Source organism: Actinomadura sp. NPDC047616, assembly GCF_040642915.1.
Taxonomy (GTDB): domain Bacteria; phylum Actinomycetota; class Actinomycetes; order Streptosporangiales; family Streptosporangiaceae; genus Spirillospora; species Spirillospora miaoliensis.
Map to the genome: position 1 here is coordinate 1 of NZ_JBEYTB010000023.1, position 56,672 is coordinate 56,672.

The 56,672-nt window shown below is 71.9% G+C and carries 53 protein-coding genes, 1 tRNA gene and 2 pseudogenes (1 of these 56 running past the window's edge); 28 read left to right on the forward strand and 28 right to left on the reverse strand.

Annotated elements, in window-relative coordinates; genetic code table 11:
* Window positions 1–109: pseudogene (locus ABZ801_RS37345) on the reverse strand (IS5/IS1182 family transposase); the annotation flags it as partial.
* A gap of 70 nt (window positions 110–179) precedes the next feature.
* Window positions 180–728: a GNAT family N-acetyltransferase gene (locus tag ABZ801_RS37350; RefSeq protein ID WP_360707568.1), complete on the reverse strand. Its 549-nt coding sequence runs from the start codon at window positions 726–728 to the stop codon at window positions 180–182.
* 419 nt (window positions 729–1,147) lie between these two features.
* Between ABZ801_RS37350 and ABZ801_RS37355 the strand changes: the two genes are divergently transcribed.
* On the forward strand, window positions 1,148–1,294 hold the full coding sequence (locus ABZ801_RS37355; protein ID WP_360707571.1) for a hypothetical protein: 147 nt from the start codon (window positions 1,148–1,150) through the stop codon (window positions 1,292–1,294).
* A 760-nt stretch (window positions 1,295–2,054) separates the two neighbouring features.
* Here the strand turns inward: ABZ801_RS37355 and ABZ801_RS37360 are convergent.
* Together ABZ801_RS37360 and ABZ801_RS37365 are read right to left on the reverse strand one after the other, a co-directional pair.
* Window positions 2,055–2,136: transfer RNA gene (locus ABZ801_RS37360), tRNA-Tyr, on the reverse strand.
* 349 nt (window positions 2,137–2,485) lie between these two features.
* On the reverse strand, window positions 2,486–2,932 hold the full coding sequence (locus ABZ801_RS37365) for a lamin tail domain-containing protein (RefSeq protein WP_360707574.1): 447 nt from the start codon (window positions 2,930–2,932) through the stop codon (window positions 2,486–2,488).
* Between the two features lie 398 nt (window positions 2,933–3,330).
* On the opposite strand from ABZ801_RS37365, the gene ABZ801_RS37370 reads away from it, so the two are divergent.
* Window positions 3,331–3,819, forward strand: a complete 489-nt coding sequence (locus ABZ801_RS37370; RefSeq protein WP_344948801.1) for a YajQ family cyclic di-GMP-binding protein — start codon at window positions 3,331–3,333, stop codon at window positions 3,817–3,819.
* 74 nt (window positions 3,820–3,893) lie between these two features.
* Here ABZ801_RS37370 and ABZ801_RS37375 read toward each other — a convergent pair whose 3' ends face one another.
* Entirely contained in the window at window positions 3,894–4,160 is a 267-nt protein-coding gene (locus tag ABZ801_RS37375; RefSeq protein ID WP_360707577.1) for a helix-turn-helix transcriptional regulator, read from the reverse strand.
* 37 nt (window positions 4,161–4,197) lie between these two features.
* Here ABZ801_RS37375 and map point away from each other — a divergent pair, with 37 nt between their 5' ends.
* Window positions 4,198–4,962 (forward strand): type I methionyl aminopeptidase, encoded by a 765-nt coding sequence (gene map, locus ABZ801_RS37380; protein WP_360707580.1) that lies wholly within the window; start codon window positions 4,198–4,200, stop codon window positions 4,960–4,962.
* A gap of 37 nt (window positions 4,963–4,999) precedes the next feature.
* Here map and htpX read toward each other — a convergent pair whose 3' ends face one another.
* The 7 genes from htpX to ABZ801_RS37415 all read right to left on the reverse strand — a co-directional run bounded on the left by htpX (window position 5,000) and on the right by ABZ801_RS37415 (window position 12,775).
* Window positions 5,000–5,854, reverse strand: coding sequence for a zinc metalloprotease HtpX (htpX, locus tag ABZ801_RS37385; protein WP_344948793.1), 855 nt, complete (start codon window positions 5,852–5,854; stop codon window positions 5,000–5,002).
* Between the two features lie 138 nt (window positions 5,855–5,992).
* Complete coding sequence (locus ABZ801_RS37390; RefSeq protein ID WP_360707584.1) at window positions 5,993–7,486, reverse strand: NADH-quinone oxidoreductase subunit N; 1,494 nt, start codon at window positions 7,484–7,486, stop codon at window positions 5,993–5,995.
* Between the two features lie 37 nt (window positions 7,487–7,523).
* Window positions 7,524–9,083, reverse strand: a complete 1,560-nt coding sequence (locus ABZ801_RS37395) for an NADH-quinone oxidoreductase subunit M (protein WP_360707586.1) — start codon at window positions 9,081–9,083, stop codon at window positions 7,524–7,526.
* Between the two features lie 5 nt (window positions 9,084–9,088).
* Complete coding sequence (locus ABZ801_RS37400) at window positions 9,089–11,233, reverse strand: NADH-quinone oxidoreductase subunit L (protein WP_360707589.1); 2,145 nt, start codon at window positions 11,231–11,233, stop codon at window positions 9,089–9,091.
* The gene (gene nuoK / locus ABZ801_RS37405) at window positions 11,230–11,628 is read right to left on the reverse strand and encodes an NADH-quinone oxidoreductase subunit NuoK (protein ID WP_360707591.1); all 399 of its coding nucleotides are present in this window, start codon (window positions 11,626–11,628) and stop codon (window positions 11,230–11,232) included. The genes ABZ801_RS37400 and nuoK overlap by 4 nt, the downstream gene beginning before the upstream one ends.
* The gene (locus ABZ801_RS37410; RefSeq protein WP_344948779.1) at window positions 11,628–12,170 is read right to left on the reverse strand and encodes an NADH-quinone oxidoreductase subunit J; all 543 of its coding nucleotides are present in this window, start codon (window positions 12,168–12,170) and stop codon (window positions 11,628–11,630) included. The genes nuoK and ABZ801_RS37410 overlap by 1 nt, the downstream gene beginning before the upstream one ends.
* A complete protein-coding gene (locus ABZ801_RS37415) occupies window positions 12,167–12,775 on the reverse strand; it encodes an NADH-quinone oxidoreductase subunit I (RefSeq protein WP_360707594.1) in 609 nt (202 codons plus the stop codon). Before ABZ801_RS37415 ends, ABZ801_RS37410 begins: the two co-directional genes overlap by 4 nt.
* A 232-nt stretch (window positions 12,776–13,007) precedes the next feature.
* Between ABZ801_RS37415 and ABZ801_RS37420 the strand changes: the two genes are divergently transcribed.
* Window positions 13,008–13,733 carry a helix-hairpin-helix domain-containing protein gene (locus tag ABZ801_RS37420; protein WP_344948774.1) on the forward strand — a complete coding sequence of 242 codons (726 nt, stop codon included), beginning with the start codon at window positions 13,008–13,010 and terminating at the stop codon, window positions 13,731–13,733.
* Window positions 13,734–13,742: 9 nt separating this feature from the next.
* Here the strand turns inward: ABZ801_RS37420 and ABZ801_RS37425 are convergent, their stop codons facing one another.
* The 4 genes and pseudogenes from ABZ801_RS37425 to ABZ801_RS37440 form a co-directional block, all read right to left on the reverse strand.
* Window positions 13,743–14,708 carry a complex I subunit 1 family protein gene (locus ABZ801_RS37425; RefSeq protein WP_344948771.1) on the reverse strand — a complete coding sequence of 322 codons (966 nt, stop codon included), beginning with the start codon at window positions 14,706–14,708 and terminating at the stop codon, window positions 13,743–13,745.
* Complete coding sequence (locus tag ABZ801_RS37430; RefSeq protein WP_360707599.1) at window positions 14,701–15,318, reverse strand: NADH-quinone oxidoreductase subunit C; 618 nt, start codon at window positions 15,316–15,318, stop codon at window positions 14,701–14,703. Before ABZ801_RS37430 ends, ABZ801_RS37425 begins: the two co-directional genes overlap by 8 nt.
* Window positions 15,319–16,682: 1,364 nt before the next feature.
* Window positions 16,683–17,117 (reverse strand): annotated as a pseudogene (locus ABZ801_RS37435) (NADH-quinone oxidoreductase subunit B family protein); the annotation flags it as partial.
* Between the two features lie 112 nt (window positions 17,118–17,229).
* Window positions 17,230–17,601: an NADH-quinone oxidoreductase subunit A gene (locus ABZ801_RS37440; protein ID WP_360707602.1), complete on the reverse strand. Its 372-nt coding sequence runs from the start codon at window positions 17,599–17,601 to the stop codon at window positions 17,230–17,232.
* A gap of 366 nt (window positions 17,602–17,967) precedes the next feature.
* On the opposite strand from ABZ801_RS37440, the gene ABZ801_RS37445 reads away from it, so the two are divergent.
* The 6 genes from ABZ801_RS37445 to ABZ801_RS37470 all read left to right on the forward strand — a co-directional run bounded on the left by ABZ801_RS37445 (window position 17,968) and on the right by ABZ801_RS37470 (window position 25,385).
* Entirely contained in the window at window positions 17,968–19,065 is a 1,098-nt protein-coding gene (locus tag ABZ801_RS37445; protein WP_360707605.1) for a hypothetical protein, read from the forward strand.
* 386 nt (window positions 19,066–19,451) lie between these two features.
* Window positions 19,452–20,759, forward strand: coding sequence for a hypothetical protein (locus tag ABZ801_RS37450; RefSeq protein WP_360707608.1), 1,308 nt, complete (start codon window positions 19,452–19,454; stop codon window positions 20,757–20,759).
* Between the two features lie 131 nt (window positions 20,760–20,890).
* Complete coding sequence (locus tag ABZ801_RS37455; RefSeq protein WP_360707828.1) at window positions 20,891–20,992, forward strand: putative leader peptide; 102 nt, start codon at window positions 20,891–20,893, stop codon at window positions 20,990–20,992.
* A gap of 184 nt (window positions 20,993–21,176) precedes the next feature.
* Window positions 21,177–23,018, forward strand: coding sequence for a 2-oxoacid:acceptor oxidoreductase subunit alpha (locus ABZ801_RS37460; protein WP_360707611.1), 1,842 nt, complete (start codon window positions 21,177–21,179; stop codon window positions 23,016–23,018).
* On the forward strand, window positions 23,011–24,087 hold the full coding sequence (locus tag ABZ801_RS37465) for a 2-oxoacid:ferredoxin oxidoreductase subunit beta (RefSeq protein WP_344948757.1): 1,077 nt from the start codon (window positions 23,011–23,013) through the stop codon (window positions 24,085–24,087). The genes ABZ801_RS37460 and ABZ801_RS37465 overlap by 8 nt, the downstream gene beginning before the upstream one ends.
* Window positions 24,088–24,335: 248 nt before the next feature.
* Window positions 24,336–25,385 (forward strand): hypothetical protein, encoded by a 1,050-nt coding sequence (locus ABZ801_RS37470; RefSeq protein ID WP_360707614.1) that lies wholly within the window; start codon window positions 24,336–24,338, stop codon window positions 25,383–25,385.
* A gap of 22 nt (window positions 25,386–25,407) precedes the next feature.
* Here ABZ801_RS37470 and ABZ801_RS37475 read toward each other — a convergent pair whose 3' ends face one another.
* Entirely contained in the window at window positions 25,408–26,235 is an 828-nt protein-coding gene (locus ABZ801_RS37475) for a YceI family protein (protein ID WP_360707617.1), read from the reverse strand.
* A gap of 14 nt (window positions 26,236–26,249) precedes the next feature.
* The gene (locus ABZ801_RS37480) at window positions 26,250–28,892 is read right to left on the reverse strand and encodes an MFS transporter (protein WP_360707831.1); all 2,643 of its coding nucleotides are present in this window, start codon (window positions 28,890–28,892) and stop codon (window positions 26,250–26,252) included.
* Between the two features lie 105 nt (window positions 28,893–28,997).
* On the opposite strand from ABZ801_RS37480, the gene ABZ801_RS37485 reads away from it, so the two are divergent.
* The 3 genes from ABZ801_RS37485 to ABZ801_RS37495 all read left to right on the forward strand — a co-directional run bounded on the left by ABZ801_RS37485 (window position 28,998) and on the right by ABZ801_RS37495 (window position 33,194).
* Window positions 28,998–29,654 (forward strand): TetR family transcriptional regulator, encoded by a 657-nt coding sequence (locus ABZ801_RS37485; protein ID WP_360707620.1) that lies wholly within the window; start codon window positions 28,998–29,000, stop codon window positions 29,652–29,654.
* A 133-nt stretch (window positions 29,655–29,787) separates the two neighbouring features.
* A complete protein-coding gene (locus tag ABZ801_RS37490) occupies window positions 29,788–32,313 on the forward strand; it encodes an alpha/beta fold hydrolase (RefSeq protein ID WP_360707623.1) in 2,526 nt (841 codons plus the stop codon).
* A complete protein-coding gene (locus ABZ801_RS37495) occupies window positions 32,310–33,194 on the forward strand; it encodes an ABC transporter permease subunit (RefSeq protein WP_360707626.1) in 885 nt (294 codons plus the stop codon). The genes ABZ801_RS37490 and ABZ801_RS37495 overlap by 4 nt, the downstream gene beginning before the upstream one ends.
* Here the strand turns inward: ABZ801_RS37495 and ABZ801_RS37500 are convergent.
* Both ABZ801_RS37500 and ABZ801_RS37505 read right to left on the reverse strand, forming a co-directional pair.
* Window positions 33,191–33,730, reverse strand: coding sequence for a cysteine hydrolase (locus ABZ801_RS37500; RefSeq protein ID WP_360707628.1), 540 nt, complete (start codon window positions 33,728–33,730; stop codon window positions 33,191–33,193). The two genes, ABZ801_RS37495 and ABZ801_RS37500, sit on opposite strands and share 4 nt — an antisense overlap.
* Before the next feature lie 345 nt (window positions 33,731–34,075).
* A complete protein-coding gene (locus ABZ801_RS37505) occupies window positions 34,076–34,459 on the reverse strand; it encodes a hotdog domain-containing protein (RefSeq protein WP_360707631.1) in 384 nt (127 codons plus the stop codon).
* A gap of 221 nt (window positions 34,460–34,680) precedes the next feature.
* On the opposite strand from ABZ801_RS37505, the gene ABZ801_RS37510 reads away from it, so the two are divergent.
* A complete protein-coding gene (locus ABZ801_RS37510; protein ID WP_360707634.1) occupies window positions 34,681–34,911 on the forward strand; it encodes a hypothetical protein in 231 nt (76 codons plus the stop codon).
* A 72-nt stretch (window positions 34,912–34,983) separates the two neighbouring features.
* Here the strand turns inward: ABZ801_RS37510 and ABZ801_RS37515 are convergent, their stop codons facing one another.
* A complete protein-coding gene (locus ABZ801_RS37515; RefSeq protein ID WP_360707637.1) occupies window positions 34,984–35,187 on the reverse strand; it encodes a hypothetical protein in 204 nt (67 codons plus the stop codon).
* Between the two features lie 229 nt (window positions 35,188–35,416).
* Here ABZ801_RS37515 and ABZ801_RS37520 point away from each other — a divergent pair, with 229 nt between their 5' ends.
* The gene (locus tag ABZ801_RS37520) at window positions 35,417–35,830 is read left to right on the forward strand and encodes a hypothetical protein (RefSeq protein WP_360707639.1); all 414 of its coding nucleotides are present in this window, start codon (window positions 35,417–35,419) and stop codon (window positions 35,828–35,830) included.
* Window positions 35,831–35,868: 38 nt separating this feature from the next.
* On the opposite strand, the gene ABZ801_RS37525 is transcribed toward ABZ801_RS37520, so the two are convergent.
* The 3 genes from ABZ801_RS37525 to ABZ801_RS37535 form a co-directional block, all read right to left on the reverse strand.
* Window positions 35,869–37,326: a hypothetical protein gene (locus ABZ801_RS37525; protein WP_360707641.1), complete on the reverse strand. Its 1,458-nt coding sequence runs from the start codon at window positions 37,324–37,326 to the stop codon at window positions 35,869–35,871.
* Window positions 37,327–37,569: 243 nt separating this feature from the next.
* A complete protein-coding gene (locus ABZ801_RS37530) occupies window positions 37,570–38,172 on the reverse strand; it encodes a hypothetical protein (RefSeq protein ID WP_360707644.1) in 603 nt (200 codons plus the stop codon).
* 272 nt (window positions 38,173–38,444) lie between these two features.
* Window positions 38,445–38,846 carry a hypothetical protein gene (locus ABZ801_RS37535; RefSeq protein WP_360707646.1) on the reverse strand — a complete coding sequence of 134 codons (402 nt, stop codon included), beginning with the start codon at window positions 38,844–38,846 and terminating at the stop codon, window positions 38,445–38,447.
* Window positions 38,847–39,950: 1,104 nt separating this feature from the next.
* Between ABZ801_RS37535 and ABZ801_RS37540 the strand changes: the two genes are divergently transcribed.
* Entirely contained in the window at window positions 39,951–40,328 is a 378-nt protein-coding gene (locus ABZ801_RS37540; protein WP_360707649.1) for a hypothetical protein, read from the forward strand.
* A 246-nt stretch (window positions 40,329–40,574) separates the two neighbouring features.
* Entirely contained in the window at window positions 40,575–40,925 is a 351-nt protein-coding gene (locus tag ABZ801_RS37545; RefSeq protein ID WP_360707651.1) for a type II toxin-antitoxin system PemK/MazF family toxin, read from the forward strand.
* A 293-nt stretch (window positions 40,926–41,218) separates the two neighbouring features.
* Here the strand turns inward: ABZ801_RS37545 and ABZ801_RS37550 are convergent, their stop codons facing one another.
* On the reverse strand, window positions 41,219–41,467 hold the full coding sequence (locus ABZ801_RS37550; RefSeq protein ID WP_360707654.1) for a hypothetical protein: 249 nt from the start codon (window positions 41,465–41,467) through the stop codon (window positions 41,219–41,221).
* A 230-nt stretch (window positions 41,468–41,697) separates the two neighbouring features.
* The gene (msrA, locus tag ABZ801_RS37555; RefSeq protein ID WP_360707657.1) at window positions 41,698–42,348 is read right to left on the reverse strand and encodes a peptide-methionine (S)-S-oxide reductase MsrA; all 651 of its coding nucleotides are present in this window, start codon (window positions 42,346–42,348) and stop codon (window positions 41,698–41,700) included.
* Between the two features lie 88 nt (window positions 42,349–42,436).
* Here msrA and rarD point away from each other — a divergent pair, with 88 nt between their 5' ends.
* The 9 genes from rarD (at window position 42,437) to ABZ801_RS37600 (ending at window position 52,754) form a co-directional block, all read left to right on the forward strand.
* Complete coding sequence (rarD, locus tag ABZ801_RS37560) at window positions 42,437–43,348, forward strand: EamA family transporter RarD (RefSeq protein ID WP_360707660.1); 912 nt, start codon at window positions 42,437–42,439, stop codon at window positions 43,346–43,348.
* 131 nt (window positions 43,349–43,479) lie between these two features.
* Window positions 43,480–43,902, forward strand: coding sequence for a hypothetical protein (locus tag ABZ801_RS37565; RefSeq protein WP_360707663.1), 423 nt, complete (start codon window positions 43,480–43,482; stop codon window positions 43,900–43,902).
* Between the two features lie 576 nt (window positions 43,903–44,478).
* Complete coding sequence (locus tag ABZ801_RS37570; RefSeq protein ID WP_360707665.1) at window positions 44,479–45,900, forward strand: cytochrome P450; 1,422 nt, start codon at window positions 44,479–44,481, stop codon at window positions 45,898–45,900.
* 16 nt (window positions 45,901–45,916) lie between these two features.
* Window positions 45,917–46,822 carry a terpene synthase family protein gene (locus tag ABZ801_RS37575; RefSeq protein WP_360707668.1) on the forward strand — a complete coding sequence of 302 codons (906 nt, stop codon included), beginning with the start codon at window positions 45,917–45,919 and terminating at the stop codon, window positions 46,820–46,822.
* 43 nt (window positions 46,823–46,865) lie between these two features.
* Entirely contained in the window at window positions 46,866–48,548 is a 1,683-nt protein-coding gene (locus ABZ801_RS37580; protein WP_360707671.1) for a prenyltransferase/squalene oxidase repeat-containing protein, read from the forward strand.
* 301 nt (window positions 48,549–48,849) lie between these two features.
* Entirely contained in the window at window positions 48,850–51,336 is a 2,487-nt protein-coding gene (locus tag ABZ801_RS37585) for a nitrate- and nitrite sensing domain-containing protein (protein WP_360707674.1), read from the forward strand.
* The gene (locus ABZ801_RS37590; protein ID WP_344948879.1) at window positions 51,336–51,758 is read left to right on the forward strand and encodes a roadblock/LC7 domain-containing protein; all 423 of its coding nucleotides are present in this window, start codon (window positions 51,336–51,338) and stop codon (window positions 51,756–51,758) included. Before ABZ801_RS37585 ends, ABZ801_RS37590 begins: the two co-directional genes overlap by 1 nt.
* The gene (locus tag ABZ801_RS37595; RefSeq protein WP_344948701.1) at window positions 51,755–52,159 is read left to right on the forward strand and encodes a DUF742 domain-containing protein; all 405 of its coding nucleotides are present in this window, start codon (window positions 51,755–51,757) and stop codon (window positions 52,157–52,159) included. Before ABZ801_RS37590 ends, ABZ801_RS37595 begins: the two co-directional genes overlap by 4 nt.
* Window positions 52,140–52,754 (forward strand): ATP/GTP-binding protein, encoded by a 615-nt coding sequence (locus ABZ801_RS37600; RefSeq protein WP_344948698.1) that lies wholly within the window; start codon window positions 52,140–52,142, stop codon window positions 52,752–52,754. The genes ABZ801_RS37595 and ABZ801_RS37600 overlap by 20 nt, the downstream gene beginning before the upstream one ends.
* Window positions 52,755–52,848: 94 nt before the next feature.
* Here the strand turns inward: ABZ801_RS37600 and ABZ801_RS37605 are convergent, their stop codons facing one another.
* Window positions 52,849–53,832, reverse strand: a complete 984-nt coding sequence (locus ABZ801_RS37605; protein WP_360707678.1) for a hypothetical protein — start codon at window positions 53,830–53,832, stop codon at window positions 52,849–52,851.
* A 175-nt stretch (window positions 53,833–54,007) separates the two neighbouring features.
* Entirely contained in the window at window positions 54,008–54,385 is a 378-nt protein-coding gene (locus ABZ801_RS37610) for a DUF4440 domain-containing protein (protein WP_360707681.1), read from the reverse strand.
* A gap of 56 nt (window positions 54,386–54,441) precedes the next feature.
* Here ABZ801_RS37610 and ABZ801_RS37615 point away from each other — a divergent pair, with 56 nt between their 5' ends.
* Window positions 54,442–54,840, forward strand: coding sequence for a helix-turn-helix domain-containing protein (locus tag ABZ801_RS37615; RefSeq protein WP_360707683.1), 399 nt, complete (start codon window positions 54,442–54,444; stop codon window positions 54,838–54,840).
* Between the two features lie 26 nt (window positions 54,841–54,866).
* Window positions 54,867–56,672, forward strand: the 5' portion of a protein-coding gene (locus ABZ801_RS37620; RefSeq protein WP_360707685.1) for a WD40 repeat domain-containing protein. 78 nt of this gene lie beyond the right edge of the window; the window shows 1,806 of its 1,884 coding nt (coding positions 1–1,806); the start codon lies at window positions 54,867–54,869; its stop codon lies beyond the right edge, outside the window.

Sequence of the window (56,672 nt, forward strand, 5' to 3'; positions counted from 1 at the left end):
CACCACCGCGGCCTGCGACGATCCGCACCAGCTTGCGGAACTGACACACCGACAGGCCGGTGAACACCGGCACCCACCCGGGCCGGTCCGCGCTGATCACCCGCTCCACACCACGATCAACGACCAAGATCACCAGCAGTTACGGGACAGCCCTTAGGGGTCTCATATATGGCCGTTGCTCATACCTCAGGAAGAGACGGATCGGGCGTCCAAGGGTTCGGTGCGGTGATGGCCCAGCGTTCATGGTCGCGCCAGGCGCCGTCGATGTAGAGGTAGGCGGGCGAAAACCCTTCGTAGCGGAAGCCCAGACGCTGCACCAATGCCAGCGATGCCTTGTTCGCCGGCTGGATGTTGGCCTCCAGCCGGTGGAGTCTGAGGTCGTGGAAGGCGTGCCGCAGGGCAAGGGTGAGTCCTTCGGTCATGTATCCCCGTCCGGCGGCCGGGGCGAAGGCGGCATAGCCGAGGGAGGCGCCCTGGTAGCGACCACGGATGATCGAGTTGATGTTGATCATGCCGGCGGCGTCGCCGGTCTTCCGGACACGGACCAGAAACCCCCGGTTGGCGCCGTCGTCGAACCGGCGCATCCAGGCCTGGAACTCCTGCGCGGTTGCGGGCAACTGTACCCAGGGTCGGTGCAGCTCGGCGCTGGCCCGCACAAGCGAGCAGAACTCGTCCTGGTCGGCGAGGGCAAGGGGGCGCAGTACGACCCGTGACGGCAGCTCGGACATGGATCCACGTTATGTGGAACGCCACCCAGACCACTTGGCCTGGTGACGGCATGCAACTTGATCTCCGCCCGAGTACACCGTCGCCTCACACGAAGGCACCCCGCCGCCCGGATACGCCTGTGGGCCCGATCGCGCGTCCTAATCGTCGCGCGTCTGACGGCGGACGAAGGTGCCTCGACCTCGCAGAATGACGGCACCGATGCGCGGCCGGGCGCGCGCGACCGGGAACCGGCGCCCACGCCGCACGCCCCGGTGGCGCGGGCGGCGGGCCGCGCCAACGGCGCGAGCGCCGCCGCCCCTCAACGGGGACGAAGGTCCTCATGTGATGCGCTTCGCCCCCCATGGCGAACGGTCTTACTTGGTGTGTGTGCGTTATGCACGCCAGACGCTGACAAACAATCTCATCCGAGGTGATTGCTATGAACGGCAACCCGACCGTCCCGGACGGCGACTGGAACGACCCGGACGTGGACAGGACCTACACGGACGACGGGACCAAGACACAGACGCCCCCGCCGGCCACCGACCAGCCCGAGGGGCCGCAGCCTCTCGGGCCCACCCGCTGACCTACGAGGTCAGGCACAGGCGGCCCCCACCGGGGGCCGCCTCTTGACTCCTAAAAGCAGAATTCGGCAACGATCAGCGGTCGATGCCGTCACTCGAAGGGATCGGGGTGCACCACGTCAGCGACGGCCGAGTAGGACGGCGTGCCCAACGGGGTGCCAATCCCACAGGCGTTCCGCGTCACCGAGGTCTTGGACGTCAAGAAGGCGTCTCGCACGCGACGACCCGGAGCGTTAGAGGGTTGAACGTGCCCGAAGCGGGGGCCTCGGCCCCCAGCCCCCGCGAGCCGGAGTGCTCGTCCGCGCGAATCTGTCCGTCACACCGTCTCGCCGTTCGCGCGGACGAGCACTCCGGACCGTGGTGACGAGGCGCGCCAAGGGAACGCACGACACAACATCCGAGGGCGAACCAGTGCCGGGCAGCGACTTCTACCTGGGATGACGCTTGGACTGGAATCCGCCCACGGCGCCGGCCACTCCCTCCGGTCGCCCCTAAGGGGTGGCCTTCGGCCATGGCAGGCCCCGACCCTGTCAGCACACGGGGAAGCCGCGGCCCTCAGGTCGTCGCGACCAAACACCCACAGCAGTGCGCGAAGGGGAGGAGCAAGCGAGCTTCTCACGGCCTCTTTGGCGTGCCCCCGCCGTGCCCCACACGTGCCCGTGAGGGCGGTGAGACAGAGGAATTCACGGGGACTCACGGTAAGAAAGCGAAGGGCCTTCCTCCGGCGTGTTCCGCCTGGTAGGAAGGCCCTTCGGGTGAGGGTGGCGGGTCCAGGATTCGAACCTGGGTAGGCTAAGCCGACGGATTTACAGTCCGCTCCCATTGGCCACTCGGGCAACCCGCCCTGGTGTCGTCCTTGCGGCGACTCTGGAAAGGATAGCGGAACCCGGGACTGGTCGTGACATCGGAGCGGAGGGCGGGCTGTGGCGTGCCAAGCGGGCGGCTGATCTTGCCCCTCCAAGCTCGGTACGAGACGTTGTGACGGGACCAGGGTGGCGCCTGCTCGCTGTGGCGCTGCTGGTGCGGGGCGGTGGCGTCGGCACACCTTGTTAGTGGGGGGCGGGGGGGACGCGCCACGTGGTGGTTGGGTTTGAGGGGTCTTTGTGTTGTGGGGGGTGGTGGGGAGGGTGGGTGGAGATGGGGAAGCGCCCGCCGGGGTGTGGGGGCCGGCGGGCGCTCTGGTGGGGGCGGGTCTAGCACTTCTTGTAGTCGCCCTTGCTGCCCCAGGAGCACTTGTCGGCGAGGGTTCCGTTCGGGTAGCGCAGGTACGCGGTGTCGCCGGTGTTGTTCCACACGTACCAGCCGCGGCCCCAGTACCGGTGGGCGGAGGTGTTGGTGCCCTTGCCGGTGTGGACGTACACGGACTTGCGGCCGCCGAGCTTGAAGCTGCCGAAGGTGTAGGTGTAGCCCGTCTTGTCCCGCAGCTTGTAGCCCTTGAGCTGGCGGGCCGTCTTGCTGGTGTTGTACAGCTGCACCCACTCGGCGTTCAGCGAGTTGTTCGACCCGGTGTCCTTGCCGGGCGAGTCGTAGTAGACGCGGTAGATCTGCACCGCGCTGGCGGCCTCGGCCGGCGCCGCGAGCAGTCCGGTCGCGACCGCCGCGGCGAGTGCCGCGGCCCCCGTTGTCAGGATCCTCTTCACCCCGTTGTCCTCCCCTGTGCTTGCTGGGACATCTGGTCTATCAGCGACGTGTCGGCAATGAAGGGCGATGGCCGGATGCGGAGGGGTTTGTCAACCTCAGGGGGTGTTGGGGCGACGGGGGGCGCGGGGGCGGCGAGTCGTGATCGGACCGGCCTCCGATCGCGGATCGCTGGCGGGACGCGTCTGTGCCCTTGCCGGGAAGACGAACCGGTCACCGGCGGCGGAGGAGCTCGAGGGGGCGGTGGAGTGCCGGACGCGTCGTCGTGCGCGGCGACGGTGGGGCGCGGTCGCTACGCTGATCCGCGAGGTGGGGGCGCACCGGAGGGGCGATCGCTTCGGTCCGGGCGTCCACGGGGGCCTAAGCAGATTGTTTCCGCACGTCAGAGGGGCTGAGTGTCGTGGCAGATTCTTCTTTCGACATCGTGTCGAAGCTCGACCGGCAGGAGGTCGACAACGCGCTCAACCAGGCGGCCAAGGAGGTCGCCAACCGGTTCGACTTCCGGAACGTGGACGCGGGCATCCGGTGGGCCGGGGAGAGCATCGAGATCCAGGCCAACTCCGAGGAGCGGGCCAAGGCGGTGCTGGAAGTGCTGAAGGACAAGCTGGTCAAGCGGGGCGTGTCGCTGAAGGCGATCGACGCCGGGGAGCCCAAGGCGTCCGGGAAGCTGTACAAGCTCGGCGTGGGGCTGAAGGAGGGCATCTCCCAGGAGGACGCCAAGAAGATCGGCAAGATCATCCGGGAGGAGGGGCCCAAGGGCGTCAAGGCCCAGGTCCAGGGTGAGGAACTGCGGGTCAGCTCGAAGAAGAAGGACGACCTGCAGGCCGTCATCTCCCTGCTCAAGAGCAAGGACCTCGACGTCGCGCTGCAGTTCGTCAACTACCGCTGAGGGGGCCGCCGGCACCTTCCCCCGCTGAAGGTGCCGGCGCCCGTAGAGGTAGATGGCCGGAACGCGGCCGGGGTTCAGCCCGCGAGGCGGGATTCGTCGAACGGCTCCAGGTCGCGGGCCAGGGCGGCCAGGTCCAGGTCGAGGACGCGGGCCAGGGCCGCGACGGTGAAGAACGCGGGCGCCGCGATGGCGCCGCGTTCGATCTTGCGGAGGGTGTCCAGGGAGATTCCGGCCTCGGCGGCGACGGTGGCGGCGCTGCGCGGGCCCCGGGCGGCCCGCAGGATCTTGCCGAGGGCCCGGCCGCGGTCACGCTGCTCCGAGGTCAGTGGCGTGCGCACCATGGTGAAGATTCTAATACTGGTATTACTATCTCCGCCCATGGTGACGTATCGCAGTCCCCGGGAGTGGGAGATCATGCGCGAGGCGGGCCGGGTGGTGGCCCGCGCGCTGCGCGCGGTGCGGGAGGCGGCCGAGCCCGGCATTCCGCCGGCGGAGCTGGACGCGGTCGCCGCGCGGTGCATCAAGGAGGCGGGGGCGCGGCCGTCGTTCCTGCACTACCACCCGAGCTGGTCGCCGACGCCCTACCCGGCGACGATCTGCGTGTCGGTGAACGAGGGCGTCGTGCACGGCATCCCGGGCGGGCGGGTGCTCCAGGAGGGCGACGTCGTCTCGGTGGACTGCGGCGCCGAGGTCGACGGCTACCACGGGGACGCCGCGATCACGTTCGCGGTGGGGACGGCCGACGAGCGGGCCCAGCGGTTGATGGACGTCACCCGCACGGCGCTGGAGCGCGCGATCGAGCAGGCCCGGCCGGGCGCGCGCATGGGCGACGTCTCGTACGCCATCATGCGCACGGCCCGGGAGGCTGGGTACGGGGTGCTGCGCGGCTGCGGCGGCCACGGCATCGGCACGCGGATGCACGAGGATCCCGACGTGCCCAACGTCGGACTGCCGGGACGCGGGCTGCGGCTCCGGGAGGGCTTGACGATCGCGATCGAGCCGATGTTCCACGAGGGCGGCGACGCGGCCGAGGTGCTGCCGGACGGCTGGTCGGTCGTCACCGCGGACGGCAGCCGCGCCGCGCACTTCGAGCACACCGTCGCCGTCACGGCGGACGGCCCGGTCGTCCTCACCCTCCCCTAGACGCGGCGCACGCGCCACCGGGGGAGGCGGGAACGTCTCAGCGGAGGCCGGCCATGCGCTCCAGGCGGGCGATGCGCTCGGCGGTGGGCGGGTGGGTGGAGAACAGGCGCCCGATGCCCGCGCCGCGGAACGGGTTGGCGATCATGAGGGAGCTGGTGGTGGCCAGCTCGGGGTCCTGCGGCAGCGGCATGGCGCGGGTGCCCGCCTCGATCTTCCGCAACGCGCTGGCCAGCGCCAAGGGATCGCCGGTGAGCTGGGCGCCGGACGCGTCGGCCTGGTACTCGCGGGTTCGGCTGATGGCCATCTGCACGACGGCGGCGGCGACCGGGCCGAGGATCAGCAGCATCAGGGCGCCCAGGAGGCCGGGGCCGTCGTCGTCCTCCGACCGGCCGATCGGCAGGAACATCGCCAGGTACGACAGGTAGGTGATGACGGTGGCGATGGCCGCGGCGACGGAGGAGATGAGGATGTCGCGGTTGTAGACGTGCGACAGCTCGTGGCCGAGCACGGCGCGCAGTTCCCGCTCGTCCAGCATGCGCAGCAGGCCGCGCGTGCAGCAGACCGCCGCGTTGCGCGGGTTGCGGCCGGTGGCGAACGCGTTGGGCTGCATGGTCTCCGAGACGTACAGCCGGGGCATGGGCTGACGCGCGGAGGTGGCCAGTTCCCGGACCACCCGGTACAGGACGGGCGCCTCGACCTCGCCGACGGGATGGGCGCGCATGGAACGCAGCGCGATCCGGTCGCTGAAGAAGTACGCCACGCCGTTGGTGACCAGCGCGATCAGCAGGGCGATGGCCAGCCCGGCGCCGCGTCCCAGTCCCCAGCCGACGAGAAGCATCAACGCCGACAGGGCCGCGATCAGAGCGGCCGTCTTGACGCCGTTGAAGTGCACTTTCGCCGCCTCCCGTTGCTTTACCGCTGTCTGTGACAACGGTGTGACCTGGCGAAACGTTCCCGTGTACGGGCCGCGCCCAGGGGGCCTCCCGGCGGGCCGCCCAGGCCCGCCGCGAAGTCCCTGGACGGCCGTCGGTCAGGTGACGCTCGAAACCGTCTGCAGCACCAGTTGCGGCGCCGCCGACAGCACCACGGCACCGGCGGCCGCGGCGGCGATGGCGGCGCGGACGGGGACCCCGGTGTCCGGCACGGGCGGCCGGGCCCCGGCGGGCGGGGCGGTGAACAGCCGCACGGCCCACACCAGGTAGTAGTACAGCCCGATGACGGTGTTGACGGCCATGACGACCGCCAGCCACGTCACGCCTCCGGCAAGGGCCGCGCGGAACACCACGACCTTGGCGAACAGCCCCATGACGCCCGGCGGCAGCCCGGCCAGGCAGATGAGGAAGAACGCCAGCGCGGCGGCGACGGCCGGGCTGCTGCGGGCCAGGCCGCGGAAGTCGTCCAGGGTGTCCCAGCGCGAGTGCGGGCCGCGGCGCTGGACGGCGACGACCACGGCGAACGCGCCCATGTTCATCACCGCGTACAGCGCGACGTAGGCGGTGGTGGCGGCGACCGCCTCGGGCAGCCGGTGGTCGCCGACGGCCAGCGGCGCCAGCATGTAGCCGGACTGGGCGACCGACGACCAGGCCAGCAGGCGGATGGCGGTGCGCTGCCGCAGCGCCATCAGGTTGCCGAGCGTCATGGTGACGGCGGCGAGCAGGGCGACCAGCGGGCCCCAGACGTGCCCGTACGCGGGCAGCCCGAGCGCCAGGACGATCGCGAGGCCGGCGAAGCCGGCGGCCTTGGACACCACCGACAGGAACGCGGCGACCGGCAGCGGGGCGCCCTGGTAGACGTCCGGCGCCCAGAAGTGGAACGGCACGGCCGCGACCTTGAACGCGAACCCGGCCAGCACCAGCACGACCCCGGCGGCCGCGACCGGTTCCAGGTCGGCGGGCAGGCGGGCCAGGGCGGGCGCGAGCCGGTCCAGGTGCATGGCGCCGGTGGCGCCGTACAGCAGGCTGACGCCGAACAGCATGACGGCCGCGGAGATCACCGAGACCAGGAACAGCTTGAGCGCGGCCTCGGTGGCGGCGCCGTCGTAGCGGCGCAGGCCGACGAGCGCGAACACGGGCAGCGACAGCGTCTCCAGCGCGACGACGAGCAGCACCAGGTCGCGGGCGGCGACGAGGGTGAGCGCGCCGACGGTCGCGGCCAGCAGCAGGAAGTGGTACTCCCCGGCGGGCATCTTCGCCCGGGTGATCTCGTCCAGGGACAGCAGGACGACGACCACCCCGGCGGCCAGCACCACGCCCTGGAACAGCAGCGTGAAGTGGTCGGCGACGTAGGAGCAGGACGGCGGGCCGTCGCCGCGCAGGCCGCCCGGCACGCAGAACGTGGCGCGGCGGCCGCCGCCGGCCGCCAGCGCGACCACCGCGACCAGCGCCGCGGCCAGCGCGCCGCACGACGCCCAGCCGAGCACGCGGCGCGGCACGTCGAACGCGTCGCCGAGCAGCAGCGCGACGGCCGCCACCGCGACGATCAGCGCGGGCGCGACGGCCGCGTAGTCGATGCTCTGGATGATCATCGGGCCGTCCCTTCCGCCGTGGTCCGTCCGCCCGCCATCAGCCGCCTCCGAACAGCGCGCGGACCGGGGCGGTGGTCACGTCCAGCAGCGTCTTGGGCCACAGGCCGACCAGCAGGGTGAGGACGATCAGCGGGGTCCAGGCGGCGTACTCGTAGCGGGTGATCGGCGCGACGCGGGTCCGCGTCGCCGTCCCGCCCGGCTCGGGTGCACCGGGTTCCGTGTCCGCGGCCAGGGCGGCGGCGCGGCGGTCCCCCGGCACCGCGCCGTGCGTGATCTTGGCGAGCATGCGCAGGAAGTAGGCGGCGGTGAGGACCGCGCCGAGCCCGCCGACGACCATGAACGTGACGAACGTCTCGCGCGGCAGGTCGGCGTGCGGCCGGTACGCGCCGAGCAGGGCCAGCATCTCGCCCCAGAATCCGGCGAGGCCGGGCAGGCCCAGGCTGGCGATCGAGGCGAACGTCAGGACGGACGCCAGGCGCGGGGCCTCGGTGAGCATGCCGCCGCCGAGCCGGTCCAGGTCGCCGGTGCCGTACCGGACCTTGACGGCCCCGGCCAGGAAGAACAGCAGCCCGGTGATCAGTCCGTGGGCGATGTTGCCGAACAGCGCCGCGTTCACCCCGACCGGGGTGAGGGTGGCGATGCCCAGCAGCACGAAGCCCATGTGCCCGACGGAAGAGAACGCGATCATCCGTTTCAGCTCGCGTTGCGCCAGGCAGGCCAGGGCGCCGTAGACGATCCCGATGACGGCGAGCAGCCCGAGCCAGGGCGCCCAGAACGCGGCGCCGTCCGGGGCCAGCGGCAGCGCGACCCGGACCAGGCCGTACGTGCCCATCTTCAGCAGCACCCCGGCGAGCAGCACCGACCCGACCGTGGGCGCCTCGGTGTGCGCGTCGGGCAGCCAGGTGTGCAGCGGCCACATCGGCGCCTTGACGCCGAAACCCAGCGCCATCAGCAGGAACGCGGTGATCTGCACGCCGTGCGTGACGCCGTCGCCGTGCCGGCGGGCCAGCTCGGTCATGTCGAGCGTCCCGGCGTTCACCGCGACCAGCAGCATGCCCGCCAGCAGCAGGCCGGAGCCGAGCAGCGTGTAGAGGATGAACTTGTACGCGGCGGCGCGGCGGCCCGGACCGCCCCACAGCGCGATCACCGCGTACATCGGGACCAGCACGACCTCGAAGAACACGAAGAACAGCACCAGGTCGAGCGCGACGAACGTGCCGAGCAGCCCGACCTCCAGCACCAGCAGCAGCCCGACGAGCAGGCGGTCGGAGGACGCCCCGTGTGGCGGGTGCCGCATCGCGTGCACGAAGCACAGGAACGACAGCAGCGCGGTCAGCAGCACCAGCGGCAGCGAGATGCCGTCGACGCCGAGGTGGAAGCGCAGCCCGATCGCCGGCGCCCAGTCGCGGGCGACCTCCAGCTGGACGCGCGAGGGGTCGCCGTAGTCGAACGCGGCCGCCGCCGACAGCGCCACCAGCAGCGTCGCGCCCGAGACGCCGACCCCGTAGCGGCGGACGGCGCCGTCGCCCGGCAGGAAACGCCCGGCCGGAAGCAGCAGCGCCAGCGCCCCCGCCAGCGGGATCGCGAGCAACAGCACGAAGATCACAGGAAGATCACCGCCCCGGCCGCGATGAGGACGATCCCGGCGATCAGGCCGGTGAGATAGGCCTGCGGGTTGCCGTTCTGCGGCAGCCGCAGCGGTTCGGCGAGACGGCGCGCGCCGCGGGCGACGCCGACGACCGCCGCGTCGATGCCGCGTCCGTCCACCGTGACGACCTGACGCGCCACGGCCCGCACGGGACGGACGACCACCGCCGCGTACAGCTCGTCGACGTAGAACGCGCGGGCGAACACCCCGCGCACGGGGCCGAGCGCCCGCGCGGGGTCGGCGGCGGGGTCGCGGTTCCAGACGAGGAACGCCGCGCCCGCGCCCGCCACCACGCACAGCAGCGCCAGCAGGGCCGGCCCCAGGTGCGGCCGTAGCTCGGACGCGCCCAGCCCGAAGAACCCGAGGACGGCCGACGGCACGGCCAGCGCCGCCACCGTCCACGCCATCAGCCTGGGCGCCTCGTGCACCTCGTACCGTCCGCGCGGCTCGCCGAAGAACGTCATGAGCCACAGGCGCGTGGCGTACGCCGCCGTCACCGCGACCGTCAGGAGCAGCCCCGCGTACACCATCCAGGCGACGCCCGCCGGGATGTGCACGCCGCCGGAGGACGTCGTGGCGACTTCGCCGCCGTGGGTGGCGCTGTGCTGGGCGGCCTCGATGACGGAGTCCTTGCTGAACCAGCCGCTGACGGGCGGGACGCCGGCGAGCGCCGCCAGCCCGATCGTCATCGACCAGAACGTGATCGGCATCCCGGTGCGCAGCCCGCCGTAGTGGCGCAGCATGTTGGACCCGGCCGTCAGGATCACGCAGCCCGCCGCCAGGAACAGCAGCGCCTTGAACGCCCCGTGGGTGAGCAGGTGGAAGATCGCGCCGTTCCACGCGCCGACCGCCAGTCCGGCCGCCATCACCGCCAGCTGGCTGATCGTCGAGTACGCCAGGACGCGTTTGATGTCGTCCTGCGCCAGCGCCGCCAGCGCCGACCCCAGCATCGAGATCACCGCGACCACGCCGAGCAGCGTCAGCGCGGCCGGGGCCTCGAGGAACACCCCGTACACGCGGGCCACGACGTACACGCCCGCCGCGACCATGGTGGCCGCGTGGATCAGCGCGCTGATCGGCGTGGGGCCCGCCATCGCGTCCGGCAGCCAGGTGTGCAGCGGGAACTGCGCGCTCTTGCCGGCCACCCCGGCCAGCAGCAGCAGCGCGGCCGCCGTGACCGTCGCGTGCGGCAGCGTCCCGGCCCGCGCCAGCACCTCGCCGATGTCGAACGAGCGGGCGCCCACACCCAGCACGAAAACGCCGAACAGGAACCCGACGTCGCCGAGCCGGGTGACCAGGAACGCCTTGACGGCGGCGCGCGAGTTGGCGCGGTTCTCCCAGTGGTGGCCGATCAGGAAGTAGGAGCAGACCCCCATGACCTCCCAGCCGACGTAGAGCAGCAGGAGGTCGCCCGCGTACACCACCAGCAGCATGGCGGAGGTGAACAGGGAGATGAACGCGGCGTAGGAGGAGTACCGGGGGTCCTTGGCCATGTACGCGACCGAGTAGACCTGCACCGCCAGCGCGACGGAGCACACCATCAGCCCGACGACGGCCGACAGCCCGTCCACCCGCAGGCCGATCTCGATCGGGACGGTGCCGGTCTCGATGAGGGTGAGGGTGCCGGTGCGCGTGCCGGGCGTGCGCCAGACGGCGAACGCCACGATCGCCGCGAGCACGGTGGCGACGGCGACCGGCAGGCAGGCGATCAGCGCGGGCCCGTTGCGCAGCGGCGAACGCTCCGCCGTCAGGGCCGCCCGCCACCAGGCCCGCTCACTGGCCCGCGGCCCGCCCCCCGGCACTTCGGCGGACGCCCCGGCCGCGGCTTCGCCGGGCGCTTCGGCAGGTGCCTCGCCGGGCGCTTCGGCCGAGACTTCGGAGGCAGCCTCGGCGGGTGCTTCGGTGGGCGCTTCGGCCTGGGCTTCGGCAGGTGCTTGGGCGGGTGCTTCGGAGAAAGGCTCGGTAGGGGCCTCGGCCGCCTCCCGGGGTTGGCGCGGGCCGCGTGCGCGGAGCAGTTCGGACAGGCGCGGGCCCAGCAGCATCCCGGCGAAGGCCGCGACGAACGGCAGCAGGATGACGACGGAGGTCAACGCGATCATGTCGCGCCTCCCTCGCCGGCGCCCCGCGCGGCCGCCGCCGCGCGCTCGCCGCCCTCGTCGCCGTCGCCGACCTCGGCCCTGGCCGCCCCGTCCTCGGAGAGCGTGCGCAGCCGGTCGACGTCGATCATCCGGCGGTTGCGGTACACCAGCAGGACGATCGCCAGCCCCAGCCCCACCTCGGCGGCGGCGATCACGATGGTGAACAGGGTCAGCACCTGCCCGCCGTGCAGCCGGTCGCGCCACCACACGTCGAACGCGACCAGGTTGAGGTTGACGGCGTTGAGCATCAGCTCGACCGACATGAGCACCAGGATCGCGTTGCGCCGGGCCAGCACCCCGTACACACCGACCGAGAACAGCAGCGCGGCGACGACCGTGGGATAGGCGACGTGCATCAGCGCTCGCCCCGCTTCTTCGTGGGTTCCTTCTCCTCGGGTCCGCCGACGTCCGAGCGGGAAAGCACGATCGCCCCGACCAGCGCGGCCAGCAGCAGCACCGACAGCACCTCGAACGGCAGCACCCACGTGCGGAACACGGCGGCGCCGAGCGCGTCGGCCGAACCGCCGCCCGCCCGCATCGGCATGTACGCGTCCCGGAAGCCGATGACCACCACCGACACCAGCACGCCCGCCGTCGCCAGAGCGACCCCGAGCGCCACCCAGCGGTTGCCGGAGTCCAGGTCGGCCGCCCGGCCGATCGGCGCGCGGGTCAGCATGATGCCGAACAGCAGCAGGACGACGACCGCGCCCACGTAGATCAGCACCTGCACCCACGCGACGAACTCGGCGGTCAGCACCAGGTAGCCGCCGGCGAGCGCCCCCAGCGACACCACCAGCCACAGGGCCGCGTGCACCAGCTGCCGCGTGGTGACCACGAGCACGGCCGAACCGACGGCGACCACGCCCAGCAACGTGAAGACGATCTCGTGCCCGGTCATGTGCCTCCCCCGCCGGGCTCGTCCCGTCCCGGCGGCCGCGCGTCACGGCCTGCCCGCGGCCCGCGGGCGGCGCCTCCCGCCGGGCCGCGCCCCGGACCGCGGGCGGCGGCGCGTTCGGACGCGGCGATCTCCTTGGGCGGCTCGCCCCCCGCGTCGTGCGCCTGCGGCGGCGGCACCGTCCACATCCACTCGCGCAGCCGCTCCTTCTCGTGGGTCAGCTCGCCGATGTCGTACTCGGCGTACTCGAACTCCGGCGACCAGAACAGCGCGTCGAACGGGCAGACCTCGATGCAGATCCCGCAGTACATGCACAGCGCGAAGTCGATCGCGAAGCGGTCCAGGACGTTGCGGGTGCGGGGCCGTCCGCCGCCCTCGGCGGGCAGCGTCTCCTTGTGCGAGTCGATGTAGATGCACCAGTCGGGACACTCACGAGCGCACAGCATGCAGACCGTGCAGTTCTCCTCGAACAGCGCGATCACGCCGCGGCTGCGCGGCGGCAGATCCGGCTGGACCTCCGGGTACTGGCGCGTTATGGACCGCCGCGTCATCGTCCGCAACGTCACCGCCAGCCCCTTGGCCAGCCCGCCTCCTGGTAGCCGTCCCACGGCCCCCATGATTCCGTACTAAGCGCCGTGGGGGAACGCAACGGGGTCGGCGTTCGTCCAACACACGTGAGCCGAGCGCAGCCGATGCTCGGCGGCTAAGCTCACAAGACGACGAGCCGTCAGGCGAGGAGGCCACGTGACCCACGGCGTGGACGATCCGAGCGGCACGGGCGGGCCCCGTCCTTCGGCGCACCGACCGCGCCCGCGGCCGCATCATCCCGGCCGTCCGCCCATGCCTCCCCCCGGCTGGCGTCCGCCCTTCCCCACGCCTCCCGTCCCGCCGCCCCCGCCTCCGGCCGGGCACGTGCCCGTCCCGGTGCCCGTCGAGACCGGCGAGCCCCGCGGCATCCTGTGGGCGTTCGTGCCGTTCCTGACGTTCGGGCTCGGCACGCCGTTCTCGTTCCTGTACGCGGCGGTCCGGCGCGGTTCGTGGAACATGGGGGCGGCCTCCATCGGCTACGGGGCCGCCACCGCCGGGGTGCTGGCGATGATGCAGGTCGGCGACCCGCTCCTCGGGTTCATCGCCGGGATCATGATGCTGATGCTGTGGATCTCCGGCACGGTGCACGCCTTCGCCGTCCGTCCCTCGCTGTTCCCCCGCTCCGGCCCGCGCAGCCACGTCAACCAGCACGCGCTGCGCGTCGCCAAGTACCGCCGGACGCTGCGCGAGGAGGCCCGCGCGCTGGCCGCCGAGGACCCCGCCCTGGCCCACGAGCTGCGCATCGGCCGTCCCGACCTGCCGCGCACCTACGACGACGGCGGCCTGGTCGACGTCAACCACGCCTCCCCGCAGGCGCTGGCCACGCTGCCGGGCATGACGCCCGAACTCGTCGACAAGATCGTGCGGCGCCGCGACGAGCAGGGCGGCTTCATCTCCGCCGAGGAGATGTCGGTGGACGTCGACCTGCCGCCCGGCCTGCTCCCGCAGCTCGCCGAGTACGCCGTCTTCCTGCCCTGACCCCGTCGTTCAGGCGAGGGCGACCTTGAGGACGCCGGTGAGCGCCAGCTGCCCCAGCGACAGCGGCACCAGGTACGCCCAGGCCAGCTTCTGCAGCTGGTCCTCGCGCATCCGCGGATAGCTGACGCGCAGCCAGATCACCACGAACGCCAGCACGGCGACCTTGAGCAGCGTCCACAGCCAGCCCAGCTCGGTGTTCAGGAACGGGCCCTTCCACCCGCCCAGGAACAGCACCGTGGTCAGCGCGCACAGCACCACGATCCCGGCGTACTCGGCCAGGATGAACAGCGCGAACCGCAGCCCGCCGTACTCGGTGTACGGACCGAAGATGATCTCCGAGTCGGCCACCGGCATGTCGAACGGCGGACGGCGCAGCTCGGCCAGCCCGGCGACGAAGAACACCACCGCGCCCACCGCCTGCCAGGGCAGCCACCACCAGCGCCACTCCTCGACGATGCCGCCCAGCGACAACGTCCCGGCGGCCATCGCCACCGACGAGGCGGCGAACACCATCGGCAGCTCGTACGACATAAGCTGCGCGGCCACCCGCATCCCGCCCAGCAGCGAGTACTTGTTGGCGCTGGCCCAGCCCGCCATGATCGCCCCGATCACGCCGACGCCCATCACCGCCAGCGCGAAGAACACCCCGAGACCGAGATCGAGCACGACCTGCCCGCCCGGCCCCACCGGGATCACCAGCAGGACCAGCAGATACGGGATGATCGCCACCGCCGGGGCCAGCTTGAACACCGTGCGGTCGGCGGCGCGCGGGACCACGCTCTCCTTCTGCGCGAACTTCACCCCGTCCGCCACCAGCTGCGCCCACCCGTGGAACGCCCCGGCGTACATGGGCCCGAGCCGCCCCTGCATGTGCGCCATCACCTTGTGCTCGGCCTGCCCCACCAGCAGCGGCAGCACGGCGAACGCGGCCGCGACCAGCACCAGCTTGAGCACGATCTCCAGCAGGTCAGGCACCGGATCCCCGCCCTTCGTCCGGTCTGCGCGTCCGGCGCGGCGGCCGCTCGGCCGGCTGCTGCGCGGCCGGCCCCCAGTCGTCGGGCACCCCGGGCGGGCGCATGCGGCGGCGGCTCGGCGCGCCGTGCCCGGACTCGCCCGGCTCCTTGGCGCCCGGCCACGGCTTGGCGACCCGCGCGGCCAGCACGAAGTCCTTGCGCAGCGGATGCCCCTCGAAGCCGTCGGGCAGCAGCAGCGGCTTGAGATCCGGATGCCCGTCGAAGATCACGCCGAACATCTCGCAGGTCTCCCGCTCGTGCCAGTTCGCCCCCCGGTAGACGCCGACGGCGGTGGGCAGCCGCGGCTCGTCCCGGGGCACCCGCGTGCGCACCAGCAGGTGGTGCCCGCGCTCCAGCGAGTACACGTGCGCGACGACGGCGAACCCCTCGGTCAGCTCGTCCACACCCGTCAGCCAGTCGAAGAACCCGCAGGCCAGTTCGTCACGGGCGAACAGCAGGGCGTCCACCCACAACTCCGGCGGCACCCCCACCGCCAGCCCGCCGTGCGTCTCCTCGGTGCTGACCTCGTCCCCGAACCGCGCCGTCCAGGCCGCGGCCAGATCGGCACTCACCGGCCGCTCCGTCCGACCTCGTCATCGCCGTCGTCCACCAGCCCGGGAATGATCGACGGATCGTGCTCGACATCACGCCCGCGCCGCCTGCGCCGCTGGCTCCGCTCCGTCACATCAGCGGCCCCCGCCGACGGCCCCGCCTCCGAAGGCTCACCGCCTCCCTGAGCCTCCGCCCGCGCGGCATCCTCTCCCCCACGAACCGGCTCGACAGGCTGCGTGCCGCCTGCGTCGCCCGTTGCCTGCTCGTCGACTGACTCCACCGGCGCCGTGGCCTCACTTGCCCCAGCACCGCCACCACGTTCCTCGACCGGCTCCACCGGCTGCGTGACGGCGTCGGACGCAACATCCTCGCCAACGGCCGACCGCACCGCATCGCTGGAACTCGTGGCGGCCTCCGCGCGCTCATCAACAGGCTCTCCGACCTGCCCGACCTCGCCGGACCGTGCGTCCGCAGACGAGCTCGCCACCTCACCGCTCGCCCCACCAGCACCCGCCGCACCCTCGTCTACAGGCTCAACCGGCTGCGTGACCTCACTCGCGCTGGCATCCCCAGACGACAGCGGCCGCGTCTCACCACTCGCCCCGGCAGCATCGTCACGCTCGCCAACCGACTCCACCGACTGCGCGGCGTCACTGGAGCCTGCGTCACTGGACGGCAGCGACCGCGCCTCGTCCCCCGACCCGGCCGCAGTCGCCATGCTCTCGTCCACCGGCTCCACCGGCTGCGTGACCTCACTCGGACCAGCGTCACCGGACGGCAGCGGGGGCTTCTCAACGCTCGCCCCGGCAACATCGCCACGTTCACCAACCGACTCCACCGGCTGCGCGGCGTCACTCGTGCCTGCGTCCCTAGGTGGCAGCGGGCGCGTCTCGTCACTCGACCCGGAAGCAGTCGTCGTGCGCTCGTCCACCGGCTCTACCGGCTGCGTGGCCTCGCTCGGGCCAGCGTCACCGGAGGGCAGCGGGGGCGTCTCAACGCTCGGCTCGGCAGCAGCGCCACCACGTTCGTCGGCCGGCTCCAGCGGCCGTGTGGCGTTGGTCGGGCTCGCGTCGCCGGACGGGAGGGGGCGCGTCTCGTCACTCGGTCCGGCAGCACTGCGCTCGTCTACTGGCGCCAACGGCTGTGTGGCCTCGCTCGGGCCTGCGTCACCGGATCGCACGGCGTCGTCGCGTTGGGCGGGTGGTTGTGCCGCATCGCTTGGAGTCGCGGGGGCTTCCTCGTCGATCGGCTGTACGGGCTGCGTGGCGTCTTCGGGGGTGGTGGGGGGTGGTTGCAGGGGGCGGCGCAACACTGTGGCCGATAGTGGCCGGGGCGGGGGTGGGGGTGCGACGGGCTCGCCGCCGTTGCCGTAGCGGTCGCCGAGGGACTCGCCTGCGATCTTCTCCTGGAGGTGGATGATGCCGTGCAGCAGGGCTTCCGGCCGGGGCGGGCAGCCGGGGACGTAGACGTCCACCGGGATGATCTGGTCGACGCCCTTGGTGACGCAGTAGGAGTCCCAGTAGGGGCCGCCGCAGTTGGAGCAGGCGCCGAACGAGATGACGTACTTGGGTTCGGGCATCTGCTCGTAGAGCCGCCGTACGGCGGGCGCCATCTTGTCGGTGACGGTGCCCGAGACCACCATCAGGTCGGCCTGGCGGGGGCCGGGCGCGAACGGGATGACGCCGAGGCGGATGAAGTCGTGGCGGCTCATCGAGGTGGCGATGAACTCGATGGCGCAGCAGGCCAGCCCGAAGTTGAACACCCACAGCGAGTAGCGGCGGCCCCAGTTCAGGACGAACTTGATCGGCTTGGGCGCCATCCTGGCCAGCGGTCCCACGCCGGGGGTCGGCAGGTCCACGGTGCTCATCGGCACGCTCCCCGTCCGGGGTTGTCGGGGGTCACAGCAGCATTCTTACCGGCCGCGCGCGGTGTCAGACCCACGACAGGACGCCCTTCTTGCCCGCGTACGCCAGTCCGGCGGCGAGAAAGCCCAGGAAGACGAACATCTCCCCCAGGGTGGTCAGGCCGTAGCCGGGGGCGGAGAAAACCGTGGCCCAGGGGAACAGGAACACCGCGTCCACCGCGAACACCACGTACAGGTAGGCGAACACGTAGTAGCGCACGTAAGACTGGGCCCAGTCCCCGCCGACGGGGTCGACCCCGCACTCGTAGGTGGTGAGCTTCTCAGGGGTGGGACGGTGCGGGCGCAGCATCCGGTTGGCGGCCAGCGCGCCCGCCACGATGCCGCCGCCGACGAGTAGCAACACCACGACGACCATGTAGGAGTGGAAGTAGTCCCGCACGGTGACCTCCTGGAGAACCTCCCGTCAAGTATCTCTGAAGAGATCGGGCTGGGCCGAACCTCCGGATGCCGGGGGCACTCTCTACCATCGACCCCTCTTTACTGCACACTGAGACCAGACGGGGTAAAAGATCTGTAAGGACGTGACCGGATGAGCTCTCCTCCGCCTCCCCCCGGCTGGGAACCCCCCGCCGGTCCTTCCTGGCCGCCTGCGCCGGGCGGCCCCGGTGCCCCTTCCGGTCCGGCCGGAACCGGCGGGCCGGGCGGCCCGCCCGGTGGCACTCCGCCGCCGTCCGGTCCGGGAGGCTATGGGGGTCCCGGCACGCCGCCGCCCTTCTATCCGCCTCCGCCGGGCCCCGGCGGGCCGATGGGCCAGCCGCCGATGGGGCCGCCGCCCAAGGCCTCCGGCGGCGGCGGCGCGATCATCGCGCTGATCGTCGGGGGTGCGCTCGTCGTCGTGCTGCTCATCGCCGTGGTGGTGGTGTTCGTCGTGCGCGGCGGCAGCGAGCCGACCCCGGCCGAGCGGCTGAGAGCCGCGGCGAGCGGGCTGTCGTCCGCGCGGGCCATGACGTTCAAGGGGTCGTTCGGGACGGTCACCTCCGGTCTCAGCGGCGAACTGAAGATCACCAAGGGCGGCCGGGCCATCGGCGACGTCACCACCGGCGGGTCCCAGGTGACGCTGCTGTCGGTGGACGACAACCTGTTCGTCAAGGCGGACCGTTCCTACTGGCAGCGGCAGACGAGCGTGCTGAGCACGCCGTACTTCCTGAAGGACGGCCAGCAGTGGGGCAGGGTCGACTCCACCGACGTCGACCTGTCCTTCAAGCGGAAGCTGACGCCGGCGGCGCTGGCCGCGGAGATGCGGTCGAGCGCGTCCTACCGGCTGACCAAGACCGAGACCACGGTCGGCGGCCGCAAGGCGGTGCGGGTGGCCTCGTCCCTGGCGTCGTTCTACCTGACCGACGACGACGACCCGGAGCTGCTGCGGTACGAGTCGACCTACCCGCGGGTCACGGCGGACGTGACCGTCCAGTCCGGCAGTGCCGGGGCCGCGACGGTCACCGAGATCCGCAACGGCGTCGGGGAGCTGAAGGACTCCTTCGACAGCCGCGGCCGGCCCAGCCTGATCACCACCGAGAAGGGGCTGTGCTCGACCAACAGCAACAGCTGCCGGGTGCGCGGGCAGGTGCGGCCGCCGCTCGGCACCACCTCGTCGACCAAGATCGAGGTGCGGTACACGCTGCGGGCGGGCACCACGACGGGACGTGAGATCGGCAACTGCACCACGTCGATCACGGTGTCGTCCTCGTCGCCGCAGTGGGCGGAGTGCCGCGTGTCGGGCAGCTCGTGGCGCAGCTGGTCGCGCAGCGGCGAGACCCGCTACTACGTCAGCGCCGAGTTCAAGGTCCCCGGAGCCTCCGACTCCGACATCCAGCAGATGCAGGCGGCTCTCGACCAGGAGTGACGAGACGGTGGCGCCGGCCCTCCGGCGCCACCCCCGCGGGCTCTTCCGCCGACGCCGCCCGTCCGTTCGCGGGCGTTGAGACGTAGGTCATAGAGAGGCATCGGCGCTGGGTGACCGGTGCCGCCGCCGGGATGATCGGCGCTTGTGCTGCGCCGGTCCGAAACGTCCGGCACTCTATGTCTGGCATCGGCAGTCGGGAACAGAGTGGTCGCTGAGTGAGCGTTGAACAGGAGGGGCCGCCGCAGCACGGCCCCCGTCCCCCCCGCGCGGAGCCGGGAACGCATCCCGGGTCCGCCCAACCCTCCGTGCCCGGATTCGGTACGGCAGGTCCTTCCGCCCCGCCCGGGTCGTACGGTGCTCCCGCCGGTGCGGGGCAGGTCCAGGTGGTGCCGCCCGCGCCGGGCGATGTGCTGGTGGCGGGGATGGGGATGGCCGCCGGCGGCCCGGTGGAGCCTCCGGGGCACGGGGCGGCTCCGGAAGCGGCGCCGCAACCGGAGATGCCTCCGGAGAAGGCCCCCGAGAAGAAGAAGTCGCGCACGGTCCGGGTCGTTGCCGGTTGTGTGGGCGCCGTCGTGTTGCTGGCGGGCGGTGCCACGGCGTTCGTGCTGGTGTCGGGGGACGAGGAGTCCCAGAAGAAGAGTGAGCCCAAGGCCGACGCGCCCGTGGCGGGGTGGGCCGTGCGGGCGGGACGCGACATGCGGGCCCTGCCCGGGGTGCAGTACGACGGGACGCTGCGCGGCGAAGCCGGGCAGTCCGCGCGGGTGCGGCTGAAGGTGACGCGGTCGGGAGCGGCCACGGGACGCCTTGCGGTCGGCGGACGGCAGTTCGACGTGGTGGCGGTGGGCGGTGCCACGTACGTGAAGGCGGACACCGCGTTCTGGCGCCGGTACGGCGCCGACAGCACCCACCCCGAGAACTACGCGGGCCGGTGGAGCAAGGCGCCCGAGTCGATGCCCGGGCTGGACGTGGCGGACGTGCTGGCTCCCGAGTCGATCGCCAAGGCGGTGGCCAAGGCGTCGGGCAGGGCTTCCACCGAGGACGTCGGCGGCACGCCCGCGTACCGGGTGAAGACGCCGAAGGCCGACTACTTCATCTCCAGGTCCGCGCCGCACCGGCTGCTGCGCGTGCAGGTCGCGGGCAACGGCGACCCCGCGTTGACCGTCACCCGGCTGGCGCAGATGGCGCCGGTGTTCACCGAGCTGCGGCCGCGGGTGGCCGCGCTGGTCGGGGCGCCGGACCCGACGGTGCGGTTCCGTGCGGGCAAGCTGACGTTCGTCAACTGCAACGAGAACGTCAGCGGCTGCACGGTGAGCGTCCCCGCGACGATGACCGTCCCGGAGAGCGGGCCGGTGCCGGACGGGACGCGCGCGGCGCTCCGCGCGACGATCACCGCGGCGGGCCGGACGCTCGGGGGCTGCACGGGGTCGGGCGCGGTGCCCGCCAACCGTTCGATCGTGCTGCGGTGCACGGTGCGCAGCGCGGGGTGGCGGGCGTGGATGCGGCAGGCCCGCGACACTCCCGGGGAGCACGCCTACGAGGCGCAGGCGCGGGTGGTCGGCCAGGCGTTGACGGCGGGCGAGGTCGGCAGGCTGCTGGCCCGGCTCGACCGGGAACGCGCGACGCTCGCGCCGGCCCGCGGCGCGACGCCGGGCCCGAGGGCGTCGGTGGCCGTGTCACCGTCCGGACGGCCCTGACCCGCCGGTCGCGTCGTGGGGTGACTGGGGTCACCGGGAAGGCCTCATTCACCTGCGCCGCAGGTGACAGGGGGCGGGGCCGGGTAAGAAGTGGCTTTCCGCGGCTCTCTATAGTGCAGAGCGTGGAATCCGTGCCATCGGGGAGCGGCGGCTCCCCCTGCGAGCCTCCACGGCTGGTCCGGCGTCTGCACGTCGACCTGTGCCGCCTGGCGAGCTGCCTGTGTCGCCGGTGAACCCGCGGGTCGCCCAGGTCGTACTTTCCGGCCCGGCACGGTCTTCCCGCGGCCTCCTCCAGTCACCAACCTCCGAGAAAAAGCAATCAGATCCCGGACATACCATGAAGGTAAGCCTAAGTAGCATCACGATCCCGGGTGCCTCCCCCGGGTCGGATGCTGCGCGTCGAGGAGGTCTTCCTCTGTGACCAAACAGGTCCAGCAGCTCGACCGCGTCATCATCCGTTTCGCCGGTGACTCCGGTGACGGCATGCAGCTGACCGGCGACCGCTTCACCCAGGAGACCGCGGCGTTCGGCAACGACTTGTCGACGCTGCCGAACTTCCCCGCCGAGATCCGCGCCCCGGCCGGAACGCTGCCCGGCGTGTCGAGCTTCCAGCTCCACTTCGCCGACCACGACATCCTGACGCCGGGCGACGCGCCGAACGTGCTGGTGGCCATGAACCCGGCCGCGCTGAAGGCCAACCTGGCCGACCTGCCGCGCGGCGCGGACCTGATCGTCAACACCGACGAGTTCACCAAGCGCAACCTGGCCAAGGTGGGCTACGCCGGCAACCCGGTCGAGGACGACTCGCTGCGCGAGTACCGCGTGCACGCGCTGCCGCTGACCTCGATGACGGTGGGCGCGCTGGCCGACTTCGACATCTCCAAGAAGGACGCCGAACGCGCCAAGAACATGTTCGCGCTCGGGCTGCTGTCGTGGCTGTACCACCGGCCCACCGAGGGGACCATCGCGTTCCTGGAGCGCAAGTTCGCCCGCAAGCCCGAGATCATGAAGGCGAACATCGCCGCGTTCCGGGCGGGCTGGAACTACGGCGAGACCACCGAGGCGTTCTCGGTGTCGTACGAGGTCAAGCCCGCCGAGCACGAGCCGGGCCTGTACCGCAACATCACCGGGAACACGGCGCTGGCCTACGGGCTGGTCGCGGCGGGCGAGCGCAGCGGGCTGCCGGTGTTCCTGGGCTCGTACCCGATCACGCCGGCGTCCGACATCCTGCACGAGCTGTCGCGGCACAAGCGCTTCGGGGTGCGGACGTTCCAGGCCGAGGACGAGATCGCGGCGGTGGGCGCGGCGCTGGGCGCCTCGTTCGGCGGTTCGCTGGGCGTGACGACCACGTCCGGGCCGGGCATCGCGCTCAAGAGCGAGACGATCGGCCTGGCGGTGGCGACCGAGCTGCCGCTGGTGGTCATCGACGTGCAGCGCGCCGGGCCGTCCACCGGCATGCCGACCAAGACCGAGCAGGCGGACCTGCTGCAGGCCATGTTCGGCCGCAACGGCGAGGCGCCGGTGCCGGTGGTGGCGCCGCGTTCGCCGTCGGACTGCTTCGACGCGGCGCTGGAGGCGGCCCGCATCGCCGTCAAGTACCGCACGCCGGTGGTGGTGCTGTCGGACGGCTACCTGGCCAACGGCTCCGAGCCGTGGAAGCTGCCGGACGTGGACTCCCTGCCGACGATCGAGCCGGGCTTCGCCGTCGCCGACGGCGGGGACTTCCAGCCGTTCAGGCGCGACCCCGAGACGCTGGCGCGGCCGTGGGCGGTGCCCGGCACGGCGGGCCTGGAGCACCGCATCGGCGGCCTGGAGAAGGCCGACGGCTCGGGCAACATCTCCTACGACCCGGCCAACCACGACGCCATGGTGCGGCTGCGCCAGGCCAAGGTGGACGGCATCGCCCGCGACCTCGAGCCGCTGGCGGTGGACGACCCGTCGGGCGACGCGCGCGTGCTGGTGCTCGGCTGGGGCGGCACGTACGGTGCGATCTCCGCGGCGGTGCGGCGGGTCCGCAAGGCGGGCCGTCCGGTCGCCCAGGCGCACCTGCGGCATCTCAACCCGTTCCCGGCCAACATCGCCGAGGTGCTGCGCTCCTACGACAAGGTGCTGGTGCCCGAGATCAACCTCGGCCAGCTGGCGCTGCTGCTGCGCGGCCGGTACCTCGTCGACGTGATCAGCTACAACCGCGTGCGCGGCCTGCCGTTCAAGGCCGAGGAGCTGGCGGGCGTCATCCAGGATGTGATCGACAGTGAGTGACAACGGGGTCAACGGAGTCAACGGCAACGGGCTCGGCGCCCTGGCGCTGGTGCCCAAGACCGACCAGAAGCAGACCCTCAAGGACTTCAAGACCGACCAGGAGGTGCGCTGGTGCCCCGGCTGCGGGGACTACGCGATCCTGGCGGCGGTCCAGTCGTTCCTGCCCGAGCTGGGGCTGCGCCGCGAGAACATCGTGTTCGTCTCCGGCATCGGCTGCTCGTCGCGGTTCCCGTACTACATGAACACCTACGGGTTCCACTCGATCCACGGCCGCGCCCCGGCGATCGCGACGGGGCTGGCGGTGTCGCGTCCGGACCTGTCGGTGTGGGTGGTGACCGGTGACGGCGACGCGCTGTCGATCGGCGGCAACCACCTGATCCACGCGCTGCGCCGCAACGTCAACCTGAAGATCCTGCTGTTCAACAACCGGATCTACGGGCTGACCAAGGGCCAGTACTCGCCCACCTCCGAGCTCGGCAAGATCACCAAGTCGACGCCGATGGGGTCGCTGGACGCCCCGTTCAACCCGATCTCGCTGGCGATCGGGGCGGAGGCGACGTTCGTGGCGCGCACCATCGACTCCGACCGCAAGCACCTGCAGTCGGTGCTGCGCGAGGCCGCCGAGCACAAGGGCACCGCGCTGGTGGAGATCTACCAGAACTGCAACATCTTCAACGACGGCGCGTTCGAGCCGTTGAAGGACCCGCAGGTGCGCGACGAGGTGACGGTCCGCCTGGAGCACGGCCAGCCGGTGGTGTTCGGCAAGGACCGGCAGAAGGGCCTGCGCCGCGGCCCGTCCGGCGGTTTCGAGGTGGTGAACGTCGCGGACGTGGACCCGTCGGAGCTCGTGGTGCACGACGCCCACAACCCCGACCCGTCGCAGGCGTTCGCCCTGTCGCGGCTGGACTCGCCGTCGTTCGAGCACACCCCGATCGGCGTCTTCCGCAACGTGCAGCGGTCGTCCTACGACGAGCTGCTGCGCGCCCAGGTGGAGGAGGCCGTGGAGCGGGAGGGCAAGGGCGACCTGGCCGCCCTCCTCGCCAGCGGCGACACCTGGCGCGTCGACTGATTCGCGGACCCGGTTGCGCGGGCCGGTCCCCTTGACGGGGGCCGGCCCGTGCGCTTTCGCCCGGGTGTGGCCGGGTTCGGCCGGGTGGACGATGCGCCGTCGGCCGGGGTACTGGAAGACTGGACCAATCGGTAGATCATTCGGAGATCGCCGCGAGGCCGGTCGGGTATCGAGTGGTCGGGTGAAGCACGGCCGGGTACGACGCGTGTGGGTCGGCCGGTTGAGGCCGTGCCGCCGGGGAGGTGACGATGCGGGTCATTCCGCGCCGCAGCAAGGGCCGTCAGCGTACGCACGTCGCCGTGCCGGCACGCAAGGACGAACCGCCCGCTGCCCCGGCGGAACCCGAACCGTCCCGTGTGACCGTCGACGCCCCGCCGCCCGCCCCCGACGAGGGCAGGACGGGCCGTAGGAAGAAGCGCAGGCGCCGCAAGAAGAAGGGCGAGCCCGAGGCCGCCCCACCCGCCGAACAGGCGGCACTCGCGAAGCCCACGGAAGGCGCGAAGCCCGCAAAGGGCGGGAAGCTCGCGAAAGGCACGAAGCCCACGGAGGGCGCGGAGGCCACGAAGCCTGTGGAGGGCGTGGGGGCCACGAAGCCCATGCCCGTCCCGGCGGACGGGGAACGCGGCGTGGGGCTGGGCATGTCGTCGGGCTCGGGGCTCGGCACGGCGCCCGCGGACGCCGCCAGGCGCCGCCGGGCGCGCTCGGCGGCGCGGCAGCGGGAGATCGCCGAGGTCAAGCGCAGCCGGGCCGCGCACCGGCGCCGTCACGACGACGCCGAGCAGGCGGCGCGCGCACACCGGTCCGCGCTGCTGGTCATGGTGGTCACGCTGGGGCTGCTGATCGCGGCGGTGGCGGTGAGCGGGGCGATGATCGCCGCGTCCATGCGCACCCGTCCCGTGGTGCTGGCCGCGCCGCTGAACGTCTTCCCGGTGACGCAGACGACGCCGGGGCAGTGCCCGGCGGGCACGCCCGGGGTCACCGGGCAGTCGGCGAGCGGGCCGACCTGCTACCGGCTGGCGCAGGGCATCGCGATCCGCGAGGTCGCCGACCTGCGCACCCAGCGCAACGGCGGCAGCGGGGCCTACGACGTGGCGGTGACGCTGCGCAAGCGCGACCACGCGGCGTTCGCCAACCTCACCCGCGCGTCGGTGGGCCGCGATCTGGCGTTCGTGGTGCGCGATCGGCTGGTCACGGCGCCGCGGGTGGACATGCCGATCCTGGACGGGCGGATCGTCATCACCGGTCCCGCCGACCGTGCGCAGGCCGACCGGCTCGTCCGCGAGCTGAAGGGCCGCTGACCGGCCGGCCGGGCGGGGGGCCTCAGCCGGGCGGCAGCGCGTCGCCCTGGACGGCCTGGATCTCCAGTTCCACGCGCAGGCTCTCGCCCACCGCGGCGATCCCGGCCTCCAGGATCTCGTTGTAGCGGATGCCGAAGTCGGCGCGGCGCAGCTCGGTGGCGGCGCGGAACGCGGCGCGGGTACCGCCCCACGGGTCGGGGCCGCTGCCGAGGTAGGTCAGGTCGAGGTCGACGGGACGGGTGAAGCCGTTGAGGGTCAGCCGTCCGTGCACGGTCCACCGGTCGGTGCCGAGCGCGGTCAGCCCCATGCCCTCGTACTCGATCGCCGGGTGGACGTCGACGTTGAGGAAGTCGGCCGACCGCAGGTGGTCGTCGCGCAGCTTGTTGCCGGTGTCGATGGACGCGGCGTCGATGCGGGCCCGCACCGTCGACGCCTCCACCGGCTCGGCGATGTCGATGCGTCCCTCGAAGGACGCGAACCGGCCGCGCACACTGGACAGCCCCAGGTGCCGGGCGACGGCGCCGACGCTGGAGTGCACCGGGTCGATCGTCCACGGGCCGGGTGGCGGCAGGTCGGGGCCGCCCGCCCGGCCCAGCACGACCGTGCCGAGGTCGGCCGCGCCCGACGCCGGCACGATCAGCGTGGCGGCGTGCGGGGCGTAGCCGACCGCGGTGAGGATGACCGTGTAGGTCCCGGCGGGCAGCGGTGCGGCGGCCAGCCGTCCGGCCTCGTCCGCCTCCACCCGCGCGACCTGCCGTCCGGCCAGGTCGGTGACGGTGGCGACGGCGTGCCGCACCGCCCAGCCGTCCTTGGTCCGGACGGTTCCGCGCAGCCCTCGGGTGTCGCTCATGGCTCGCCTTCCGTTCACGCGTCGGGGTGGCCGAGCTCGATGTCGTGCCCGTCGGGGCCGTCGCCGGTCAGCGTCAGGGCCGTGGCGACCGGCGGGTAGCCGGAGGCGATCACGGTGTACTGGCCGCCGGTGAGGTCGGTGAAGGCGTACTCGCCGTCCGGCCCGGTGATCATGTGGGCCACCACGGTGCCCGCGCCGTCGAGGAGGGTGACGCTGGCGTCGGCGACGGGCTCGCCGGACTGGTTGCGGACGGTGCCGCGCACCTGCACGCCGGGCCGCAGCTCGACGTCCAGGCGGGTGGCGCCGCTGCCCGTGACCTCGGCCTGCAGGGCGACGGGACGGTGCCCCTCGGCGCTGACGGCCACGGTGTAGGCGCCCGCGACGACGTCGCGCAGGGCGTAGCCGCCGTCGGCGGCGGTGCGGGCGCTGCCCACGACCTCGCCGCGCACGTCGGTGACCACGACCATGGCCCCCTCGACCGGGGCGCCGCCGGGGTCGCGCACCGTGCCCGACAGCCCGCCGTTGCCCGCCAGGACCAGGTCGAAGTCGAGCGGCTTGTCACCGGCGACGAGGGTGGCGGCCTGCGGTTCGTGCTCGGCGGACGCGGCGATCAGCACGTACGTGCCGGGGCCGGGCGTGCGCAGGGCGTACCGGCCGTCCGGGCCGGTCTGGGCGCGGCCGAGCTGGCGCCCGGCCACGTCGATGAGAGTGAGGGCGGCGGAGGCGACCGGTCCGCCGCCCGGTCCGTACACCACGCCCCGGATCTGCCCGCCGTTCCCCTCGTCGGGGGTGGTGTGGCCGGGTGCGGCGGCGGACGCGAACTGCGGCTGGGGCGCCGCGGGCGCGCCGGCCGCCACACCGTTCGGGGTCTGGGAGGCGTGGACGTCGTGGGCGCCGTTCGCGCCGACGGACACGAGCTGCTCGGGCGGGTCGGCGGGCGGCTCGTAGCCGCGCGCGTGCCTGCCGGCGGGGCCGGTTCCGGTGGACGCCGCCCCCGTAGCGTCCACCGGAGCCGTCCCGGCCTGGCCGGGACCGTCCGCCAGGGGCCCGGCCTGGACGGCACCGGCCGCCCCGGCGCCGGCCGCAGCCCCGGCCGGCGCCGCGGCGACCGCGCGTCCGCCGCGCAGCGGCAGCTCCTTGATCACCAGGACGGCGAGCAGCCCGACGATCGCGATCGGGATACCGAACAGGAACACGTGCTGGAGCGCGGCGGTGAACGAGTCCAGCACCCAGCCCCGGAACGGCTCGGGCAGGGCGTGGATCTGGTCGGGCGAGCCCAGGTGCTCACCGCCCGCCGGCGCGCTGACGTGCGCGGCGCTCATGCGGTCGTTCAGCTCACTGGTGAGGCGGTTGGTGAGGATGGCGCCGAACCCGGCCACGCCCATGGCGCCGCCGAGGTTGCGGAAGAACGAGACGCCCGAGGTGGTGGCGGCCAGGTCGGCGGGGTCGGCGGCGTTCTGCGCGGCCAGCAGGAGGATCTGCATGGTCAGGCCGAGGCCGAGGCCGAGCACGGCCAGGTCCACTCCGATGACCAGCCTGCTGGAGTCGGTGTGCAGCTGCGACAGCAGGTACATCGCCACGGCGGCCAGCACCATGCCCACCACCGGGAAGATCTTGTAGCGCCCGGTGCGGGTGACGATCTGGCCGGAGACGGTGGACGTGACGAGCATGGCCGCCACCAGCGGCAGCGTCATCAGCCCGGAGGCGGTGGGGCTCATGCCCTTGACGATCTGCAGGTACTGCGGCATGTAGATCATGCCGCCGAACATGGCGCAGCCCAGCGCCGCCGAGCCCAGGCTGGTCAGCACGAACGTGGGGTTGCGGAACAGCCGGGGCGGCAGGATCGGCTCGCGCGCGATCCGCTCGGCGAGCACGGCCAGCACCAGCAGCACGAAGGCGGCGGCCAGCATCCCGTAGGTCCAGCCGGAGTTCCAGGCGAACTCCTTGCCGCCCAGCGACAGCAGCAGCATCACCACGGCGGCGCCGCCGGTGATGGTGAACGCGCCGAAGATGTCCAGCCGGGTGTCGCGCTTGACCTTGGGCAGCTTCAGCACCTTCTGGATCACCAGGAAGGCGACGACGGCGAGCGGGACGCAGACGTAGAAGCACCAGCGCCAGCCGAGCCCGTCGGCGTCCACGATGAACCCGCCGAGCAGCGGGCCCGCCACGGTGGCCACGCCGAACACGGCGCCCATGTAGCCGGCGTAGCGGCCGCGTTCGCGCGGCGAGACGACGTCGCCGAGGATGACCTGCGCCAGTGCCGACAGGCCGCCCGCGCCCAGGCCCTGCACGGCACGGGCCGCGATGAGCTGGCCGATGTCCTGCGAGAGTCCGGCGCCGACGGAGGCCAGCACGAACAGCAGCAGGGCGCTCTGGAACATGAGCTTGCGGCCGAAGATGTCCGACAGCTTGCCCCACAGCGGGGTGGAGGCCGTCATGGTCAGCAGCGTGGCGCTGGCCACCCAGGACAGCTGGTCCTGGCCGCCGAGGTCTCCCACGATGGTGGGCAGCGCGGTGCCCACGATCGACGTGGAGATCATCGCGGTGAGCATGCCCAGCATCAGCCCCGTGAGGATCTCCAGGATCTGCCGGTGCGTGTAGTGCACCGGAGCCTGTTCGCGCGGCGCGGCGTGTCGCCCGCCTATGTCCGGCGTCACGCTGGCTTGAGTCACGCTGGCCCCCATAGCAAGTCAATTACCTGTGCTCTGCACATATCCTAAGTAGTCATCTGTTTACATGCAAACCAGGCGATACTGGGGCGCGTGGCGACGGGAGAGAAAATGCTGGTCGAGCGGGACAAGCCGGACGTCGAGGGGCCGTCGGGCCCCGACGCGCGTCCCGCCGGGCGGCGCGACCGGCCGCGCGACCGGGAGGCCACCCGGCGCCGGCTGCTGGAGGCCGCCCGGGACCTGTTCGGCGAGCACGGCTACGACGGCGTGACCGTCCGCATGATCGCGGCCGCGGCGGACGCCAACGTGGCCCTCGTGCACCGCTACTTCGGCTCCAAGGCCGGGCTGTTCGCCGAGGTGCTGGAGGGCGAGTCGGCGCTGGCCGGGCTGATCGCCGCCGGGGACGCGGCGGCCCTGCCCCGGCGGCTGGCCGAGCACGTGGTGCGCGCCGTGCACCGCACCGTCCCCGGTCCCCTGCCGCGCATGATCGACCGTTCCGTCGGCAACCCCGAGGTGCAGCTCATCCTCAGCGAGCACACCGAACGCGTCCTGGTCGAACCGCTGGTCGCCCGGCTCGACGGCCCCGACGCGCGCGCCCGCGCCACCCTCGCCGCGCAGCTCATCATGGGCGTCGGCCCCATCCGCCGCATGCTCGGCATGGCCGACCTGCGCGCCGCCGACCCGGCCGAGCTGGCCGACCGTCTCACTGTGATGTTCACCGCGGCTCTCTCTCCGCGTGGCCCCCAGTGAGACGGATGGTTTTCCCGAGGCGTGATACTTCGCTGGGCGTAACCGGGCCGGCCCCGGATACGGCGACGGGAGCAGACGGGATCGTCTGAGGGACGGACCGGCCGTCCCGCAAGCGGCACATAGGGTTCTGGGCATGAGGCTGGGGGGAGCGCGCGGGCTCCGGGAGCGGTGGGGCGGGGCCGGGCGCGTCACGCGCTGGACGGCCGCCGCCGGAGCGGTCGCGGTCGCGGCCGGAGGCGGCGGGCTGGCATGGGGCGTGACGTCCGGCGAACCGCCCGTCAGGGCGCTGCAGCAGCGCATCCAGGTCGTCGACGGGCCGAAGGACGACCAGCGCGTCTCGCTCGACACCACGTTCTTCCGGCCGGTGGGACGCGCCAAGGGCCCCGCCGTCCTGCTGGCGCACGGGTTCGGCGGCTCCAAGAACGACATGCGCGCCGAGGCCGAGGACCTCGCCCGCGCCGGGTACGCGGTGCTGACCTGGTCGGCGCGCGGGTTCGGCGCGTCCACCGGGCAGATCGCGCTCAACTCCCCCGACTACGAGGTCAAGGACGTCCGGCAGCTCATCGACTGGCTGGCGCGCCGTCCCGAGGTGACGCTCGACCGGCCCGGCGACCCGCGCGTCGGCATCGCCGGCGCCTCCTACGGCGGTGCGATCGCGCTGATGACGGCCGCCCACGACCGCCGCGTGGACGCCATCGCCCCGCAGATCACCTGGTACAGCCTCCCCGACGCGCTGTTCCCCGACGCGACCGGCGAGGGCGCCGACGCCGGCGTCTTCAAGAAGCTGTGGGCCGGGATCTTCTTCACCGGCACCCCCGGAAACGACGCGTGCGGACGGTTCCTGCCGTCGCTGTGCGCGATGTACCAGCAGGTCGCCGAGTCGGGACGGCCGACGCCGGAGGCGGTCGAGACGCTGCGCCGCTCCAGCCCCGAGTCCGTGGCCGACCGGATCAGGGTGCCGACCCTGCTGGTGCAGGGCCAGTCGGACTCGCTGTTCCCGCTCGACCACGCCGACGCCAACGCCCGCGCCATCGCCCGCAACGGCGCGCCGGTGTCGGTGGTCTGGTTCCAGGGCGGCCACGACGGCGGCGACCCGGAGACCGCACGCGTCCAGGGGCTCGTCCGCGACTGGTTCGACCGGCGGCTGCGCGGCGAGGACGACGCACGGCCGGTGGACGGCTTCACGGTGACGCGGACGGGCGGCATCGACTCGGCCAGCCAGCAGGTCGTCGTGCAGGCCGCGTCCACCGGCCGGTACCCGGGCCTGGGCGGCACCGAGCGGCGCACCGTCCCGCTCACCGGACGCGAGCAGACGATCCACAACCCGGCGGGCGGCTCACCGCCGTCCATCTCCGCCCTGCCCGGCCTGGGCGCCCTCGGCAGCATCGGCGACCTGGGCGGGGCGGGCGCGCTCGCCGGGCAGCTGCCCGCCGACATGCCCGGCCAGTCCGCCGTGTTCGACTCGCCGCGCCTGACCGAGCCGCTACAGCTCACCGGCGCGCCGACGGTGCGCGTGCGAGTCCAGGGCGAGGGCGACGTGGTGCTGTTCGCCAAGCTGTACGACGTCGCGCCCGACGGGCAGGCGTCACCCGCGCGCCGCCTGCCCGCGCCGCTGCGGGTGCGGGACGCGGGCGACGGACGCGAGGTCACCGTCACCCTCCCGGGCATGGACTACCGCTTCGACCGGGGCCACCGGATGCGTCTCGTCCTGTCCACCACCGACATGGGCTTCGCCACGCCCGTTCAGCCCGCCACGTACAAGGTGCGGGCCGTGTCCGGGCTGACGGTGCCGGGCGTCCCGTCGCTGACCACCCCGGCCGCGCCCCTGCCCGCCTGGGTGTGGATCCTGCCCGCCGCGGGCCTGGCCGTCGCCGCCGGAATCCTCGCGACCGGACGCCGCCGCAGGGGCGGCGCGGAGCACGACCCTTCGCTCGCCGACGTCCCGCTGCAGATCACCGGGCTGACCAAGGCGTACAAGAACGGGCACCTGGCCGTCGACGACCTGTCGTTCCGCGTGGAGAAGGGGCAGGTGCTCGGGCTGCTCGGCCCGAACGGCGCGGGCAAGACGACCACACTGCGCATGCTGATGGGCCTCATCCATCCCGACGCCGGGGAGATCCGCATCTTCGGGCACCGCGTCACGCCCGGCGCGCCCGTGCTGTCGCGGCTCGGGTCGTTCGTCGAGGGGCCCGGGTTCCTGCCGCACCTGTCCGGCGGCGACAACCTCGACCTGTACTGGCGCGCCACCGGCCGGCCGGCCGAGGAGGCGCACGTGGAGGAGGCCCTGCGCATCGCCGACCTCGGCGCCGCGCTGGACCGCCCCGTCCGCACCTACTCGCAGGGCATGCGGCAGCGGCTGGCCATCGCCCAGGCCATGCTCGGCCTGCCCGACCTGCTGGTGCTCGACGAGCCCACCAACGGCCTGGACCCGCCGCAGATCCGCGAGATGCGCGAGGTGCTGGTGCGGTACGCGGCGGCCGGGCGCACCGTCATCGTGTCCAGCCACCTGCTGGCCGAGGTGGAGCAGACCTGCACGCACGCGGTGGTCATGTCGCGCGGACGGCGCGTCGCGGCCGGCCCGGTCGCCGAGATCGTCGGGTCCGGGCGGCGGCTGGAGGACGCGTTCCTGGAGATCATCGGAACCGGAGGGACGGCGTGAGCAGCGTCGAAGAGGTCGCGGCACGCCCCGCGGCCGCGCCGGCGGACGGCGCGGCCGGCTACCGTGTGGGACGCACGCTGCCGCTGCGCGTGGAGGCCGTCCGGCAGTTCCGGCGCCGCCGCACGCTGGTGGCGTTCGGCATCCTGCTGGTGCTGCCGTGGGTGCTGGTCGCCGCGTTCAAGCTCGGCGGCGACCCGGAACCGGGCGAGGCCCCGGGCCTGGTCACCGTGGCGACCGCGAGCGCCATGAACTTCGCCCTGTTCGCGATGTTCGTCTCGGTCGGCTTCCTGCTCGTGGTCGCCGTGGCGCTGTTCTGCGGGGACACCGTGGCCAGCGAGGCGGGCTGGTCGTCGCTGCGCTACCTGCTGGCCGCCCCGGTGCCGCGTGCCCGGCTGCTGCGCCAGAAGCTGATCGTGTCGCTGGCGTACGCGGCGGCGGCCGTGCTCACCCTGCCGCTGATGTCCCTGGCGGCGGGCACGGTCGCCTTCGGCTGGGACGAGGTACGGCTCCCCACCGGCGGCAGCGTCCCCGTGGGCACCGCTCTGGGCCGCATGCTGATCATCGTCGGGTTCGCGCTGGTCAGCCAGCTCGTCGTGGCGGCCCTGGCGTTCCTGCTGTCGGTCACCACGGACTCCCCGCTGGGCGCGGTCGGCGGCGCGGTCGGGCTCGTGATCGTCAGCAACATCCTGGACGCGGTGACGGCGCTGGGCTCCTGGCGGGACTTCCTGCCGACCCACTGGATGTACGCGTGGACCGACGCCCTGCAGCCGCAGATCCAGTGGACCGGCATGGCCAAGGGCACCGCGCTGTCGGTGACGTACGCCGTCGTGCTGTTCGCGCTCGCCTTCCGCCGCTTCCGCGGCCGGGACGTGGTGTCCTAGTTGTTCCCGGCCCGCAGCGCGGCGAGCACCTCGTCCGTCGTGCACACGGTGCCCAGCCGCGGGAACGTCGTCCCCACGGCGACCCGGTACGCCTCGTCCGACAGGCTCGCCGTGGCGTCCTTCGGCAGCACCACCACGTAACCGCGCTCGGCGGCGTCCCGCGCCGTGGCCTCGACCCCCACTTCGGCGAGCAGCCCGCTCACCACCACCGTGCCGACGCCCTGCTCCCGCAACGTGCCGTCCAGGCCCGTCTCGTGAAAGGCGCTCGTGTCCCGCTTGGTGACGAGCAGGTCGCCCGGGCGGGGACGCATCTCCCCGACCAGCTCGCTGCCCGGCGGCTGCGTCGCCACACCGGGCCGCTCCACCTTAACGATCACCACCCGTCCGCCCGCGTCCCGGAACCCGTCGGCCAGCCGCATCGCCTGCCGCACGACGTCCGCACCGGTGAAGGGCCGCGTCTCCTGCCCCACGACGCGCACCTGAAGGTCCATGACAAGGAGGGCGGTACCGGCCGGGGCGAGGTCCAAGGCGGTCATGTGGCGGCATTCTAGATCGCGCCCCCGGCCCGGACACGGCATTGTCCCCGCCCCGCCGCCGCCTCGCACCGGGCGGCCAGAACCGGCCGCGGCCGGTTGCCGACCGCCGCCCGGGAAAAACCGGTCGAACAACACGAGACAGGTGCATAAACTCGGCGAACCTTGGATCCGTCCGCACCATCGCACGGATCAGGGGTTACGTCATCGCCACCACGGGGGAGATGATCACCATGGCCAGGCAGCAGCTTGTCAAGCGCCCGAAACCCCCACGTCAACCAAGTCCGCTCGACCTCCGGACCCCTTCCGGCCGTCCCCTACCGTACTGACGCCCCGCGCCGGCCCGGCTCAGCGCGAAAGGGCACCCAAGAAACGCTCACGATCGACGACGACCCGCTCGACGAGACCATCGCCGAGCACCGTGCCGCGCCCATCGGTGGCGGACACGGCGAACGAGAGCCGCCTGCCGTCCACAGCGGTCAGCTCCGCCGCCACCGTGACCCGCGTCCCGACCGGACTTGCGGCACGGTGGGCGAGTTCCACCCGCGTGCCCACCGAGGTCCGCCCCTCCCCCAGCCGCCCCGCGACCGCCCGCACCGTGGCGGCCTCGGCGAGCGCCACCAACCGCGGCGTGGCCAGAACCGGCACGTCCCCGCTCCCCACCCGCTCAGCCGTGTCGTCCACCCCCACCGTGACGACCACCTCGCCCCGCAACCCCACCGTCAACTCCATGCCCACCACGCTAACGCCGCCCGCCGCACCGGCGCTGAAGACGGCCTGCCGCCACCCGTCCGATCGGACCAGCAGCGAAGCGCGAGGCATCACGCGGGGCGGGCGCGCCTGGACTCGGTCCTGCCTCGCCGGGTCGTCGCCACGGGTGCGCGGCCTGTGCACCCTGCGACGGCGCGAAACCCGGTTGCGCGTCCTACCCCGGGCGGCTCAGGCTGGCGAACATGCTGATCAGAGAAGCGACGTCGCACGACTGGCCGCAGATGTGGGCGTTCATGGAGGACATCGTGCGGGCGGGCGAGACCTTCTCGTGGGACCAGGACACGACCGAGGCCCAGGCCAAGGAGATGTGGTTCCCGGAGCCGCCGGGTCGTACGTTCGTCGCCGCGGACGACGACGGCACCGTCCCGTCCCATGGCTATGTGGGCCTGCACATCATGTACCGACGACTCTGACGCGCCGCAGTCTGCGGCGTATCGGAGCAGGGCGGCGAACCGCAGCCATGACGACCTCGTTGGGCGGTCGTTTCAGGCTCCGTGGGTCAGGCGGTCACGGATGTATGTGAGGACGTGGTCGTCACATGCGCCGAAGTTGACGCCCGTTCTGTCGGTCACGGTGAACTCCGGCTTGTTCGAGCATGAGGAGCCGCCCCAGGTGCACCGGCCTTCGGCGCTCTTGGTTCCGGGGTTGAAGTCACCGACGTCCCAGAACTTGATCTCCAGCAACGCCACAATCGCACCTCCGCCTGCCCACCCTGCCGGCGCACCGCCGCAGTCGCCGTGACCAGTCCATCATCTGACGAAGGCCAACGCCAGACGGCACGGCATGAGAGCCACGACGACCTCTGCATGCAGCAGGGCAGTACGACATAGAGTGCGTACGTCATCCCCCGTAGACATATTTCACGGCCTGGGCGGGGTGCCATAAGTCCATGGCCGGTAGGGACGGAGCGGTGCAGCCGTGGTCGTCGCGTCGGTCGAATATCCGTCACCGTGCAAGGCCTGTGGTGCTCTGATGCAGTGCAGCGCGACACAAGTGCTGCTCGGAGATGGGTTGCATTGGGACGTCCAGAGCAACTGCTCGGCATGCGGCACCGTCGCCGCGTGCGGGCGCGGGGACATTCCGGCGGATCTACGGGGTCGGCTGCTGGAGGCGCACGGTCCGGCACGGCTTGAGATCGTCGACCCGGCGCCCAGCCCGGTGTCGGTGATGAAGGTACTGCGGACGGAACTGGGCGTGGACCTGCCGCAGATGAAAGAAATCCTGCGGCGAGTTCTGGCGGGAAGCTTCACAGGGACACTTCCCGAGATGGAACTCTTGGCCACCCGGCTGCGTGAGGTCGGAATTCAGGCCGCGGCGAGACGGGCGTCGTGAACCGCGGACCCTGTCCGCCGGCCGTCGCCCAGAAGGAATCAGGGAGTCGACCAGCCGTTCGCTCGGTCCCATTGCTTTCCGTAGTACTCGGGGTAGGTCTCATTGGTGGAGGACGTTCTGAACCGTCCGGAACGGAACGCCTGCTCCAGCGCGTCGACCGCGCCCTTCCGACCGATCCGCTGACGATCCGCGTCGGTCAGCGCCTCGCCTCGCCGTTCGGCCTGGCCCACGGCGCGGTTGTAGCCCCGGGAGTACACGTCTTCCATATCGGTCACGTCCAGCCTGGCCCCGTGGGCTCTGAGCTCGTACGTCATCTCCACCTGGCGGGCGACGCCCTCGGCCTCCTCCCTGAGGAGGCCGTCCACGAATTTGTCCCGCGGCAGGGATATGGCGGCGCTCCGGCCGGTGTGGTCGTACTCGACATGATTGGCCTCGTGAACCAGGTCGACCGCCTGCTCCTCGGGAGAGAGCGCGTTCTCCGGCAGGAGCTCTTCCTCCGGCGTGCTTCCGCCTCTGGACGTGCTCATCATGACCCGGTTGGAGTCGTGGAAGTATTCCGTGCCGCCTCTGGACCTGTACACGACCTCGACGTTGTACCGGTTGAGGATGTCGTTGGCCCAGCGTCCCGACGGGGTCTGCAGCAGGATCTTGCGGATCCTGGCGTCCTTGGCGGCCCTTCTGGCCTCCCAGACGGCGGCCCGGGCCTTTGACATATCGCCGAAGGAGACCCGGGCCGGGTCGTCCGCGGCGGCCTCCCGCAGCTCGCGCAGATGTCGTTCGGCGTCCGCCAGCGCCTTGTCGGCGGCGTCCACGTCGCCGCGGCGCGCCGCCTCACCGGCCCGCCTTGCGATCACGTCCGGCGGGTCCCGGGGAGGCGGTGGGTCGGGTTTCTTGTCCTTGAGGTGTTTGAGTTTGGTCAGGCCCTTGCCGCCGAAGACCGTGCCGAGGACGGTCGGGACGGCCCGGAAGACGGCGCGGACCTTGTGGCCGTTGTTCCAGTCGTCGCGGATCGGCTTGGTGGACTCGTCCCACATGGTCTTCGCGGTGACCCGCGGATCCGTGGTGAAGAGCGCGCCGATGCCGCTCCAGTTGCTCTTGAAGCCGTCGTGGCTGCAGATGTGCGCCAGGCAGCCCACGAAGGTGACGCCGTCCCAGGCGTCCGTGAGGACGTCCCCGGTGCCCAGCCGCAACCCGTCCACGGCGCTGCAGGCCCAGTGCGCCCAACTCCAGCAGTTGCCGTCGTCTTTTTTCCCGCTGTCCCTGGGAGCGGCGGAAACACCCCGGCGCCCGTCGCCCGCCGCGCCCGAACCTCCGCCGGCCTCCTCGGGAGTGTCGCACCGCGAGTCAGAGACGACCTTGCAGACGGCGGCCTTGATGCCTGCGGTGACGCTGACCGGAACATTCGCGACGACGAGCGCGCCCACCAGCAGGCCCACCAGAAGGACCACCGCCAGGTAGGAGGCGGGACCCTCGCCGCGGTCGGTCGCCGGAGGCACCGGGCGCCGGGGCCGACGCGGGAGCGAGGACAAAGACGATCACCTCGGTGGGCAGGTATCGATCAAGGACGCTCGTCGCCAGCCCCCTGGGCACCGAGGCAGGTCCGATTATGACCACGCCGCAAAGGGTGATCAAGTGCGCCTATCGTGCATTGCGGTCATCAGAAACCCGGGGCGCCCCATGTCCCCCGGCGGTCGCGCCCTTGGAGGGGACTCGCGGACCGGCGGCGACGAGACCGCGCCTCAGGCGAGTGGCAGCCCTTGCAGCATGACCTTCCGTGTCTCGGTCACGGAGGCTCCGGCGTCGATGGTGACCGTGCGCTGCTCGATGTCCGTCCCGTTTCGGACGAACAGTGCGACGACGTAGGCGTCCCCCTTGACGACGGCCGCCGGAGGCTTCAGAAGGGAACGCAGCCGGGGCTCGGCACGCTCACGGGCCTTCTGCTCCTCGGCGGTCGGCTCGGGCCGCCACGTCAGATCCTCGATACCGTCGACGACCCGCAGATACCGGTCCATGCGCCGCGTCACGTCCAGATAGGCACGGGCCACTGCGACCGCGTCGCGCGTGGTGCGCAGGGTCGCCTTCGAGGCGGCGAGCACCTGGCCGAAGGCGGCGGGCCTGCCGGTCAGGAACACCACCTTCCCGGTGCTCACCTCGACGGCCACGTGGAACGAGGCCTGCGGATGGGGGAACGCGTCGAACCTGAAGAACCTCCAGGTCTTCGGCAGCGGGACCGAGACCTCCTTGAGCATCGAGGAGCTCTTGCGGGTCAGGGCGCCCGTGTAGGGATCTCCGGCCGCCTCCAGGCCCCGCCGCACGGTCTCCCGGATGTCCTCGTCGTTCATCAGGCCCCCCTGCGGTCGGGCGGAACGGGTCGGCGTCTGCGCTCCGGACGACGCCGTCGAGGAGGCACCGGCCGGCCCCTCCTGCTCCGCGGTGCATCCCGCGCACAGCACCGCGCACAACGCCGCGATGACGTATCCGCGAACGGCCTGCCGCGCGCACGGCTTCACGGTGGAACCGAACACCCGACCTCCCGTGGACAGACCCGCACGCGTACGTTCGCGAGGACGATAACGGCCGGGCTGAGACGATTCCAGGGGCCGACCTTATCCCGTCACCCGGCGCGTGAGGCGCGCGAGAAGTACTGCCGTGCCGCGGACCGGTTGACCAGGATCAGAATGGCCACCGGGAGGATCACTCCCATCACGCCGAGCGGGTCGCCGTCGGCGATCCGGCCGAACTGCCAGAACAGGTAGAGGACCTCCAGCACGATGACGCCGACGCGCACCCTGCGGGCCGGACGTCTCCCGATCGCCCAGGCCGCCACCAGGCTGGCGACTGCGGGCAGCGAGAGGGCGACCGCGACACCGGCTCCCTCGGCGCCGCCCACCACCAGCCCTCCCTGCAGCGCCGCCATGAAGGTCAGGAACGCCGCGACGTAGAGCAGGATCCGGACCGTCCTCACCGGCGAAGGCATCGCGTACTGGGCGGCCACCCACACTCCCTGGTCAGTCACGTCCGAAACTCGCGCTGCGGAACATACTGACCGCCCCCACCCCCTGTCCATAATCCCCCCGGGCGGCCCGGGGCCGCCGTTACGCGCCGGTCTCGCAGCCCATGCCGCCCTCGACGAGGAGAACATCGTCGCTGTGGCGAGCATCCGGCACGTCCGGGGAGACGCAACCTCACCGCAGGCCAAAGGCGTCAAGGTGATTCGCGCACGTCTGCGACGACCATAGCGGCTGGGGCAAGGGCCCTCTCCAAGCGCTGGCCCGAGCCGGAGCCTGCCTACCGCGCCTGGCACCGCGACCGCACGCGCAACGACCTCTGACTCGGCGGCGTCCAGATGGTCCAGGCCGCACCGTATGTCTGGGTGGCCAACATGGTCGCCCACCGCGACCTCAGGCCGTCCAAGAAGGAACGCCGATCCGGTACGAGGCGCTCGACCGCTGCCTGGCCGCCCTCGCCGACCATGCCCTCACCCTCAAGGCCACCGTCCACAGCCGCGCATCGGCTGCGGCCTGTCCGGCGGCAGGTGGCCTTGGGACGAGCCGCTCATCAAACGCCACCTCACCAACCGCGGCATAGAAGTCACCGTCTACGACACCGCCTGAATATACGGAGCGTCACACAGACGACCGCGCCGAAGCAGCCGCCGTGTGCGGGAGCCAAGCCCGATTCCCCGTCCTCAAAGGCGCGGGCGGACGGTACCGCCGAGAGCACCCCGGCGCCATGACAGCCGCGGGAGAGTCGAGCCAACAGCCACGAGCCACCCTCTAGGTCATTGCAGGGGCAAGGCCCGCTACGCGGACGCCGGCGGCAGTCGCTCGCTCCGTTGAGCCAGGCAGGAGGCTGAGGTTTCGTGACGCCAGGTCATGCAGCATCCCTGGCAGTGACGTTTGCCTCAACCCTTGGTCGAGACGCCTTCGAGTGCTGTCTCCTGGGTAGGAGCAGTACAGCGCTCGGAATGCTCTGTAGCGCTACGCCGTTGCCCATAAGGGGAGAAACGCCTCATAGTTTGAGGATCGCCACAGCGACGCGGAGGTGACACACTGGCGGCAGTGTTCCCAAGCTTGCCCTCTCTCGCACCTCCGCGTGGCAAGGATGTAAGACTAAGGCAGTGAGCAGCATTGAGCCGGAGAGCACGACTGTGGACAGTGTGACCGTGTACGTCGACTGGTCGAACCTGGCCAGCGTGCCCACACGCCACATCAACCAGTTCGTGGCTCAGGTCGGCCCGCCGACGCGAGATGGCTCGCCTGATGGCATCTACCTTGGACTAGGCCACCTGGCTCCGCCCGTGATCGTTAGCAGCGATCCGGAGATGCGACAGCGCGAGATCGAAGCGGCGGCGAACGGGATTGCACCCGAGGACATGGGGCGATTCCATCTGAGTAAGTCGCACTGCGAAGAACTCGTCAAAGTGCTGCAAGAGGCTCTTAGGCAGTATGACAAGGCCGAAGGTCTGCGCGAGCGGACAGAGAGGCAGAAGCCATGAGTGCGTCGTTTGCCCATCAGCCATCCGCTAGTACTTCTGACCGTGTCGAAATCGGCGTTACGGCCCCTCAACCGCTGGTTCTGACCTTCCCGTGGCTGGCCATCACCAACGCAGCCCCCGGCCCTGCCGAGTCACTGTCTCCTCTCGGAGACCAGTTCGCGGCGTTCGCCGAGGAGGCGGCGGAGTGGGCGGATGTGAGTCTGCCGTTGGCGGCGGAGCTGGTCAACGACGAGTAGCGTTAGGGATGTGCCGTATCCCGACGACCCTCCGAAGTGGGGCGAGATCTACTGGGTTGACTTCAATCCAGGCCGAGGCTCCGAGCAGGCGGGGCGTCGGCCTGGGGTCGTCATCTCGCAGGACTCGTTCAACAAGTCGATGCCGGTTGTGAGCATCGCGGCAGTGAGCAGCAAGATCAAGCCGTTCAATCGGATTGCGCCGATTCTGCCCGAAAACAACCCATTGCCCCAAAAGAGCCAGATCCTCGCCTTTCAGATCCTCACCGTTGATCAAAAGAGGTTGGACAAGTACTGCGGGTGCCTCGATGATCAACAGGAGATCGAGTTGAAGGAAGCGCTGAGGTTGGTCTGGGATCTATAGCTTCGTTGCTCTGAGGCGGGTTGTCGCTGACCGGTTGCCGACTTGCACAGGCCGCACGGGGCCTCGCGATGGGCCATTGCGGGCAGGCAGAGTACTGCCCGTCCGCCGCACCAGGCTACGAGGCCCCCGTCCCCGCGCACGTTCGGAACCGTCCAGCTTCAACGCGCAGGAGACCGATGCTTGGGCGTCCGGCCCCGCGCGAGTGCGCGGGGCCGGGTGCGTCCGCACCATGGGTATGGGCATGGTTGCCATCCGTGGGGCGAGCGCCTACAACGACACCGCCAGCGGATCGTTCACACTGACCAGTCGTCGTCAGTCCAGATCAGCGCGTCCAGCAAGCGGCGAACCCACCTCGCCGTCTCGCCTCGTGCCGCCCGCGCGTCCCCGACGACCGCGACGACCGGAACGCCGGGGATGGTGCATCCGACGCCCACCCAGACAGCGGCGAACCCGGAGGCGACCGCCGGACCGGGGACGACGGCCGTGGCGGCGGGGACGGCGGGGCCGGGGACGAACCACACGGCCGACACCAGCCCGGCCACCCCTGGCACCCCAGCGGGCCCGACACCGGGTAAGCAGCGGACCCAAATCCTGCCGAATCCAGCAGGCGCGCCAACTCCGCAGGAGTGGCCGCCTCGACCAGCGCTGCGTCACTGCCGCGCCCCAGCAACGCGAACCACCCATCGGTGCTCAGCCGGACGAAGGATTCCGCGTCGTGCGCCGCCGGAGCGGCGCAGATCACGTGGTAGAGAACCTTCGCCGGGGTCACGCCCTACTCGGTCGGGGCGACGCCGATGGGGCAGGAGAGGCCGGTGCCGCCGAGGCCGCAGTAGCCGTTGGGGACCTTGTGGAGGTACTGCTGGTGGTAGTCCTCGGCGAAGTAGAAGGGGGTGGCCGCGGTGATCTCGGTGGTGATGCGGCCGTAGCCGGCTTCGGTGAGGACCTTCTGGTAGGCGTCGCGGGAGGCTTCGGCGGCCTTGCGTTGGGTGTCGTCCTGGTAGAAGACGGCTGAGCGGTACTGGGTGCCGACGTCGTTGCCCTGGCGCATGCCCTGGGTGGGGTCGTGGGCTTCCCAGAAGACGCGCAGCAGGTCGTCGTAGGAGACCTGGGTGGGGTCGTAGACGACGCGGACGGTCTCGGTGTGACCGGTCAGGCCGGTGCAGACCTCTTCGTAGGTGGGGTTGGGGGTGTAGCCGCCCTCGTAGCCGACGGACGTGCTGACGACGCCGGGCGTCTGCCAGAACTTGCGTTCGGCTCCCCAGAAGCAGCCCAGCGCGAACTCGGCCACCTCTGAGCCCTCCGGGTAGGGCGGGGCGAGCGGGGCGTCGAGCACCTCGTGGCGGGGCGGGACGGGCATCGGCTCCTCCCGGCCGGGGAGCGCCTTCTCCGGGGAGACCATCTCGGTCTTCGCAAAGCCGAACATGTCTTCCAGGCTAGCTCGCGGCGCCGGTGGCCATAAGGGGACTGTCAGGAGTGTGCCCGGGTTTGGCAGATTACGTCCTGGTACCGTGATGCCCGTGGTGGATCGTCGGGGGATGCTGGCAGGCGTCGCCGCCTACGCGCTGTGGGGGCTGTTCCCGCTCTACTGGCCGCTGCTGAAGCCGGCGGGGTCGATGGAGATCCTCGCTCACCGGATCATGTGGTCGCTGGCGGCCGTCCTGGTGATGTGCGCGGTGCTGCGGCACTGGACGTGGGTGCGCACCGTCGGCCGGCGGCGGATCGGGCTGCTGACCGTCGCGGCCGTGGTGATCAGCGCCAACTGGGGCACGTACATCTACGCGGTCAACGCCGGTCACACGATCGAGGCGTCGCTGGGGTACTTCATCAATCCGCTGATCAGCATCCTGCTGGGCGTCGTGGTGTTCCGGGAACGGCTGCGGGCCGGGCAGTGGGCGGCGGTCGGGCTGGGGACGGCGGCCGTCACGGTGCTCACCGTGGACTACGGGCGGCTGCCGTGGATCGCGCTGGTGCTCGCGTGCTCCTTCGGGACGTACGGGCTGGTCAAGAAGTTCGCCAACATGCCGTCGGTGGAGAGCCTGGCGGTGGAGACCGCGGTGATGTTCGCGCCGGCGCTCGTGCTCGCGGTGATGCTGGAGGCGGACGGGTCGGCGGCGTTCGGGCACCACGGGGCGGGCAACATGGCGCTGCTGGCGGGCGGCGGGGTGGTGACCGCGATCCCGCTGCTGCTGTTCAACGCGGCGGCGACGCGGATCCCGATGAGCGCGATCGGCATGCTGCAGTACCTGGCGCCGGTGCTGCAGTTCCTGATCGGGCTGCTGGTGCAGCACGAGCAGATGCCGGCCAGCCGCTGGGCCGGGTTCCTGCTGGTGTGGGCGGCGCTGATCGTGCTGACGGCGGACGGCATGTCGGCGGGCCGCCGGGCGCGCCGGGCGCTGCGGCCGCCGGCGCCCGAGGCCGCATGACCATTTCGGACGTTTCGGTACATCCCTAGAGGCAGCGCTCCGAAGCCACTAGAGTGCCGGACGTCACGTCCCGCGGACAGCGCGTCCGCGCTGGACGGCACGTCCCCTACCCGGAACCCCGAGGAGTACGGTTGCGCCTGCGCGGCATCGCCGTGGTCGGCACGGCACTGGTCGCCGCCGGCCTGGTCTGCCCGGTCTCCGGACAGGCCACGGCGATCGGCGCCCGGCCGGTGCTGGTGTCCCCGAACACGCCGCGGCCGGGCGAGCGGGTCGACGTCACGGTGCCCGGCTGCGAGGCGGCGGGGTCCGGGCGGCGCTGGGCGCGGTCGGCGGCGTTCACCGGGACGGTCACGCTGACCGGGGACGACGATCTCGGCGTCGGCACGGCGGTGGTCCGCCGCGACGCGCGTCCCGGCGTGTACGACGTGACGGCCCGCTGCGGCGACCGGACGATCGTCGGCGGCCTCAAGGTGTCCACCAAGCGGCCGTGGCCCGGCCTGCTGCCGACGCCGCTGAACGCGCAGATCGCCGACGCCGCCCGTCTCAAGGGCTGACGGCGCCCGATTTATCCCTTTTCGCGGTAAAGAGTTCGCGCGACTTCTGGATAGCTCGAAAATCGATACTTCGTTCGACTAACCATCGCGAACAAATGACGCAGAGTAATTATCTGTGATCAGTCGTCACGCTGCGTTTTGTCAGGGCCACTCAACAGCACAGACAACACTCCAGCAAGTGAGGAAGCTCACTCCCAGGAGTCACAAAAGTCAACAACCGCACCCTTGATCGTGTTAATTGATCATGCGATACTTCCCCAGAACCACCCATAACGTACAAGCCTCTCAAAAGCTAATAAACGCCTAGCTTCTCCCATCTCTTACGCGCCGAGAATTCATCGCGAGAGGTCGAGAATGTCCGTCGGAACCGGCACCGCGCACAGGCAAAGGCCATCCCTCTCGCGACCCGGCTCCCCTGTCAGGCGGCACCCGACGGCCTGGCGGCCCTCCTGCACCCGTCCGCCCCCGCGCGGTCTCGGGTAGGCGCACACCGGTGTCACCACAGGACATCCGAACCAGACCCACAACGGCCACGCGCTCAAAGGAGCCGTGGATGGGGACAAGGGGAGTCACCGAATGTCGGCAGAGGCAGGGCTCGACAAGCACACCCCGGCACCGCGGATCGCGGGCTCGGCGAGCGGCGGGACGGCCCGCGAGCCGAGAAGCTACCCGGCCGGCCGTTTCCTCCGGGGGCTGCTGCGCGACCCCCTGGCGGCGCTGGAGGAGGTCAGCCGGAGCAGCGGCGGCGAGATCACGCGGCTGAACCTCGGCCCGTTCCGCCCGTACCTGGTCACCCGGCCCGAGCACCTCCAGTACGTCCTGCGCGACAACGCCCCCAACTACCGGCGCGAGGGACTGATGTGGAAGCCGCTCAGCCGGCTGGTGGGCGAGCCCTCCGGCGCGGACCCGGAGTGGCCCGTCAAACGGCGCGTCTTCCAGTCGCTGCTGACCGGCAAGAGCATCGAGACCTTCACCGACGAGATGGCCGCCACCATCGCCCGGGCCGTCGACGAGCTGAGCGAGCGCGTCCCGCCGGGCACGCCGGTCGACGCCATGGACGCGCTGACCCGCGTCGTCTACCGCGCCATCCTGCGGATCTTCATCGGCGACAAGCTGTCCCTCGCCGACGCCGACCGGCTGGGCGAGGCGATCATGGTCGCCACCACGTCGTCGTTCCGCGCCAGGATGCTGCTGCCGTTCGTCCCGCTGCGGGTCCCGCTGCCCGGAGACCGCGCATTCCACCGCGCGGTGCAGACCGTGGACGACATCGTGTACCCGGTCGTCCGCAAGGCCCGGCGCATGCACGACCAGGGCGAGCACGACCCCACCCGCGACGTGGTGTCGCTGCTGCTGGCGGCGCGTGACGAGAACGGCGCCGCGCTGGACGACAAGGGCATCCGCGACGGCGTGGTGTCCCTGTTCGTGGCGGGCACCGAGACGACGGTGACGGCGCTGAGCTGGCTGTGGGTGGTGCTCGCCGCGCGCCCGGACGTGGCCGCCCGGCTCCAGGACGAGATCGACACCGTGGTCGGCACCGACCAGCCGACCCGCGCCCACCTGCCGCGGCTGCGCTACACCAAGATGGTCCTGCAGGAACTGCTGCGCATGTACTCGGTGGGCTGGATCATCCCGCGCGTCATCGCCGACGACGACGTCATCGACGGCGTGAAGATGCACCGCGGCGCCCCCATGATCGTCAGCCCCTATCTCACCCACCGGGTCGAGGACGTGTGGCCCGACCCCTACGTGTTCGCCCCGGAGCGGTTCGCGCCGGGACGGTCCCGCCACCGTTTCGCCTACCTGGCCTTCGGCGCCGGTCCGCACCAGTGCGTCGGCAGCGTGTTCTTCACAGTCGAGGCCCAGCTCATCGTGGCGACCATGATGAGCCGCCTGCGTCCCAAGCTGCACGGCTCGCCCGCGATCGAACCGCAGGCGGGGCTGACGCTCAAACCGCGCCGGCCCATCGAGATCACGTTCCGTCCGGTCGAGGGCCGGTAGCGGCCGCATGCGACAGATGAGCACCGCCGTCCAGCCGGCGGCCGACCAGCTCCAGCTCGCCGCCGAGCACGGGCGGATCTGCGCCCTGGCCGCGGACTGCCAGCGCGACCTGCAGGACTGCGTGGCCGACCACCCGAGCCTGTTCTCCGGCAACCCGTTCGACCCCCGGCTGGTCAGCGGGGTCGCGCTCGCCAACGCCTTCGGGTCGCCGGGGGCCACGGCCGCCGAGCTGCGGATCGCCTGCCGCGCGTCGCTGTGGGTCTTCGCCGCCGACTGGCTGGTGGACTACGTGGCCAGGACGCCCGAGCAGGTCGACGCCGTCGCGGACGCCTGCCTGGCCGTCGCCGACGGCGCGCCGCCCACGCCCGACGCCCCGCTCGCGCGGATGCTCGCCGAGATCCGCGACGAGATCGCCGCCCGGCCGGGCTTCGCCGCGCACCGGGAGGCCTGGCGGGCGCAGCTCGAACGGTACCTGGCGGCCATGGCCCGCGAATGGGCCTGGGTCGCCGCCCGCACCTCGGGAGACGCGTCGGCTCCGACGTTCGACGAGTACCTGGACAACGCCGACAACTTCGGTTCCAACCTCGTCAACCTCTCGCACTGGATCTTCACCTCCGACGCGCCGGCGCTGGCGCGGCTGGACGAGCTGTGGGCGGTCGGCCAGGAGGTGCAGCGGGTGCTGCGGCTGCTCAACGACCTGGCGACCTTCCGCCGGGACGTCGAGTGGGGCGACCTCAACGCGCTGGCGCTCGGCGTGAGCCGGGACGAGGTGACCGCGCGGATCGGCGCGCTCGTCGACCGCTGCCGCCGCATGATCGAGCCGCTGCGGGCGAGCTGTCCCCGGGAGGCGTCCTACCTGGAACGCCAGATCGGCTACAGCACCGGCTTCTACGGCCGCACCGACTACTGGGGCGAGCTGTGAGCCGCACCGTCCCCTTCCACGGCATGGACGACTGGAGCGAGTGGTGACAGTGGGCGACGTCATCTCGGTACGCACGGCGGAACCGTCCGGAACGGGGGCCGACCTCGCCGCGGCCGCCCGGGAGCTGGTCGGCGGGCTCCTCGCCGAGCCCTGGGGGCAGGTCTCCCCGTCGATCTACGAGACCGGCAAGCTGGTGACCCTGGCCCCGTGGCTCACCGGCCACGACAGGCGCGTGCGGTACCTGCTGTCGGCGCAACGGCCCGACGGCGGGTGGGGCGCGCCGGGCGGCTACGCGATGGTCCCGACGCTGAGCGCGGTGGAGGCGCTGCTGACGACCCTCCGCCGCGACGAGCCCTCCGCGCACGCCGCCGAGCCGCGCGAACTGCTCGGCGCCGCCGACCGGGGGCTGCGGATGCTGGACCGGCTGCTGCCCGCGCTCGACGCCGACAGCGTGCCGGACATGCCCGCGATCGATCTCATCGCCGCCTCCCTCGTCGACGCGATCAACCGGCGGCTGGACGAGCTGGACCGGACGCGGCCGGACCTCGCCCGGGCCGTCTGGTCGCCGGGTGCCCGCCTCGTCCTGCCGCCCGGGCTGGACGACTCCCGGCTGGTCAAGATCCGCAAGGTGCTGGAGGCCGGCGTCGCACCGCCCGGCAAGGTGGTGCACGCGCTCGAGACCGTCGCCGACCTGGCCCGGGGCACCGACGCGGTCCGGCCGGCCGGCACGGGCACGATCGGCGCGTCCCCGGCGGCCACCGCGGCGTGGCTGGACGAGCGGTCGGCCGGTGATCCGGGCAACCCGGCGCGGATCTTCCTGGAGACGGTCGTGAGCCGCCACCACGGGCTGGCGCCGTGCGGCATTCCCATCACCGTCTTCGAACGGGGCTGGGTGCTGTCCATCCTGGCGCGGGTGGGACTGGTGTCGTCCGTGCCCGCCGACCTGCGGACGAGCCTGGAAGACGTGCTCGGCCCGGCCGGGACCCCCGCGGCGGAGGGGCTGCCGACCGACGCGGACACCTCCTCCGGCGCCCTGTACGCCCTGGCCCTGCTCGGCGCGCCCAGACCGCCCGACCTGCTGTGGACGTACGAGACGGACAAGCACTTCTGCACCTGGCCGGGCGAGGACGGCTTCTCCGTGACGGTGAACGCGCACGCGCTCGAAGCCTTCGGGGCCTACCTTCGGCACGTCACGGCGAACGGCGCCCCCGGGGAGGCCGAGGACGGTCCCGGCGGTGCCGCCCCCGTCGAGCGCTACAGGGCGACCGTCGACAAGCTGGTCTCGGTGCTGTGCCGGCACCAGCACGCGGACGGAAGCTGGACCGACCGGTGGCACGTCTCCCCCTACTACGCCACCATGTGCTGCGTCCTGGCCCTGGAGCGCTTCGGGGGGCCCAGGGCGGCGGCCGCGATCGAGCAGGCCCGTCGCTGGATCCTTGACACCCGGCGGCCCGACGGGTCATGGGGACTGTGGGCGGGAACGGCCGAGGAAACGGCTTATGCCGTGCAAACCCTCCTGCCCTCCGTTGACACCTCCGAAGGGCTGAGAAAAGTCATCTCACGGGCCAATGAATTTCTCCTGGCCCACGAAGTCGGACAAAACGGATACCGCGCCGGACCGGCGCTGTGGCACGACAAGGATCTGTACCACCCCGCCGCCATCGTGCGGGCGTCCGTCCTCGCCGCACGCCACCTGGCACGCCTCCACCTGGGGGCGGCGGGATGAGTGGGAGCGCGCCCACGGCACTTTGTCAGGAAAATCACACAATTCCGCGCCGCGGACGCTCCTGGAGGTCAGGGCAATGCACGCCTGATCAAGTCGGCGCGATTCCGGATTAGTACGAATCAGTGAGAACAAGGTACGGCAAGCCGGGCACCGACGTTGCTAAGGTACTGGCGCGTGTCATGCGGTACACCGCCGACCGCACCGGACACCGGGACCCCACCGGCTCGCCGCCGTCAGCCACCTCATGACGGGCACCGAGTCCCCCCGGGAGCCCGTCTGAGGACTCACTGAGGACAAGCCGATGCGTTTCCGCAACTCGCGCCTGCGGACCAAGATCGCCGCCCTGCTGGCGTCACTCTTCGCCCTGTGGGCCTTCGCCGCATGGGTGACCCTGCGCGAGGGCTTGGGCCTGCTGTGGAGCAACACGCTCGACTCGAAGGTCAGCCGCCCCACCGTCTCCCTGGTGACGGCGCTGCAGGAGGAGCGCCGGGCCTCCCTGGTGTACCTGGGCGACCCCGGCGCGCAGGAGCGGCAGGAACTGAACGCCAAGCGCGGCCGCACCGACGTGGCGGTGCGCAAGCTCCGGGCGTCGATCCGCGGCGGAGACGTCGCCAGGGCCGCCAACGACTCGCTCGAAGAGCGTCTCCGGGAGATGGACCGGACGCTGAACGGCCTCGACGGCGGCCGCACGTCCCTCGACGCCGGACGCGGGACCCGCGTCCAGACCGCCACGTTCTACGACGACGTCATCGACTCGGCCTTCCGCGTCTTCTCCTCGACCGGTGCGGTGCTGAACAACGAGGAGATCTCCAAGGACAGCCGCACCCTCAACGCGCTGGTCCGGGCCAAGGAGATGCTGGCCCGCGAGGACGCCCTGCTCGCCGGCGCGATCGCCGCCCGGCGCTTCGACCCCGGCGAACGCGAGCGCTTCATCCGGCTCGTCGGCACCCAGCGGTTCATGTACGAGGAGGCCGCGGCCGAGCTGCCCGAGGCCGACCGCGCCCGGTACGACCGGATGAACGCCGGCGCGACGTTCACCCGGCTGCGCGCGCTGGAGGAGCGGACGATGCAGCGGGCCACCGTCCGCCCGCCCGTCAGCGCCTCGGAGTGGGAGGGGACGACCCAGCCCGCGCTGGCCGACGTCGAGAAGCTCGTGCTGACCGGCGGTGACGACCTGCTGAAGCGCGCCGAGCCGGTCGGCTTCCAGATCATCCTGCGGCTGGTGCTGGCCGGTGGTCTGGGGCTGCTGGCGGTCATCGCGTCCATCGTCGTGTCCATCACCACCGCCCGCGCGCTGGTGCGGCAGCTGGAGAAGCTGCGCGGCGCGGCGTGGGAGCTGGCCCAGGAGCGGCTGCCGGGCGTGGTGCTGCGGCTGGAGCACGGCGAGAAGGTCGACGTCGCCGCCGAGGCGCCCCCGCTGGAGTTCGGCACCGACGAGATCGGGCAGGTGGGACGCGCCTTCAACGCCGTCCGCGAGACCGCGATCCGCACCGCCGTCGAGCAGGCCGAGCTGCGGCGCGGCATCCGGGACGTGCTGCTGAGCCTGGCCCGCCGGACCCAGACGCTGGTGCAGCGGCAGCTGAGCCTGCTCGACCAGATGGAGCGGCGCCGCGACATCGACCCCAAGGAGCTGCAGGAGCTGTTCCGCCTGGACCACCTGGCCACCCGCATGCGGCGCAACGCCGAGAACCTGATCGTGTTGTCGGGCTCCATCCCGGCGCGCGGCTGGCGGCGGTCGGTGCCGATGGTGGACGTGGTCCGCGCCGCGGTCGGCGAGGTGGAGGACTACACCCGGGTGCAGGTGCTGCCGTTCGGTCCGGTGGAGCTGGCCGGACGGGCGGTCGGCGACATCACCCACCTGCTGGCCGAGCTGATCGAGAACGCGGTGTCGTTCTCCCCGCCGGACACGGTGGTGCAGGTCGGCGGGCACATGGTGGCCAGCGGCTTCGCCATCGACATCGAGGACCGCGGGCTGGGCATGACCGACGAGAAGCTGGCGGAGATCAACGAGCGGATCGCCGACCCGCCCGAGTTCAACATGCAGAGCTCGGTGCAGCTGGGCCTGTTCGTGGTCGGCAAGCTGGCCGAGCGGTACGGGGTGCAGGTCTCGCTCAAGCGCTCGGCCTACGGCGGCACCACCGCCGTCGTGGTCGTCCCCCGCGAGCTGGTGGTCGAGCCGTCGGACCGGCGGGGCGCCACCGGGCCGCAGCCCGTGACCGACGGGCAGACCACCGAGAACGGCCTGGCCGTGCGGCCGCCCGCGGCGGTGGGCGCGGCGCCGGTCGGCCCCGGGGAACCCGGCCAGGGCCAGCGGTCGCTGGTCGCGGTCCCCTCCCCCGCGCCCGAGCGCCCAGCGGACCGCTCCAACGGGCGGCGCGCCGCCCCGTCCACCGGCCGCGGCGGCGACGGTGGACGCGCGGCCGGGGACGACGAGGGCGACGACGCGCCCGCCACGGCCCGTACCGGGCCCGGCCGGGGGGCCGCGAACGGCGCCGCGCGTCCCGACGACGACCCCACACCGCCGGAGGACCAGCCAACCGTGCCCGAGAACCCCAGCACACCGTCCGGTCTGCCCGTCCGCGTCCCCCAGGCCAACCTGGCCCCGCCGCTGCGCGAGGACGCGCCGGCGGAGGACGAGCAGCAGGACGAGGAGCCGGACGAACCGGGCCGATCCCCCGAAGAGGTGCTGCGGATCATGGGCTCCTACCAGAAGGGCACCCGCCGCGGGCGTGACGAGGCGGCCAGGGCGATGGGCACGCGAGCAGCAGAAGGCGAGGACGATCAGTGATGCAGAAGTCCGGTTCGTCGGCCGATTTGGGCTGGTTGCTGGACGATCTGGTGAAGCGGGTGCCGCACGCCCGGCATGCGGTCGTGCTGTCCGCCGACGGCCTGCTGATGGCGGCCTCGCAGGGCATGGACCAGGACGACGGCGAGCACCTGGCCGCCGTGGCCTCGGGCATCCAGAGCCTGGCCAAGGGCGCGGGCACCCGGTTCGGCGGCGGTCCCGTCCGGCAGTCCATCATCGAGATGCAGTCGGCGTTCCTGCTGGTCACGGTGGCGGGCAAGGGCGCCTGCCTGGCCGTGCTGGCCGACGAGGAGGCCGACGTGGGGCTGATCGCCTACGAGATGGCCATGCTGGTCGCCAGTATGGGCCACCACCTGACCTCACCGGCCCGGGTGGCGGGCGCCGAGGACCGGGCCGAGCGATGATGCCTCCCGAGGACGACGCCCTGCCGCCGGAGCCGCACGACGAGCGGTGGCTCGACGAGCACGCCGGTCCGATGGTGCGGCCGTACGTGATGACCAGCGGCCGGCTGGAGCCGACCCGGGGCCAGTTCGACCTGATCACGCTGGTGGTGGCCATCGGCCCGGAACCCGAGGGCGAGATCGGGCTGGGGCCGGAGCACCTGGCGATCATGCGGCTGTGCCAGCAGGTGACGTCGGTGGCGGAGCTGACCGGTCATCTGGACCTTCCCGTCGCCACGGTGCGGGTGCTGCTGGGCGATCTGCTCGACAAGGGGCTGATCACCATGCAGGAGCCGCAGCCGGAGGCGGACATGCACGACATCAGGCTCTACAAGGCGGTGATCGATGGTCTCCGGGCCCTCTAGGCGCAAGCTGGACGGCCGCAGGCTGCCCACCGCGGTCAAGATCGTGATCGCGGGCGGTTTCGGCGTCGGCAAGACCACGATGGTCGGCACGGTCTCGGAGACGCAGCCGCTGCGCACCGAGGAGCTGCTGACCGACCAGAGCGTCGGCGTCGACGACGTGTCCGGCGTGGAGCGCAAGACCACGACCACCGTCGCGATGGACTTCGGCCGCATCACCATGCGCGACGAGTACGTGCTGTACCTGTTCGGCACGCCCGGCCAGGAGCGGTTCTGGTTCATGTGGGACGAGGTGGCGCTCGGCGCGCTGGGCGCGGTGGTGCTGGCCGACACCCGCAGGCTGAAGGACTGCTTCCCGTCAGTGGACTACTTCGAACGGCGCGGCACCCCGTTCGTGGTGGCGGTCAACTGCTTCGAGGGCGCCCGCCAGTACGAGCTGGAAGAGATCGAGATGGCGCTCAACCTGGGCCCGAGCGTCCCGGTCATGCTGTGCGACGCCCGCAGGCTCGACTCGTGCAAGAACGTCCTGATCAACCTGGTGATGCACGCCATGAAGGTGCGCGGGGTCGGCGACGCCGCCCCCGCCCAGAAGGTCTGACCCTGGGGGGCGGGCACCGTCCGCCCCCCTTTCACGAATCAGCCCGCCTGGGCGTAGGCGTCGAGGCCGGCGCCGAGGGGCGCGTCGCCTGCGGTCAGTCGGCCCAGGGCGCGACCGGATACCAGGGGATGATCTCCCGGCGGGCGAGCAGCCGGACGTCCCAGTACAGGAAGGTGAACACGCCGGCGACGATCAGCGACGACGCCGTCAGGACGGCGAGGCGGCTCGGCCTGGCCGCGAACCATGCCTGCAACCGGCGCCCCCCGACCGACATCAGGACGAGGAACAGCACGGCCATGATGGCGATGTTCCCCACCGACTGCAGGACGAAGGCCGCCGCCCCGTACAGCGGGTTACCGCTCTCCGCCGCGTCCCGGAACATCTGCCGGAACAGGGGGAACGGCCGTCCGATCAGGAATCCGCCGATCAGCGCGCCCATGAACACCATCGGCGCGTTCGGGAAACGCCGCGCCACCCGCCGGAAGGGGTCCCGGACGATGCCCAGCGCGGCCAGCCCCAGGTAGACCATCACCAGCCCGATGACGCCGAACACCACCATCGACTGGATGCTGCGCGCCGAAAGAGAGCCGGGCGCGTTCTGGGCGGTGGAGAACTGCGGCATGCTCGTCCCCACGAATCCGACGATCGCGCCGTAGACGGCCGACACGACGACCATGCCGGCCGCCATCCAGCCGAGCGGCCTCATCGCCTGGACCAGCCGGTCGCGCCGCCGTCCGACGCCGCCGAGCATGGGCACGACCGTGCCGAACGCCGCGATGTTGCAGGCCGTGAACGACCCGGCGAGCCCGCTGACGAACGCGAACGCGATGCCGGCGGCGACCCCCGCGATCGGCGTCTCCTTCGCGTCGTGCCCGAGCAGCGTGTTGGCGACGTTGTCACCGATCGTCTGGTCGACGAACTCGGCGGACCAGGCGACCGTCAGCAGGAACCCGGCCAGGGCGCTGAGCGCGATGATGAGCCCGCGCCGGCGCGGAAAGTGCCCGTTCACGAACGCGGATGTCGGTGGCTGCGTGGCGGCGGGGATCGTGGACATGCTCGGTGGACTCTGCTGCGACATGACGTTTCCTTGGCGGCGCGGGGATGGCGTCAGGGAGGTGGGCGCGGCGTCGGGACCACGTTTCGCTGAGCGGCCGGGGACGATTCACCCGCCAGCATGAAGCCGCCGCCCGGCCCGTTCTTCTTCCACATTGCGCACCCCCGGCCGTGACCGCCACCGGCCGCAGGGCCCGCCGTCACGCTGTGCCGAAGGGGTTGTCGACGACGTACCGCCACCGCCCGTCCGCGCCACGCCGCGCGACATCGGTGGCGGTGCCCTCGACGTGCACGGGCCGCCCTTCACGGTCGGTGCCGTCGATGACCCAGTCCACGATCAGCAACGCGATGTCACCGGCCGTGTAGACGTGCCGGGGCCGCACGGTGATCGGCGCCCCGAGACCCACGAACTCGGCGTTCGCCGCGTGCGCCTGCCGCCCGGTCAGCGCGCTGCCCGGCTCGGGGACGAACACCGCTCCGCTCTCGTAGACCTCCGCCACCGCGTCCAGGTCACCGCTGTTGAACCGTTCGGCGAACACCGACGGCACGTCCTCGGGACGCTCGGCAAGCTGCCGCATCACAGGTCCTCCCCACAGGCGATAATCACGACGCGGCAACGCTAGGAGGCGCCCTCGTGACTCACCAAACGGTTGGTCACCCGCGTGGTCACCCGTCGCGTCCGGGCCTGCCCGACGACCCGCGCGCGCACGTCACCGAACCCGACCCCGCCTGCCCGGTCGAGATCACCCTGGCGGCGCTGCGCGGCCGCTGGACGACCCTGGTGATCCGCGAACTCCTGCGCGGCGACCGCAGCTTCACCGAACTCCGCCACGCCCTGCCGGCGCTCTCGGACAAGGTCCTGTCCGACCGGCTCGCCCACCTGGCCGAAGCCGGCGTCCTGCACCGCCACCGCGTGCCCGGCTGGCCGCCCACCACCCGCTACAGCCTCACGCCTCAGGGGCACCGCCTCGCCCCTGTCCTGCAGGCCCTGTGGGACTGGGGCGCGCAACACCAGTCCCCAGAGCACGAGTGACGCCGTCTCGCTCCTAATCTTTGCGAATGCGGATTGTGTGGACGACGGGCTCGGGCGCCGATCCCCGGCTGAGCAGGGTCTTCCAAGGCGTTCGGGGCGACGCCGTCGTCAGCGCGGTGGTGGGCGGTAAGCCGGTCTACGTGACGGCGACCGACGCGCATTACGACGGTGACTGCGCCCGGCCGCACCTCCACGACTGCGCCGCGAAGATGGTGCAGGTCTGGGACGCCGCGACCGGCGAGCCGGTACGCACCGTCCACGATGTCGGCGGGACGCACCTGGTGACGACGTCCGTCGAAGGCCGGCCGGTCGCCGTGGTCTGCGACTGGAGCGACACCCCGAAGCCGATCGACCTGGAGTCCGGCGCGGTGCTGGACGGGATCGCCGGTCACCGGGGAGTCGTCCTGGGCCTGGCGGCCGCGGTGCTGGACGACGGCCCCGCCGTGGTGTCGGTGGCCTGGGACGAGACGCTGCGAGTCACGCACCTGGCCGACGGCAAGGTCCGGGTGCTCGGCAGCGCAGAACGGTTCCATGACGTGTCCGTGGTCACCGTCGAGGGCCGCCCGGTCGCGGCGGTGGCGGGTGCCGGGGTCGGGCTCTGGGATCTGGAACGCGGTGGACGGATCGGCTCGCTCCCCGTCGCGTCGAGAATCAGGAAGATCGCCACCTGGCCGGACGGGAACGGCGTGCTCGCCACGCTCTCGTGGGACGGCGAGGTGGAGGTGTGGGATGCCGCCTCCCGGACGCGCCTGAGCCGCCGGATGCCGGGCCCTCAGACGGCACACGACATCGCGGGCATCGTCACCGGCGACGGCCGGCGCCTGGTGGCGCTCAGCGATCAGGAGGCGGTGCACCTGTGGGACGTCGACGCCGGCCGCCCGGCGGAACGGCCCCTGGTCGGCCCCACCAGCTGGTGCGCGCTCACCGACGGCGGCCCCGGCGTGGTCGTCACCGTGTCGCACGCCGACGAGGCCCTCGCGGTCTGGCGGGTGGGCACCGGGACGCGCCATGACGATGCCGGTCATTCGAGCACCGTGCGGTGCCTCACCGTGGCGCCCGGCGGGCGCGTCCTCGCCGGAGGCACGGACGGGGTCGTCGGCTCGTGGCGGCTGGAGGACGGCGCACGCGAGGCCGCGGCCGGCGCGATGCCCGCGCAGGTCCACGCCGTCGCGGCGGTACCGGCCGGTGACGGCGTCGCCGTCGTCGCCGGCGGCGGCGACCTGCACGGTGTCACCGACGACGCGCTGCACCGCTGGTTCGACGGCGGTCCGGACCGGCCCGTCGCCGTCGACCATCGCGGCGAGGTCCGCCTCGTGGTCCCCGCCGTCGTCGACGGACGTTCGATCGTGCTGACCGCGGGCTGCGACACGACGCTGCACATCACCGACCTCGTCACCGGGGAGCGCCTCGGCGACATCCCAGGACGGCACCAGCCCGACGGCATCGCCGTCGGCGAACTCGGCGGACGCCCGGTCGCCGCCGTCAGCCGGGCCTTCGGCCCCTTCCAGTTGTGGGACCTGCGCGAAGGCGCCCCGATCGTCACACCGGTCACCGAGGCCATGCGGCCCGCCGAACGCGTCCGCGCCTTCGTCCGTCTCGGCGAGGAACCGGCGATCGTCACCTCGCGTGGCCATGCCGTGCGCGTCATGGACCTCGGCACCGGCGCCGCGTGGCACCTCGCCCCCGACGACATCGAGCACGTGACCGCCCTGGCGGTCCACAGCGCCGGGAGACCACTGGCCGCCGTGGCCCGCACGGACCGCTCGGTGACCCTGTTCGACCTTCCGACGAGGGCACCCCTAAGCGTGTTCACGCTGCCGTACCCGGCGACC

Coding starts and splice junctions, on each gene's coding strand:
- ABZ801_RS37590 (WP_344948879.1), top strand. CDS start 51,336: ATGCAGAAGTCCGGTTCGTCGGCCGATTTGGGCTGGTTGCTGGACGAT.
- ABZ801_RS37400 (WP_360707589.1), bottom strand. CDS start 11,233: ATGATCGCGTTGACCTCCGTCGTCATCCTGCTGCCGTTCGTCGCGGCC.
- ABZ801_RS37490 (WP_360707623.1), top strand. CDS start 29,788: ATGAGGCTGGGGGGAGCGCGCGGGCTCCGGGAGCGGTGGGGCGGGGCC.
- ABZ801_RS37505 (WP_360707631.1), bottom strand. CDS start 34,459: ATGGAGTTGACGGTGGGGTTGCGGGGCGAGGTGGTCGTCACGGTGGGG.
- ABZ801_RS37445 (WP_360707605.1), top strand. CDS start 17,968: ATGGGCCAGCCGCCGATGGGGCCGCCGCCCAAGGCCTCCGGCGGCGGC.
- ABZ801_RS37475 (WP_360707617.1), bottom strand. CDS start 26,235: ATGAGCGACACCCGAGGGCTGCGCGGAACCGTCCGGACCAAGGACGGC.
- ABZ801_RS37595 (WP_344948701.1), top strand. CDS start 51,755: ATGATGCCTCCCGAGGACGACGCCCTGCCGCCGGAGCCGCACGACGAG.
- ABZ801_RS37570 (WP_360707665.1), top strand. CDS start 44,479: ATGTCGGCAGAGGCAGGGCTCGACAAGCACACCCCGGCACCGCGGATC.
- nuoK (WP_360707591.1), bottom strand. CDS start 11,628: ATGCACGTCGCCTATCCCACGGTCGTCGCCGCGCTGCTGTTCTCGGTC.
- ABZ801_RS37530 (WP_360707644.1), bottom strand. CDS start 38,172: ATGAACGACGAGGACATCCGGGAGACCGTGCGGCGGGGCCTGGAGGCG.
- ABZ801_RS37375 (WP_360707577.1), bottom strand. CDS start 4,160: ATGGTGCGCACGCCACTGACCTCGGAGCAGCGTGACCGCGGCCGGGCC.
- msrA (WP_360707657.1), bottom strand. CDS start 42,348: ATGTTCGGCTTTGCGAAGACCGAGATGGTCTCCCCGGAGAAGGCGCTC.
- ABZ801_RS37350 (WP_360707568.1), bottom strand. CDS start 728: ATGTCCGAGCTGCCGTCACGGGTCGTACTGCGCCCCCTTGCCCTCGCC.
- ABZ801_RS37600 (WP_344948698.1), top strand. CDS start 52,140: ATGGTCTCCGGGCCCTCTAGGCGCAAGCTGGACGGCCGCAGGCTGCCC.
- ABZ801_RS37390 (WP_360707584.1), bottom strand. CDS start 7,486: ATGATCATCCAGAGCATCGACTACGCGGCCGTCGCGCCCGCGCTGATC.
- ABZ801_RS37575 (WP_360707668.1), top strand. CDS start 45,917: ATGAGCACCGCCGTCCAGCCGGCGGCCGACCAGCTCCAGCTCGCCGCC.
- ABZ801_RS37605 (WP_360707678.1), bottom strand. CDS start 53,832: ATGTCGCAGCAGAGTCCACCGAGCATGTCCACGATCCCCGCCGCCACG.
- ABZ801_RS37510 (WP_360707634.1), top strand. CDS start 34,681: ATGCTGATCAGAGAAGCGACGTCGCACGACTGGCCGCAGATGTGGGCG.
- ABZ801_RS37420 (WP_344948774.1), top strand. CDS start 13,008: ATGCCTCCCCCCGGCTGGCGTCCGCCCTTCCCCACGCCTCCCGTCCCG.
- ABZ801_RS37610 (WP_360707681.1), bottom strand. CDS start 54,385: ATGCGGCAGCTTGCCGAGCGTCCCGAGGACGTGCCGTCGGTGTTCGCC.
- map (WP_360707580.1), top strand. CDS start 4,198: ATGGTGACGTATCGCAGTCCCCGGGAGTGGGAGATCATGCGCGAGGCG.
- ABZ801_RS37355 (WP_360707571.1), top strand. CDS start 1,148: ATGAACGGCAACCCGACCGTCCCGGACGGCGACTGGAACGACCCGGAC.
- ABZ801_RS37410 (WP_344948779.1), bottom strand. CDS start 12,170: ATGACCGGGCACGAGATCGTCTTCACGTTGCTGGGCGTGGTCGCCGTC.
- rarD (WP_360707660.1), top strand. CDS start 42,437: ATGCCCGTGGTGGATCGTCGGGGGATGCTGGCAGGCGTCGCCGCCTAC.
- ABZ801_RS37500 (WP_360707628.1), bottom strand. CDS start 33,730: ATGACCGCCTTGGACCTCGCCCCGGCCGGTACCGCCCTCCTTGTCATG.
- ABZ801_RS37585 (WP_360707674.1), top strand. CDS start 48,850: ATGCGTTTCCGCAACTCGCGCCTGCGGACCAAGATCGCCGCCCTGCTG.
- ABZ801_RS37470 (WP_360707614.1), top strand. CDS start 24,336: ATGCGGGTCATTCCGCGCCGCAGCAAGGGCCGTCAGCGTACGCACGTC.